43 protein-coding genes and 4 tRNA genes (2 of these 47 cut by a window edge) are annotated in these 57,671 nt (G+C 41.2%); 28 read left to right on the top strand and 19 right to left on the bottom strand.

Features of this window, described 5'->3' with window-relative positions; translation table 11 throughout:
- From menD to NZ848_RS12340, 5 genes are all read right to left on the bottom strand, one after another.
- On the bottom strand, nucleotides 1–661 hold the start of the coding sequence (gene menD / locus NZ848_RS12360; RefSeq protein WP_259015721.1) for a 2-succinyl-5-enolpyruvyl-6-hydroxy-3-cyclohexene-1-carboxylic-acid synthase. The gene continues 1,112 nt to the left of window position 1, outside the view; 661 of the gene's 1,773 nt are visible here — the first part of the coding sequence; its start codon is at nucleotides 659–661; its stop codon lies beyond the left edge, outside the window.
- 14 nt (nucleotides 662–675) lie between these two features.
- Nucleotides 676–1,539, bottom strand: a complete 864-nt coding sequence (locus tag NZ848_RS12355; RefSeq protein ID WP_101725972.1) for a sigma-70 family RNA polymerase sigma factor — start codon at nucleotides 1,537–1,539, stop codon at nucleotides 676–678.
- Nucleotides 1,540–1,753: 214 nt separating this feature from the next.
- Nucleotides 1,754–3,886, bottom strand: coding sequence for a polyribonucleotide nucleotidyltransferase (gene pnp, locus NZ848_RS12350; RefSeq protein ID WP_259015720.1), 2,133 nt, complete (start codon nucleotides 3,884–3,886; stop codon nucleotides 1,754–1,756).
- Nucleotides 3,887–4,071: 185 nt separating this feature from the next.
- Complete coding sequence (gene rpsO, locus NZ848_RS12345; RefSeq protein ID WP_101725970.1) at nucleotides 4,072–4,347, bottom strand: 30S ribosomal protein S15; 276 nt, start codon at nucleotides 4,345–4,347, stop codon at nucleotides 4,072–4,074.
- A 172-nt stretch (nucleotides 4,348–4,519) separates the two neighbouring features.
- Nucleotides 4,520–4,603, bottom strand: a tRNA-Leu gene (locus NZ848_RS12340).
- A gap of 568 nt (nucleotides 4,604–5,171) precedes the next feature.
- Between NZ848_RS12340 and NZ848_RS12335 the strand changes: the two genes are divergently transcribed.
- The 8 genes from NZ848_RS12335 to NZ848_RS12300 all read left to right on the top strand — a co-directional run bounded on the left by NZ848_RS12335 (nucleotide 5,172) and on the right by NZ848_RS12300 (nucleotide 24,840).
- On the top strand, nucleotides 5,172–6,746 hold the full coding sequence (locus NZ848_RS12335; protein WP_259015719.1) for a hypothetical protein: 1,575 nt from the start codon (nucleotides 5,172–5,174) through the stop codon (nucleotides 6,744–6,746).
- 15 nt (nucleotides 6,747–6,761) lie between these two features.
- A complete protein-coding gene (locus NZ848_RS12330; protein ID WP_259015718.1) occupies nucleotides 6,762–11,165 on the top strand; it encodes a DUF6603 domain-containing protein in 4,404 nt (1,467 codons plus the stop codon).
- A 2-nt stretch (nucleotides 11,166–11,167) separates the two neighbouring features.
- Nucleotides 11,168–13,393 (top strand): hypothetical protein, encoded by a 2,226-nt coding sequence (locus NZ848_RS12325; protein ID WP_259015717.1) that lies wholly within the window; start codon nucleotides 11,168–11,170, stop codon nucleotides 13,391–13,393.
- 10 nt (nucleotides 13,394–13,403) lie between these two features.
- The gene (locus NZ848_RS12320) at nucleotides 13,404–17,453 is read left to right on the top strand and encodes a hypothetical protein (RefSeq protein ID WP_259015716.1); all 4,050 of its coding nucleotides are present in this window, start codon (nucleotides 13,404–13,406) and stop codon (nucleotides 17,451–17,453) included.
- A gap of 65 nt (nucleotides 17,454–17,518) precedes the next feature.
- Nucleotides 17,519–20,992, top strand: a complete 3,474-nt coding sequence (locus tag NZ848_RS12315) for a YncE family protein (RefSeq protein ID WP_259015715.1) — start codon at nucleotides 17,519–17,521, stop codon at nucleotides 20,990–20,992.
- 34 nt (nucleotides 20,993–21,026) lie between these two features.
- Nucleotides 21,027–22,085, top strand: coding sequence for a hypothetical protein (locus NZ848_RS12310; protein WP_259015714.1), 1,059 nt, complete (start codon nucleotides 21,027–21,029; stop codon nucleotides 22,083–22,085).
- Nucleotides 22,086–22,259: 174 nt separating this feature from the next.
- Nucleotides 22,260–23,315 carry a hypothetical protein gene (locus NZ848_RS12305; protein ID WP_259015713.1) on the top strand — a complete coding sequence of 352 codons (1,056 nt, stop codon included), beginning with the start codon at nucleotides 22,260–22,262 and terminating at the stop codon, nucleotides 23,313–23,315.
- Nucleotides 23,316–23,541: 226 nt separating this feature from the next.
- Nucleotides 23,542–24,840, top strand: a complete 1,299-nt coding sequence (locus NZ848_RS12300) for a phosphatidylserine decarboxylase (protein ID WP_259015712.1) — start codon at nucleotides 23,542–23,544, stop codon at nucleotides 24,838–24,840.
- Between the two features lie 172 nt (nucleotides 24,841–25,012).
- On the opposite strand, the gene NZ848_RS12295 is transcribed toward NZ848_RS12300, so the two are convergent.
- A complete protein-coding gene (locus tag NZ848_RS12295; RefSeq protein WP_259015711.1) occupies nucleotides 25,013–25,579 on the bottom strand; it encodes a thioredoxin family protein in 567 nt (188 codons plus the stop codon).
- A gap of 143 nt (nucleotides 25,580–25,722) precedes the next feature.
- Here NZ848_RS12295 and NZ848_RS12290 point away from each other — a divergent pair, with 143 nt between their 5' ends.
- The 3 genes from NZ848_RS12290 to NZ848_RS12280 all read left to right on the top strand — a co-directional run bounded on the left by NZ848_RS12290 (nucleotide 25,723) and on the right by NZ848_RS12280 (nucleotide 27,716).
- Entirely contained in the window at nucleotides 25,723–26,094 is a 372-nt protein-coding gene (locus NZ848_RS12290) for a winged helix-turn-helix transcriptional regulator (protein WP_253522335.1), read from the top strand.
- Nucleotides 26,095–26,149: 55 nt separating this feature from the next.
- Nucleotides 26,150–26,689 carry a helix-turn-helix domain-containing protein gene (locus tag NZ848_RS12285; protein ID WP_259015710.1) on the top strand — a complete coding sequence of 180 codons (540 nt, stop codon included), beginning with the start codon at nucleotides 26,150–26,152 and terminating at the stop codon, nucleotides 26,687–26,689.
- A gap of 88 nt (nucleotides 26,690–26,777) precedes the next feature.
- Nucleotides 26,778–27,716 (top strand): hypothetical protein, encoded by a 939-nt coding sequence (locus tag NZ848_RS12280; protein ID WP_259015709.1) that lies wholly within the window; start codon nucleotides 26,778–26,780, stop codon nucleotides 27,714–27,716.
- 44 nt (nucleotides 27,717–27,760) lie between these two features.
- Here the strand turns inward: NZ848_RS12280 and NZ848_RS12275 are convergent, their stop codons facing one another.
- Nucleotides 27,761–28,087, bottom strand: coding sequence for an ArsR/SmtB family transcription factor (locus NZ848_RS12275; protein WP_259015708.1), 327 nt, complete (start codon nucleotides 28,085–28,087; stop codon nucleotides 27,761–27,763).
- Nucleotides 28,088–28,368: 281 nt separating this feature from the next.
- Here NZ848_RS12275 and NZ848_RS12270 point away from each other — a divergent pair, with 281 nt between their 5' ends.
- Nucleotides 28,369–29,343 (top strand): hypothetical protein, encoded by a 975-nt coding sequence (locus NZ848_RS12270; RefSeq protein ID WP_259015707.1) that lies wholly within the window; start codon nucleotides 28,369–28,371, stop codon nucleotides 29,341–29,343.
- Between the two features lie 74 nt (nucleotides 29,344–29,417).
- On the opposite strand, the gene NZ848_RS12265 is transcribed toward NZ848_RS12270, so the two are convergent.
- From NZ848_RS12265 to NZ848_RS12255, 3 genes are all read right to left on the bottom strand, one after another.
- Nucleotides 29,418–29,600, bottom strand: a complete 183-nt coding sequence (locus NZ848_RS12265) for a hypothetical protein (protein WP_259015706.1) — start codon at nucleotides 29,598–29,600, stop codon at nucleotides 29,418–29,420.
- A gap of 68 nt (nucleotides 29,601–29,668) precedes the next feature.
- A tRNA-Lys gene (locus NZ848_RS12260) sits at nucleotides 29,669–29,741 on the bottom strand.
- A gap of 41 nt (nucleotides 29,742–29,782) precedes the next feature.
- Nucleotides 29,783–29,855 (bottom strand) — tRNA-Lys (locus NZ848_RS12255).
- A gap of 249 nt (nucleotides 29,856–30,104) precedes the next feature.
- Here NZ848_RS12255 and NZ848_RS12250 point away from each other — a divergent pair.
- Together NZ848_RS12250 and rlmD are read left to right on the top strand one after the other, a co-directional pair.
- Nucleotides 30,105–30,731, top strand: a complete 627-nt coding sequence (locus NZ848_RS12250; protein ID WP_259015705.1) for an SH3 domain-containing protein — start codon at nucleotides 30,105–30,107, stop codon at nucleotides 30,729–30,731.
- A 179-nt stretch (nucleotides 30,732–30,910) separates the two neighbouring features.
- Nucleotides 30,911–32,320 (top strand): 23S rRNA (uracil(1939)-C(5))-methyltransferase RlmD, encoded by a 1,410-nt coding sequence (gene rlmD / locus NZ848_RS12245; RefSeq protein WP_259015704.1) that lies wholly within the window; start codon nucleotides 30,911–30,913, stop codon nucleotides 32,318–32,320.
- Nucleotides 32,321–32,390: 70 nt separating this feature from the next.
- Here the strand turns inward: rlmD and dnaB are convergent, their stop codons facing one another.
- Nucleotides 32,391–33,998 carry a replicative DNA helicase gene (dnaB, locus tag NZ848_RS12240; RefSeq protein ID WP_101726908.1) on the bottom strand — a complete coding sequence of 536 codons (1,608 nt, stop codon included), beginning with the start codon at nucleotides 33,996–33,998 and terminating at the stop codon, nucleotides 32,391–32,393.
- A gap of 254 nt (nucleotides 33,999–34,252) precedes the next feature.
- Here dnaB and NZ848_RS12235 point away from each other — a divergent pair, with 254 nt between their 5' ends.
- From NZ848_RS12235 to NZ848_RS12225, 3 genes are all read left to right on the top strand, one after another.
- On the top strand, nucleotides 34,253–35,200 hold the full coding sequence (locus NZ848_RS12235) for a PhoH family protein (RefSeq protein ID WP_253522316.1): 948 nt from the start codon (nucleotides 34,253–34,255) through the stop codon (nucleotides 35,198–35,200).
- Nucleotides 35,201–35,255: 55 nt separating this feature from the next.
- Nucleotides 35,256–36,548: a M43 family zinc metalloprotease gene (locus NZ848_RS12230; RefSeq protein ID WP_259015703.1), complete on the top strand. Its 1,293-nt coding sequence runs from the start codon at nucleotides 35,256–35,258 to the stop codon at nucleotides 36,546–36,548.
- A gap of 192 nt (nucleotides 36,549–36,740) precedes the next feature.
- Nucleotides 36,741–37,217 (top strand): deoxycytidylate deaminase, encoded by a 477-nt coding sequence (locus tag NZ848_RS12225; RefSeq protein WP_259015702.1) that lies wholly within the window; start codon nucleotides 36,741–36,743, stop codon nucleotides 37,215–37,217.
- On the opposite strand, the gene NZ848_RS12220 is transcribed toward NZ848_RS12225, so the two are convergent.
- Nucleotides 37,211–37,723, bottom strand: coding sequence for an FKBP-type peptidyl-prolyl cis-trans isomerase (locus NZ848_RS12220; protein ID WP_253522308.1), 513 nt, complete (start codon nucleotides 37,721–37,723; stop codon nucleotides 37,211–37,213). The two genes, NZ848_RS12225 and NZ848_RS12220, sit on opposite strands and share 7 nt — an antisense overlap.
- Before the next feature lie 103 nt (nucleotides 37,724–37,826).
- Here NZ848_RS12220 and NZ848_RS12215 point away from each other — a divergent pair, with 103 nt between their 5' ends.
- From NZ848_RS12215 to NZ848_RS12195, 5 genes are all read left to right on the top strand, one after another.
- A complete protein-coding gene (locus tag NZ848_RS12215) occupies nucleotides 37,827–38,453 on the top strand; it encodes an acyl carrier protein phosphodiesterase (protein ID WP_259015701.1) in 627 nt (208 codons plus the stop codon).
- A 4-nt stretch (nucleotides 38,454–38,457) separates the two neighbouring features.
- Complete coding sequence (gene holA, locus NZ848_RS12210) at nucleotides 38,458–39,465, top strand: DNA polymerase III subunit delta (protein ID WP_259015700.1); 1,008 nt, start codon at nucleotides 38,458–38,460, stop codon at nucleotides 39,463–39,465.
- 557 nt (nucleotides 39,466–40,022) lie between these two features.
- Nucleotides 40,023–40,367 (top strand): hypothetical protein, encoded by a 345-nt coding sequence (locus NZ848_RS12205; protein WP_101726914.1) that lies wholly within the window; start codon nucleotides 40,023–40,025, stop codon nucleotides 40,365–40,367.
- A gap of 89 nt (nucleotides 40,368–40,456) precedes the next feature.
- Nucleotides 40,457–40,843: a VOC family protein gene (locus NZ848_RS12200; RefSeq protein WP_259015699.1), complete on the top strand. Its 387-nt coding sequence runs from the start codon at nucleotides 40,457–40,459 to the stop codon at nucleotides 40,841–40,843.
- Between the two features lie 1,055 nt (nucleotides 40,844–41,898).
- On the top strand, nucleotides 41,899–43,782 hold the full coding sequence (locus NZ848_RS12195) for a sigma 54-interacting transcriptional regulator (protein ID WP_259015698.1): 1,884 nt from the start codon (nucleotides 41,899–41,901) through the stop codon (nucleotides 43,780–43,782).
- On the opposite strand, the gene NZ848_RS12190 is transcribed toward NZ848_RS12195, so the two are convergent.
- Together NZ848_RS12190 and NZ848_RS12185 are read right to left on the bottom strand one after the other, a co-directional pair.
- On the bottom strand, nucleotides 43,774–45,375 hold the full coding sequence (locus NZ848_RS12190; RefSeq protein WP_259015697.1) for an RNA-binding domain-containing protein: 1,602 nt from the start codon (nucleotides 45,373–45,375) through the stop codon (nucleotides 43,774–43,776). The genes NZ848_RS12195 and NZ848_RS12190 overlap by 9 nt on opposite strands.
- 851 nt (nucleotides 45,376–46,226) lie before the next feature.
- Nucleotides 46,227–46,300: transfer RNA gene (locus NZ848_RS12185), tRNA-Met, on the bottom strand.
- A gap of 204 nt (nucleotides 46,301–46,504) precedes the next feature.
- Between NZ848_RS12185 and NZ848_RS12180 the strand changes: the two genes are divergently transcribed.
- Together NZ848_RS12180 and NZ848_RS12175 are read left to right on the top strand one after the other, a co-directional pair.
- Entirely contained in the window at nucleotides 46,505–46,888 is a 384-nt protein-coding gene (locus tag NZ848_RS12180; protein ID WP_101726918.1) for an START-like domain-containing protein, read from the top strand.
- A 79-nt stretch (nucleotides 46,889–46,967) separates the two neighbouring features.
- On the top strand, nucleotides 46,968–48,440 hold the full coding sequence (locus NZ848_RS12175; protein ID WP_259015696.1) for an LptF/LptG family permease: 1,473 nt from the start codon (nucleotides 46,968–46,970) through the stop codon (nucleotides 48,438–48,440).
- A gap of 15 nt (nucleotides 48,441–48,455) precedes the next feature.
- Here the strand turns inward: NZ848_RS12175 and NZ848_RS12170 are convergent, their stop codons facing one another.
- Complete coding sequence (locus tag NZ848_RS12170; protein ID WP_253522291.1) at nucleotides 48,456–49,097, bottom strand: deoxynucleoside kinase; 642 nt, start codon at nucleotides 49,095–49,097, stop codon at nucleotides 48,456–48,458.
- A 134-nt stretch (nucleotides 49,098–49,231) separates the two neighbouring features.
- On the opposite strand from NZ848_RS12170, the gene trhO reads away from it, so the two are divergent.
- Both trhO and NZ848_RS12160 read left to right on the top strand, forming a co-directional pair.
- Nucleotides 49,232–50,266 (top strand): oxygen-dependent tRNA uridine(34) hydroxylase TrhO, encoded by a 1,035-nt coding sequence (gene trhO / locus NZ848_RS12165; RefSeq protein ID WP_259015695.1) that lies wholly within the window; start codon nucleotides 49,232–49,234, stop codon nucleotides 50,264–50,266.
- Nucleotides 50,267–50,380: 114 nt separating this feature from the next.
- Nucleotides 50,381–50,938 carry a YdeI/OmpD-associated family protein gene (locus NZ848_RS12160; RefSeq protein ID WP_259015694.1) on the top strand — a complete coding sequence of 186 codons (558 nt, stop codon included), beginning with the start codon at nucleotides 50,381–50,383 and terminating at the stop codon, nucleotides 50,936–50,938.
- On the opposite strand, the gene NZ848_RS12155 is transcribed toward NZ848_RS12160, so the two are convergent.
- Nucleotides 50,933–51,442, bottom strand: coding sequence for a GNAT family N-acetyltransferase (locus tag NZ848_RS12155; protein ID WP_259015693.1), 510 nt, complete (start codon nucleotides 51,440–51,442; stop codon nucleotides 50,933–50,935). The genes NZ848_RS12160 and NZ848_RS12155 overlap by 6 nt on opposite strands.
- Nucleotides 51,443–51,571: 129 nt before the next feature.
- Here NZ848_RS12155 and surE point away from each other — a divergent pair, with 129 nt between their 5' ends.
- Both surE and NZ848_RS12145 read left to right on the top strand, forming a co-directional pair.
- Nucleotides 51,572–52,339 carry a 5'/3'-nucleotidase SurE gene (gene surE / locus NZ848_RS12150; RefSeq protein WP_253522282.1) on the top strand — a complete coding sequence of 256 codons (768 nt, stop codon included), beginning with the start codon at nucleotides 51,572–51,574 and terminating at the stop codon, nucleotides 52,337–52,339.
- 107 nt (nucleotides 52,340–52,446) lie between these two features.
- Nucleotides 52,447–54,009 carry a GH3 auxin-responsive promoter family protein gene (locus tag NZ848_RS12145; protein WP_259015692.1) on the top strand — a complete coding sequence of 521 codons (1,563 nt, stop codon included), beginning with the start codon at nucleotides 52,447–52,449 and terminating at the stop codon, nucleotides 54,007–54,009.
- Nucleotides 54,010–54,018: 9 nt separating this feature from the next.
- Here NZ848_RS12145 and NZ848_RS12140 read toward each other — a convergent pair whose 3' ends face one another.
- From NZ848_RS12140 to NZ848_RS12130, 3 genes are all read right to left on the bottom strand, one after another.
- Complete coding sequence (locus NZ848_RS12140) at nucleotides 54,019–55,545, bottom strand: c-type cytochrome domain-containing protein (RefSeq protein WP_259015691.1); 1,527 nt, start codon at nucleotides 55,543–55,545, stop codon at nucleotides 54,019–54,021.
- A gap of 130 nt (nucleotides 55,546–55,675) precedes the next feature.
- The gene (locus NZ848_RS12135; RefSeq protein WP_259015690.1) at nucleotides 55,676–57,445 is read right to left on the bottom strand and encodes a RagB/SusD family nutrient uptake outer membrane protein; all 1,770 of its coding nucleotides are present in this window, start codon (nucleotides 57,443–57,445) and stop codon (nucleotides 55,676–55,678) included.
- Nucleotides 57,446–57,473: 28 nt separating this feature from the next.
- Nucleotides 57,474–57,671, bottom strand: the final stretch of a protein-coding gene (locus NZ848_RS12130; protein WP_259015689.1) for a SusC/RagA family TonB-linked outer membrane protein. It continues 3,057 nt past the right edge of the window; only the last 198 of its 3,255 coding nucleotides appear in the window; its start codon lies off the right edge, out of view; its stop codon occupies nucleotides 57,474–57,476.

Raw genomic sequence — 57,671 nt, 5'->3', positions numbered from 1 at the left:
AAAAACTATTGGAAAGCTTTTTTGTGGCAGCAATCTGTTCAATGATCCGGACATGGCGGTTGAATTGCACCACCTCGCCCTCAGCAGGATAAAAGGGCTCTCTGATAGGCACATTGATATGCACAGGGCCTTTGGGCTGAGCCTGAGAAAGGTTAATGGCTTCGTTTACTACTCTTTCTATGTGCCAAACGGCATCAGGGTGGCTGTAGTCTGATGGAAGCTGAAAACTCTTCTTTACGTGTTTACCAAAAATGTTTTCCTGATAGATGGTCTGTCCGTCATACTGATGAATCCACTCTGCCGGGCGGTCTGCCGTTAAAACCAGTAGCGGAATCTCCTGAAAATAGGCTTCGGCCACAGCCGGGGCCAGATTATAAGCTGCCGTGCCAGACGTACAAACCAACGAAACGGTTTCGCCTGTACTTTGGGCAATGCCAAGACCGATAAAGCCGGCCGACCGTTCATCGCTGATGCTATACGTCTTTATGGCAGGGTGCCGCGCCATAGATATTGTTAGCGCTGCACTTCGCGAACCCGGGCAAAGAATAGCCGTTTTTACGTTTTTTCTTGCACAGATTTCGGCAATATTATGGATTGGTTGCAGAATAGCCATCATTTTATACAAAAAAAGGCACGAGAATCGTACCTTTCTGATATTCAAAAAATAGGTAATTTTTAGCCTAAGTAAGCCTTAAGGGCTTTGCTTCTTGAGGTTTGACGTAAACGGCGGATGGCTTTTTCTTTAATCTGACGTACGCGTTCGCGTGTCAGGTTAAATTTCTCGCCAATCTCTTCCAACGTCATGGCCTGCTCACCGTTTAACCCAAAATAATAGGTTATTACCTCGGCTTCACGTTGTGTAAGGGTAGAAAGCGCTCTCATTACCTCGCGGCGCAGCGAGTCGTTAATCAGACCCTGGTCTGGTTTTTCTTCGCTGTCGTTTTCCAGTACGTCTAACAGGCTGTTTTCTTCACCCTGAACAAACGGTGCATCTACCGATACGTGGCGACCTGAAATTTTAAGTGTATCAATAACCTCGGCAGCTGTAATTTCAAGTACCTCGGCCAATTCTTCCGGAGAAGGCTCTCTTTCAAACTTTTGCTCAAGATCTGAGAAAGTTTTAGAGATTTTATTCAATGAACCCACACGGTTGAGTGGCAAACGAACAATACGCGATTGCTCGGCCAATGCCTGCAGGATAGACTGACGAATCCACCATACTGCATAAGAAATGAACTTGAAACCGCGGGTTTCGTCAAATCTTTGTGCAGCTTTTATAAGCCCAAGGTTACCCTCATTGATTAAGTCACCCAACGAAAGCCCCTGATTCTGATATTGCTTGGCAACAGAAACCACGAAACGAAGGTTAGCTTTAGTTAAGCGCTCCAGTGAAAGTTGGTCTCCGTCACGGATTTTTTGAGCAAGTATTACTTCCTCATCAGGAGTCAGCAAATCTACCTTACCAATTTCTTGTAGATATTTATCGAGAGATTGGCTCTCACGATTGGTAATTTGCTTACTAATTTTTAGCTGGCGCATATTAAGTCAGTGAACAGTTTTATGAAGTGTTTTTAAGAGTACTGAATACTAACAGATAATAATCAATGGGTCTCCCAAAACTAATTTCTTTATTAACGTTAATTTTTAATCGTATGCTTATAATAATGAACAATTAATTTGTAGTATCAGTTCGCTTTATTTAAAGCCGCCTGAACGCCATCAATTGTCCATTATTTAAATAATAATCGGCTGATTATTGTTTAGGTGCCGGTTTCGGAAGAAGCACTTTTCTTGAAAGTCTGAATTTACCCGTTTTAGGGTCTACTTCAAGTAATTTTACCTGCAATTCCTCTCCTATTTCTAAAACGCCGTCCATGCTTGGCAGGCGCTCCCACGATATCTCCGAAATGTGCAATAAGCCTTCTTTACCTGGTAAGAACTCAACAAATGCACCAAATGGCTGAATCGACTTCACTTTGGCGTCATATACTGCTCCTACTTCCGGTTGAGCCACAATACCGTTTACACGTCTTTTGGCTTTTTCCATGCTTTCGCCGTTCGAAGAGAAAATAGAAACATAACCTTTTCCGTCTTTTTCTTCAATGGTGATTGTTGCACCCGATTCTCTCTGTATCTCCTGCACAATTTTACCACCTGGCCCAATAACCGCACCGATAAATTCTTTGTCGATAACGATGGTGAAGGCACGTGGTGCATGAGGTTTCAGGTCTGGTCTTGGCGCTTCAATGGCTTCTTTCATTTTACCAAGAATATGAATACGGCCTTGTTTGGCTTGCATCAATGCCTGTTCCAGCACTTCAAAAGACAAACCACCGATTTTGATATCCATCTGGCAGGCAGTGATACCATCTTCAGTACCGGTAACTTTAAAGTCCATATCGCCCAGGTGGTCTTCATCACCCAGAATGTCAGACAATACAGCCCATTTTCCGGTTTCGTTATTGGTAATTAAACCCATGGCAATACCCGATATAGGAGCTTTGATGGGCACACCGGCATCCATCAGCGCCAGACAGCCCGCACAAACAGTAGCCATTGACGACGAACCGTTTGATTCAAGGATATCTGATACTACACGAATGGTATATGGGTTTTCTGATTCAGGGGGAAGGATTTTCTTTAACGAGCGCATGGCCAGATTTCCATGACCGATTTCGCGGCGTCCGGGTCCTCTGTTGGGTTTTACCTCTCCGGTTGAGAAACCCGGGAAGTTGTAGTGCAGGAAGAATTTGCTGTAGCCGGAGGTCATAACCTGGTCTACAATCATTTCATCCAGTTTGGTACCAAGTGTAGCGGTAGTTAAAGATTGGGTTTCGCCACGTGTAAACAAGGCTGCACCATGTGCCGATGGCAGGTAGTCTACTTCACACAATATCGGTCGGATTTCGTCAAGCTGACGGCCATCCAGCCTTTTGCGTTCGTCTAATACCAGATTCCTTGAGGCATAATATTGAATATCGCCGTAATAGGTCTTGGCGAGTGATTTCTTTTCTGCCAGTTCTTCTTCAGATAACGTAGCCAGAAACTCATCCAGAATGGCTCCGAACTTCTCTTTTCTTACGTCTTTCTGGTTGCTGCCCAATTGGCACACGGCATATACTTTATCATATAATTCTTTGTACATGCGGTCTTTCAACTCGGTATCATGTACTTCATGATTATATTCTCTTTTTACTGTTTTGCCTACTTCTGCTTCAAACTCTTTCAAGGCTGTTACCTGCACTTTAATGGCAGCGTGCGCTTCGCGAATGGCTTCAATCATTTCTTCTTCGGTACACTGGTCTGCTTCGCCTTCCACCATAATGATGTTGTCATGTGTACCGGCTACTATTAAATCAACAGAAGCCTTTGCAATTTCGTTAGATGTAGGGTTGATTACGTACTGGCCGTCAACTTTGGCAACGCGTACTTCAGAGATGGGGCCGTTAAACGGTAAATCAGATACGGCAATGGCTGCTGCGGCTGCCAGGGCTGCCAGCGCATCTGGTTGCACCTGAGGGTCGGCAGAAATCAGGATTACATTTACCTGCACTTCGGCGTGGTAGTCTTCAGGGAAGATAGGGCGCAAAGCGCGGTCAATTAAACGGCTGATAAGAATTTCGTTATCAGATAAACGACCTTCTCGGCGTTGGAAACTTCCGGGTATTTTACCGGCTGAACCGAATTTCTCCTGGTAGTCAACAGACAGCGGTAAGAAATCGGTACCTTCTTTGTGTTCTTTGGCACCTACTACTGTGGCCAGCAACATGGCGTTGCCTGATCTTACTACAACTGAACCGTCTGCTTGTCTTGCTAGTTTTCCTGTTTCAAGGCTAATCACTTTGCCATCAGGCATTTCGATGGTCTTTGAGTGAATGTTAAACATTATCTTTTTGATGGTATTAAACCACGTTTCCGCTTTCGACGTGGCAATTTTCTATCCGAATTCCGCGGGGATATTTCAACGACCCTGCCACCTTACGGCAAAGCCCTGAATAGATATGTATGTAATTGAAGTTACTATCTAAAAAGACAATCAGAGAATGACGTATCATTCTCTGATTGAAAAAATTACTTACGGATGCCTAGTTCAGCAATAATTGCTCTGTAACGGGCGATATCTTTCTTATACAAATAATCAAGCAAACGACGACGTTTACCAACCAATTTCAACAAACCGGCTCTGGTAGAGTAGTCATGTTTGTGTGATTTAAGGTGTTCTGTAAGATGAGCGATACGATAAGTAAATAATGCAATCTGAGACTCGGCCGAACCTGTGTCAGTTGCTTTTTTCTGGAAGCCCTTCGCTGAGAAGATTTCTTCCTTTTTCTCCGTAGTTAAATACATCAGATGTTAACTTAGATTTTAATAAAATGAATAAAGTGCAAAGATAATAATTTATTTTCAAAAAAAAGTGAAAATGCCAAAAAATAAGCTAAGCACAAAGTAAAAAAGCCCTTCTCAATCCGGAAAGGCTTTTCAAATAACAAATGTTCAACTTAAACTTAAATCTTGATTGTGACGATGGCGAGATTCGAACTCGCACAGGCTAACGCCCACTACCCCCTCAAAGTAGCGTGTCTACCAATTCCACCACATCGCCTCTTGGGTCTGCAAAGCTAAACAAGGCAGCAGATTAATCCAAAATTATAAGCTGTTTTTTCAGCGTATCACACATTTGGCCCCATAGTTGGTCTTTTGCCTCTCAGAGAGACTTATTCGGCCGTTTTCAATTAATTATACACAAATAAATTTGTTTTACGGAATCAGTTTTCTGAAAAAACTGCTACCGTTTAAAAATAAAACAAAACCGTTAAATAAATGTGTCTTGTATTTTTCATGTAAATTAATTCACTTTGTTAAGAAATCAAAGCCGATTTTATAACTTTTGCTCAGGACATACCATGAAAACAGAAAACTTTCTAACTATAGGCATTGCAGGTATGCTATATATAGTAGCCTGGCAATCAAGCCCGTGCATTAAAAGCTCCCAAAAAACCACAAATTATATTAAGAACAGATTTAAGAGAAAGCGCCTGTAATATCAGGGTGTTTTAGCCTTAAAACTTTGTTAAGTACATGCCTTAAGTTGCTATGGTGAAAACCTGTGCATCTGGTATAATAATTACCCGGATATAGCATAATCAGGGTCTATCAAACTGTTTAATACTATGGCAGATATTAATGAACCAAACGATTTATACAGCGCGCTCTTTGGCAACATCGGCAATCAGGGCGAATCTTTCAACCAACCGCTTTCAGACAGCGGAATGTATTATGCTTTTTTATCAAAAGCAGATTTCGATGAAAGCACGGGTACCTGGTCAATCATGTTTGAGGTTCAACCAGAAAAATATACCTACAATGTGTTGAAGAATGGTAGTGATGTAATTAAATACAGCGCCCCGCCCGTGCCAGCCAGCATATTTAATCCAACATTCGTATATTCAGAACCGTTATTTACGGTTTTAGGTGTAAAAGATGCAGACAATGTTGCTGAAGCATCGTGGTATCTGATAAAACTGGAAAAAAAGGATAGCGGAGCAATTAATGGCTTGTTGTATAATCCGGATATAGATGTAAACCCCGATAATCCGAATATGTCGTATGGAAATTATGAACTGATTTCTGCCGATCTACTGGTAGTGCCTGAGCCACCCATTGATTACATTCCGGATGTTCAACTCAAATTAAAAGCAGTCCCTAAAGTCAAGGCTTCTAAAAAAATACAAAAAGCACTTTGTGAAAGGTACTATGTCTACAAAAAGAAACAAGGAATTAAAAGACCCAGAACCGAATCTGATTCAAAAATACTTGCCTATACGGCTCCGGTTACAAGTATCGGAGCTATGGATATCGGCCAGGGCAATTGTAACCTGCTTTTTGATAGTGCCGTAGAACCTTATGTATATTTCGACCTCGGCTATCCACTCTGGTTTTATCTGGGTAGCCTGCCGGCCAATATGCGTTTTGGTACACCTGCTTATCAGGGACCTATTGTACAGAATACGGCAAATGACCTGTATGTTGTTATATCTCATTGGGATTGGGACCACTGGCGGCTTGGGCGCGTAGCCAATATGCAGGGGCTGGTTTGGATTGCCCCTAATCAGCCAATAGGAGGTTCAACACTCAATTTTGCTAACACTCTTCCCTATTTGATTCTGTACCCCGGGGCGCCATTCATTAATTTACCTGGCTATGCCATTTGCAGATGCACGCCAGCGCCGGGTACCGCTCCGGCTGCATTGTTAAATAATACAGGTATTGCTATGCTGGTAACTATGCAACTACCAACTACAGCTGCCGTACCAACCCAGGTTTTAATGACTGGCGATGCCAATTTTGATAATGTTGACGGAGGACCTTTTCTTAATCTTAGTGGCATTGAGGCAGCCCATCATGGCTCAAATGCACATGGGGCATCGGCCAATCTTCCAGCCCAGATAGGCGCTTATGCCGGAGCAGGCAGGGTGTTTTATTCCTATGGTATGCGCCCTACGGCGGGTGGCCTGGCTTACGTATATGGATTCCCGGTGCCGGCTGCTGTTACAAATTATCAGAATGCAGGATGGGGAAATGTTGGTACAGGTGGAATAGAAATTTCAACCGCTGAAGGTACACATATCAGAGCTTTGCCTGCAACACTTGCCAACCGGGGAAATGTGCGGGTTGGCGACCAGACACCTTTGCCGGTGGCTTACAACAACTCGGCATTTTATAATTTTCCGAATCAGGTCAACTAATTTATACTCAAGGTTATGGCAGATACCATCAAGAACCTCAACGATGTAAAGCTATGGCTGCAGCCAATACAGCCCGAAGATAAAACGCCCGTTTCTTCCAGTATGTTTGATGCTACCCTGGTTAACAAGCTTTTCAGTATGTTACCGGGTACAAGTACAATAGATGTAAAGGTAACTGCAGTAGTGGCCGACGGCGATAGCCCCTCGCTAAGCGGACGGGCTCTACTGTTGGGGCAGCCTGATACCGACCTTGTGTTTACTTTTACCGAGCCGGGGGATAATCTGCTGCTCACACTTAATCTGAATCTGCCGGAAAGTGTAACCTGGCAACTTGTTTCAGGCCTTTCATTCGGTTTTACGCATTTGAAAGGTACCCTGAGCCCGGATGAAGAACTCAGCGTAATTACGTTGGTTTTTGCCTGTGATATTGTGGCTGGGTCGCCTAAACCATTGTATTTCCCGGTGTCTATGACCATTCCTACTTTTGACGGAGACTGGACGCTTTCGGGCAGCTTCGAACAGTTAGGAGACCTTACGCATGATTTCCTGTATGCCATAGGTGGTAACAATGCCATTACTACCATTCTGCCGGCAGAAGTGGCAGCCCAGCTCAATAATTTTTCTCTGAAAGATTTTCAGCTGAGCTTCAACCCATCCAAACAAACGGTGGCGTTTATCAGAATAGAACTCCAGTATGCAGCTAACTGGTCATTCTTTGGCGATTTGTTTGTGGTTGAAAACATCGTTTTCGAATATGAGGTCTTTCATCCGCTTACGTCAGAAAACTATTTTCAGGCCACTTTACTGGCTAATATGACGCTTTTTGAAGGATTCCCCTTTCAGGTGGGCGGCCAGTTCCCCGACAAAGTTGTTTTTGCCCAGCTACAGCCTGACAGACCTGCAGAGCTGACAAAGGTTTTCAACTTTCTGAAAATACCGCTGCCGCAGAATTTCCCGGATGTTGAAATCAGTACGCTTTCACTGGTGTATTATACGGAAGAAGGAGGATATAATTTCAAGCTCGCTATTACAAAGCCTTTACCCATTGCCGGAAAAGTCAGTCTGGATAATGCTTCTTTTGAAATGGGCGCCAATTATGACCCGTTAAAGAAGAAAATGACGGGTTTCGGGAGTCTTTACGCTCATTTTACGGTTGGTTCAGCCACAGTTTTACTATCAGCCGTGTATAAAGAAGGTGAAGGCGTAGACATGACAGGCGAAGTGGATAACCTGCCAATTGGAGAACTGATAGCCGAATTACTTGATACCTTCGGTATAACCTGGTATCCTAAGTTTATATCTGAAATCACACTTAAGAAGTTAAAAGTAACATACAACACCAGCTCTGGAAACTTTACCTTTGATTGTATCGGGCATATCCCAATGGCTGATAATCCGGGTGTTGATATTGAAGTAAGCCTGTCGGCCATTAAATCTGCTACCGCAAATGCTTACAATACAGATGTGGAGGCAAAGGGCGTTGTAACTTACAAAGAACAGGTTTACACGCTGATATTCTCAAAAACGGCTGCTGATACTGCTTTTGCCGCTCAATGGCTCAACAAAGGCACACCGTTGGGTATTAATTCTATTGCAGATATGTTAGGCCTTGGAAGCCTCGTGCCGCCTATTCCGCCTGAACTGGACATTTCTCTTAAAGCGGCTGCCTTTGTTTATGACAGCGCACAGAGCCAGCCTTTATTTGTGCTTGAAGCAGCCTCGGCCGTATATGGTAACTCGGCATTTGCAGCCATAAAAGACAAAACCACCAAAAAGTGGATTTTCTATTACGGCATGGCCACCGATTCGGTTATTGACCTTTCAAACCTGCCTATTATAGATAAAATCACGTTTATAAGCGAAGGTATTTTAGCCGTCGAGGCCATTCATGTCGATATTGCCTCTAATCCTATCAGCAAAGAAAATGCTGCACTCATCAATAAAATTATTAATAAATATGCTCCGGGAGACCTCAAGTTTCCGAACGTGCCAGAGAAAGGAATGATTAATCTGGTAGCGTTTTCTATGGAAATTAACATAGGAGGAACCAAAATACCAATCTCACTAGGCGCCGACAACAGCGAAGAGGTATCGACCATTGAGCAACTGGCGGTGTATCATGATACACTTACAGAGCTTGATGCCAAAGGGCGTTATTCTGTTATGCAAACTGTTAGTTCAGACAACGGCGGCTCTAAAACGTTCTGGTTTAACTTGCAAAAGAATTTTGGCCCGCTGTACTTTGAGAAAATCGGTCTGGCCTACAAAGAACCTGATATTTATGTGTTGGTTAACTGTGCGGCTACAGCCGGTGGCCTGACAATAGCCCTTGATGGCTTTGGTGTAAGCCTGCCCATCAGCAATTTTAATGTTTCTTTCACCATCAGTGGCATAAGCGTAACATTCCAGAGCGGCCCTTTATTAATCAGCGGTGGCCTTATGGGTAGCTTTGAGCCTGTTGATCTGGTTGGCCAGCTATTTATAAAAACAAAAACACTTACCATTGGCGCCATTGGCGGTTATACCGAGGTTGACAATCATCCGTCTTTATTTGTTTATGCGGTGCTTAATTACCCCATTGGCGGGCCACCATATTTGTTTGTTACTGGTTTATCAGCCGGTTTTGGTTTCAACCGAAGCCTGGTGTTGCCGGGTATCAACGGGGTAGCTACTTTCCCGTTTGTACAATGGGCAATGGGTATGAACAACCCACCATCCGCCAACCCCAACGGCAATATTGCCAAGCAGGTAAATGATGTAATGCAGACTCTGATTACCGATGGAATAGTGGCGCCGCTGGCAGGTAATAACTGGCTAACTGCCGGGGTAAGGTTTACAAGTTTCGAAATTCTTGATTCTTATGCGATGCTCAGCATCGCATTCGGAACAAAATTCGAGATTTCGCTACTGGGCTTGTCAAAGCTGATTCTGCCTCCCGGCGCAGGCATTAAAGACTCAAAGCTACCTATCATTGTTTATGCAGAACTGGCACTGGCGGCATCGTTTTCAACTGAAACCGGCCTGATAGCCGTACAGGGGCAATTGACCAACAACTCGTATGTTTTGTCTAAAGACTGCCATTTAACCGGTGGATTTGCTTTTTACCTCTGGACAAGCGGCCCGCATTTTGGCGAATTTGTGGTAACACTTGGGGGCTATAACCCAAACTATGTGGTTCCGGATTATTATCCGGTTGTGCCCCGTTTGGGCATGAACTGGAAAGTAACAAACGAATTGAGTATCAAAGGCGGCGAGTACTTTGCCCTTACTTCAAACGCTGCTATGGCCGGTGGCTATATGGAGGCCGTGTGGCAGAGTGGCGGCATAAAAGCCTGGTTTAGTGTACAGGCCGACTTCCTGATTATGTGGAAGCCTTTCTATTATGACATCAGCGCTGCTGTTAGTATTGGTGCCAGCTTTAAAATTGACCTCTGGTTTACTACCCTGAGCATAACCATTCATGTAGGTGCCAGCCTGCATATCTGGGGGCCGGAGTTTTCGGGTGTTGCAAAAGTCAAAGTGGCCATTATATCGTTCACTATCTCTTTTGGCGCTAAAAATCAGGTCAAACAAAAAACCATTTCGTGGGACTCTTTCGCTAAAGATATGCTTCCGCAAAAAAACAGCGATACTCCCAAAGCCCTTGCTGCTTCCAATGCAGATACGCCGCCAGACCCTGATGTATGCAAAATTGTAATCAGCAACGGCCTCATTTCTCAGTTAAGTGATAAAGAGGGAGAACTGAACTGGATTGTGAATGCAGAAAATTTTGAACTCAGCACTCAGGCGGTTATTCCGTCAAAAGACTGGTCGCTCAGTTCAAATATTACATTAGATACAGATGCGCAAAATGCCAGTGTGGTACAGAACACCAATTTTGGTATCAGGCCTACCGGCACAGCGCAGGCTAACCTGAGCTCAACCCATAAAATAACCATAACTAGCGCAGAAGACAGCACCTTTAAAGCAACCAGAACACTGGGCAAGGTGGCCAAGTCATTGTGGCAACCAGTAGCATTTGATTCGCAAGGCAACCCTATTCTGGGTAACCCCGTGCAGGATACTACCCTTGACGACGTGCTGACGGGTTTCGTAATTGCCCCTTACATTAAACCGCCAGACCATACCCTGCCTATTGAACTCGTTAATTTGCAATACACGCTTGCACCTGAGTTTCAGTATTTTTCGTGGGCAGCCCCTTATGTGCCTACAAATGATGAATTTGAAGGAGACACCGTAGAGAACACCATAATGACACCACGGGCCATTAATAACCGAACGCTGCTGGTACAGGCTATTATAAATAACGGGCTAACGGTAGATGCCAACATAAATGTAAAAGAACTGGCTGACCCTGCTACCAATTATCTGCTGGCTGAACCCGAAATGCGCTTACTTGGAGAAGAAAAACAACTTTAGACATGGCAAAAGCAAATAAACACAGAGAAACAACCCCTGTAGTTGAGGCAAATAAGGCACCGGCTGTGCTGGGGTCTGATACCGGCGACGTCGATAAAAAGGTAATTTTTATACAGTATGATATTCCGCCACTCAAATCGGGTGAGTACACCATTGAGCTTGAGCAGGCCGTGAATCTCAATACTGGCGCTCCGTACCGCACTTCCAGAAAATTTGCTGTTACCGGCGAACGATTTACCCTTAACCCTAACGATATTAATTCGGTTTTTCCGCCTAATCTGGCTAACGGTGAATTTTCAGGTGTGTTTCCGCTGATAATTTTTAACAGGCGTACTTTACCCTGGGAGCGAACCTCTGTAATAACCGAACAAAGCGCACCCTGGCTTGCTTTATTGCTTTTTAACCGCGACCAGGTGCCGGAAATAAAAAAAGGTACGGCAAAAGACCTGGTGCCGCTGGGCACAACCATAACCGTTGAAGGGTCGCCGGGCATTACCGGCACAGGCGCTATGCCTGCGGGAATATTGTCATACCCGGGTATGAGTACCTTAGACTACGGCGAAACCCCCGAAGACCAGATTAATTATATTGATATACCCGCTGATACTTTTAATGCTGTAGCACCGTCTGCGGCCGACCTCCCCTATCTGGCGCATATCCGTGATACCGAAACCATTGATAAAACGGATAACAAATTGTTGGATGAGGCGCTTTATGCCATAGTTGTAGGTAACCGGATTCCGGTTGATGGGCTCACAAGTTACGTTTTTCTGGTTTCGCTTGAGAACATGGGCAGTTTTTTGCCTGATGAAAACGGGAATGGGCATATTCCTGCCGGAAACAAATTCATAAGGCTTCTTACGTATAGTTCGTGGCATTTTACAGCCAATAATAACGACGAAAATTTTGAGCAACTGCTTGAGAACCTGAATAAAAACCCAGCCGGTGAAATTGGGCTTACCACCTTGCAATACCCCTTTGAAGGACCGGTACCCTCTGACACCGAAGTGCAAAGCGCACTGAATCACCAGGCGAATGGAAACATGACTACCAATGATGCCCAGATACTGGTGCATAATGCCTTTAATATGGGTTACACCGCCATGACACAGGTACTCCGGCACCCCGGCAACACGGTTTCATGGTACAGATGCCCGCTTGTACCTTACTATATACCAGAAACCATTCAATTACCCTACACCACATCTGACGCCATTAACAGATATAATCCGGAGACGGGTATGTTTGATGTGTCTTATGGTGGTGCCTGGCAGATTGGCCAACTAATGGCATTGCAGAACAAGGCTTTTTCAACATCGCTTTATAACTGGAAAAAAAGCGAGACAGCTCAACAGGCAATTATAGAAGAGCAACGCATTATTCAGGAAAAATACAATACCATTACTGCTTTTGATGGTATAATGGCCGCAAGAAATACAAGCCTTTTAAAGGCCAATGCAGCTCCCCTGCCCGAAAACGTGGTAATATGGCTTAGCCAGCTGGCCTTGCTTAAAGGCGTGCCATTTAATTATCTCGTTCCTGATGAACGGATGTTGCCTCCTGAGTCGATGCGGTTTTTTTATATGGATAACAACTGGATTGACTGCCTGCTGGATGGAGCATTTAGCATTGGTAGATCGGCAACCGCCGACCATAAAAACGATGTAGCCAGGTTGAAAAAGTTAATGGGGCCTGTAAAACACAGAGCCAGTATGGCCAGACCCCGTAAACAAAAACTATTGTCGTACCGTAACGCAAGTGGTATAATTACGGGTTTCCTGCTTCGGTCAGCGGTGGTGGGTGGCTGGCCGGGACTGGAAATAAACGGTTACAGCGACACAGAAGGCACCAGTGAGGTTCAGAAACTCAGAATGGAGGCACTATCTTCAGATACACTCATCTGCATTTTTGATGGCGTTGTACAGATGGTTGCCATTCATGAACCACCTGAAGCCCTCCATGAAGGCCTGGTGAGACATGACGGCACATGGGCTACTACCTTGAGGGTTGTAAACGGAACCGACCCCGGCAGCCAGATACCAGGCGCTTATTGCCCGGTAACGCTTCGGTCTGACAACCAGACCCTCCAGGTAAAAAAGGCCGCAGATGCAATTCAGCAAATGCTTAACAGCCCGCCTTACAGCCAGAATATAAAGAATTTTACATCGGCCGAGTATGCACTTGAACTGATAAAAGGTGTAGTGAAAGTTGAATTTCTCAAAAAATAATGACGCGGAAATGCAAACAAAAGATACAATTGATTCAGGATTGGTTGTTCCGGTAGATATAGCCGCGCTTTGTGTGGGTATAATTGACCAGAACGATAAATCAGGTACCAGTACATTTGCAGGCGCAACCACAGTTTTTACCAACCAGTCGGGCAATAATAACGCCTATGTTGGCACCAATGTGGTAAGAGCGCTGTCTGCTGCTCCGTGGCAGCAGTTAACAACTGGTATACACCTGCACTGGAACCTGCCCGAAGCGCTTACTCAGGGAGGCAACAGTCAATCGGGCAGCCTTTTGTTCGGAGCGGTGCCAAACAGATGGCTTATCAGCCGTTTACTTATTACCAAAAACGGGCCCGTTCGCAGCTCATGGATAATTCAGAGCGACTCCCTGAGCAATACACTTCCTACCGGGCAGTTGGCAGTAACCCTGCCAGTAAAAAAAATCAACCCTACCGACCTGGACTATAAATATGTAGGGATGTATAAAGTTTTTGACAGCCAGTGGGCAGACCCCGCCAATAATAGTTATTTCAGAGAACTCACCGGGCAGGATTTGTCGGCCGTTTCAAGCGGCGACTCCTCATTTGCAGCTTTTTATCCCAACAGCCGTAGCTTGTTTGGTTTCCAGGACACCCTGTCTGATTTAAAAATAGGCCCTAATGACCCACCCGTTGACCTCATGTATGAAGTAACCGGCTGGTTTAGCAACACTATCAACGACCCGCTGCGTGACGGTAAAACCCGTGAACAAATAAATAATGATTATAACTGGACGTACGATGGCCCTGATGAAACTTCCACTTACTCGTTATATAGTGGCATCATCCAGAGTATATCATATACACCATATCAGAAGTACGTTGTAGACCAGCCCAATCAGAAGCCTGTCGATGCGGTTTTAACAATCGGAAATACGCCGCCTGAGTGTTTTGCTGCTTATTTCAAAGACCTGCTGCACCCCGATACACCATTTTTTGAAACCCTGCTGAATGCTTTCCAGAATGGCTTGCTGAGCGAATTTATGCAATTAAAGACCGACCAGCTTGCCCAGCTGAACGAAGTGCTACACCAGAAAACATTTGCCAGTATCAGCACAGGCACCGTTTATCAGATAACGCGCCCGGCCAAAGATTCACCCGATGAGCCTGATGTAGCATTTCCTTTGCCATTGGCCGAGGCATTAGATACCCTGAATGTTTATCAGCAGCAGGTTGATTTCTATGAGCGTTACACGCTGGGTTTTCAATGGCAGTTATTTGCTGACTGGTACCGTATGGTTAACACCAAAGATGCTAACCTGCAAAATACCCTTTTTCAGCTCATTTATAACAGCATAGGCAATACCTGGCCGTCTATACAGGCAACTAGTAATCAGCTGGCTACTCAATTAAACAAGCAAACGGCCTACGTTAATCAGTTAATATCTACCATTGATAACACCTTGCAGCTGAAGGAAACCTCGCCTGCACGCTACTGGCAGCCTAATGAACCTGTTATGCTTGTTATTCCTACCAATATGACAAACGCCGTGCGGGCTAAGTCAATTGTAGCTAATTATGACGATTCTGGTTATCTGAAATGCCGCACAGTTGCGCAAATCATAAGTGCCATTGTGGTAAACAACATTACAGTTACAGCCGGCCAGTTCTTCAGTGCAGGTTTGCCCTCGCCTAACAACCTGCCGTATCCTGCTGCCACCAATAGTTTATTGCTCGAATCGCTTTTGTTGAATACCAATCTGGTTTCGGGTATTACGGGTGTTCCGGCAAGTAATCTGGAGGCAGCACTCAATATGGCTTTAAATGGGCAGCCTCAGCAGGTTTACACGTTTAGCGGGGTTGTACCTTCTGCCCTTGAAGTGTACTGGTGGCATAGCAACCCGTGGTTTCCTGTTTTTACTGAATGGAGTGTCAAGTTTGCCCCTTTAGAAGTTACCGAACGCAACGGGCAGCTCTACAATTACACAACCGACCTTTTTACTGTCAATTATACCATTGCGCAAAACAATGGCGGCAGTGTGGTGTATAAAGGTGCTGTAAACCCTGCAACTATTGATTTTTCTACTGCTCAGCAATACCGTAGCTCGGCCATTATAAGTACCAGCGCCGCAGAGACTTTTTATGAACAGCTTGAACAATATCTGGAAGTTTACCCTAACCAGACCTTGCAGCAAATTGCCGATGCCTTGCAAACAGGCATCTATGCCTCTAATGCTTTCAGTGGTTTTAATAGCCTGCTGGGCATGATGCAGCAAAGTATGCAGCTCAATATTAATGTAACGCCTCAAAACCCATATTACTCTATTACGCAGGCCGTTGCACAAATAGCAGGCAAAGCCAATGCTGTATCGCCTGTTCCTAATGGCAGTTATAATCCTGTCAGGGCTGGTTTCTTTGAATTCAGCTTCAGCCTGGTAGATGTTTTCGGGCAGAAAAGACCAGTAAACATTACCAGAAGTATTACATCAGAGCAGCTCACAACTATTTATAAGACACAGGTAGTGCCCAATGTAGTGTATATGCCACCGGCTCTGGCGCAACCGTCCAGATTGCTTTTCAGGTGGATGTCGGCTATCGGAAATCAGATTCAGGAAATGAATGCGCATCCGGCCACTACTCCTATTTGCGGTTGGATACTCCCCAACCATCTCAATGGCAGCTTGTTTATTTATGACCAGCAGGGCCGTTCAATGGGTACACTCGGTATGAACGGAAACCAGACGGCCATGGCCTGGCAGTCGGCTCCCGGTAATAATGCCACCATTAACCAGTCAATTGAGCAGGTTTTTGCCTTGCAGAATCCTAATCTTCGCGATTTCGCGGTGGCGCTATATAACAACGGGCCGGAGTTTTTCTCAAATTTCTGGAAGGCCGTTGATAACATGCATAATTTTATAGACCCCAGCAATTATGCACAAAGTGCTGACCTGGCCGTACTGATTGGCAGACCCATTGCACTTGGTGAAGCCATGCTCCGCCTGGAACTAAACAGCAGCCCGGTTCTGAATCAAAGCTGGGCCACCCTTACCAGTGGTGAGTACCGTACCGATAACCAGTTTACGGATGTCAGGTTTCCTGTCATTCTAGGCGACCTGAACCAGTTAAATGACGGATTGATTGGATATTTTCTTGATACGGCAGACTCTTTTAACTTTTCAACTTTTTATACGGAAGGCGCAGCATCTACCGGAACCAGCGGTGTTATAAAGCCGGTTGAAGATACTATTACGCTAAAGGCATCACCAGGGCCAGACTCCCCCGTACCGTATGATGTATCTGCCGATGCCCGTTACGTGCTCATGCTGTTTGACCCCCGCGCAGTGGTACATGCAACTATGGGTATTTTACCAACGAAGGTAATAGATATACCATCAAACCTGTATTCAGATACCCTCAATGTTCTGGAAATGACCTTTTTAACAACTCCGGTTCTTAAGGGCGTTACAGGTTTCAATATGCCGGTACCTGAAGAGGAAAGTTACCAGTGGTCGTGGGTGGAAGAAGCCGTATTTGAAGAAAAACCTGTGTGGGAAGTAACACCCGAAATTAGTTATGTGGGCGGTGAGGCCATTGCAGCGTATACCCCGCAGACCATTAGAGAAGGATGGCTGAAACTTACGCCGGAGTTGCTGCACTTTGAATTACTGAATGACAATGGCCAGCCTTTGGGCATTGCCAATGCCGTTAATACGTTTTACATGTCTGTCAGTAACCGGAAACCCCTCGAAATTATTTTTAAACCTGCGTCTTTACCAAAAAATGTAGCATCTGCCATTTACATACATTTGGGCCAGCTCGTTAGCCAGAAAGATGTTCCGGATATACAGTTTTCAGCTGAGGGCTGGTCATTCCGGCTTCTGAACGACACACGTTACGGAAATTTCTGGGTGGCCAACCCAACAGTAGAGCTGGTTTTAAACCCTAAAGAAGCATTTAAAATAACACTCAGCAATGTTAAAACCACCAATCAGACAGGTCAGGTACAAATGTACTTTGAGTACCTGAACGTTACCGGTGTAAACGATGGCCTGGATGCAGTGCTAATTACACTTAGCTGAGCTTAGCAAAATAAATCTATTATTTATCACTATTCTTTCAATTAACAATTTAAAACAAAACAACTATGCAAGACACTCAGACATTTCCGCAGTTGTCTTTCTCCCTAAGTAATCCGGGGCAGGATAACACCATTTATGTAACTACAGACCCCACAGTAAACAAGTTGGTTTTCAGAGTTAAAACCAATAAAGATAACACCGTTTTCAGTTCGGGTCAGTTAGTACCGCCTACAGACGCTCCAACGGCCACAGGTTCTATACTGTATCTGGACCTGAGCACTTTGCAGATTCCTGAGGCCGATTTTAGCAAAATTGTTTGTTCTTCTACCGATTGGGACTACGCCCTTTATCCGAACAGCATTATTGGTCTGGTACCAACGAAAGATATTACCCTGAATCAGGGTTCAGATACGGTAGAAATCAAAATAGAAAATCTGGTTTTGCCAACACCCCCCTCATCGCCCAACGTTAACTTATCTGTTTCATATTACAGGGTCAGCCCTATTACGATTGGCAATTTGGCGCAGCTTTCTTTCTTTAAAGTGCTTTTGCAGGCCGCCCCTGAAGACAAAAAAGACTTGCACAATGCCATTGATTGCATACTCACTACCCCTCCCATAATAGTCAATACAGTTCGGGATTATCCACAGGTAGATAACAGCATTACATTTGCCTTTAAGCCGGGGTCTAATCCGGTAGTGGTTAAAGCAGGGCCAAAAACTACTTTTACGGTTAGTTTCGTATATGCACCATCGGCACCAGGCTATGGCGCCCTGACAACGCCCCAATCGGCGCGCGATAACATTGTGGTAGCCCAGGGCGAAAATGCCTCAGGCTGGAGCGTAACACCCAATACGGATGCCCAGAACCCATGCTGGATTTTGCAGCCACCAGTAAACGCTGAAATTGTAGGTACAGGAGCCGGAGCCATAGTTTCTTTTTATATAACTGAAATTATGACCAGTTTTCAACCGGGTTCAACGCTCATGTATGTACAATATCAGAATGTACCTGGTTTTAACGATGGCTCTTACTACATGACACTCACCAAAATACCTCATGTGGTCATTAATAATCTGACAATAACACCCAATCCGTCAGTTATCAAAAATGGAGAAGCCAGTGTTACTATTTCGTGGAATGCAAAAGATTACCAGTCTTTAATGCTGATGCCGTTTTATCAGGATGTAACCAATAAAAACAGTTTTAAGGCAACCCTCAAAAAGTCTACCGTCATTACCTTGGTAGCTAATGGTGCGGCCACTACGGCCAATCAGGCAACAAAAACCACCACTGCCGATGTGCTGCCTGTCATTAACTCGTTTAAAGTTACTCCTAAAAATATCTATTACAACAATTACCCGCATGACGCCAAGTTTTTTTGGGACGTAGATACCAATGATTCGGTAATGCTGGTAAATGACGTAACTGGCAGCAAAGAGAGTGTGCCTAAAACCAGTACACAAATCAAAAGTATAACCACGCCGGGTATGTGGTCGTTGATTCCTCAGAATGAAGAAAACCCCTATACTTTGTTAAGAAATGTGCTTATTCAGTCATTCAAAGTAAACCCGCAGTCTGATTCGCTGTCATTCAAATCCAGCTCTGTGGTCGCTTCACCTTCTGCTGAGTTTCTTGCTGCATTAGACATTGACAATAAAAAAGTTCATTTTCTTAATTCTCTCGATTATACTGAGAATGCAACCGCATTAAGCACTGATGGAACCCCCATTGATCAGGTTTTCGCTCACAGTGGTTCTTATCTCTTTGTATTGAATAACAAGGCTGGTGCTGTAAACATTATTAAAATATTGAGAGACCCATCAACCGGAAATTACTCGTTTTCAAAGTTGTCATCTATCAAAATAGCCGGAACCCCGGCACGCATTGCCATATCTGGCGACGACAAATACATCTTTGTAACAACAGATCTTGAAGGTAAAGGCAATTTTATAGTGATTGAAAACAAAGGCGCCGACCAGTTCTCAATAAAACAGACCATTCAAACTTATCAGTCACCGATGGGTATTGCAGTAGACCCTTCAGGCACAAACGTGTATGTGGCTATTAAAGGCGACAACAGTATTTGTGTAATGGCTTATAGCTCGGTAAATGATGCATTTATGTATAGCCGGAGCATTAGCAACCTGCCGCAGAACCCTGTTGATGTGGCAGTGGCCGACGAAAACGGCAAAACTCTGCTTGTTGCCTGCTATGCTACCAATCAGGTAATGGTTGTTGATTATGATGACGACGGCACCTCGCCCAGACAGTCTCTATCTGTAAACACCTCTCCAATACGGATTGTAACTACAACAGACAGAGCCTATGCCTTTGTTATTAATTATTCATCTGGCAATGCCTCGCTTATCAGCTGTAGTAAAGGAACCGGAAGTTGCAGCGTAATTGATGCGTCTATCAAGACAGGTCCTAATCCGCTTGCTATTTCAATGGCTTATGACAACACAGCGGCCTACATTGCCAACTCTGATAAAAGTGTTACTACATTTAATCTGATAAATTATCAATTACGTAGCACTCCGGTAGATATAGGTAAACAACCAACCAATGTAATAGCCACCGCCGATGGCAAAAAACTGGTAGCATGGCATAATGTGCTTTTTATTAGCAACAAACCTGATTTTACAAAGGGCCTGTATATTTATGAAACCGCCTCAGGCGCAATATCCACACGCCTTGAAGACGACTCAATCGTTGATTGTGTGGTTTCTCCGGTTGCTTCAGTTGGCCTGATGTATGTAATTGAGAAGTCAAGTACAGAAATAAAAATCATGGAAACCGGAACCTTCAATGTAACAGGTTCGATATCTATTCCTGCCGGAGAAGGTGATGTAAGCAGATATCCCGTTGAGTTGAGTATGTCTGCCGATGGTAAAAATCTTTATACGGTTGTTAAAGATTCTGCTGGCAATTACAGTTTTATTGCTTTTACCTGTGACGAAAAAAATGCGACATACAATGTAAATACAGATGTATTTGTATTTAAAAATGTATCAACATCAAATAGTGTTCTATTGCAGAACACACCTGATGGCACACACGCTTTTGTTCTCAGTTCTTTAGACAAGAAAATCTGGACATTGATTCAAGATTCAAACCATGTTTATCAATTATCAACTACCCAGATAAGCCTATCTATTCTTACAAAGACAATGGCTGTGTCGCCAGACAACAGTAAGCTATACGTGGTTATGCAGCAGAACATGAAAACCTCTATTGCAAGTGTAAATATTAGCGACCTTACGTCAATAGAAACCCAAATGCCATCTTCTTATGCAATACTAACCAATTTTCAGCAGGCGGTAGTTTCTCCTGATAGTACCCGGTTGTTTGTTACAGATGCTAATACGGCAGGTGTCCGAATTATCAGTACTACCACTTTACGTATTATCCAGACACTTACCTGGCAGCAAAATCTACAGTATCCTACCGGAATAGCCATTTTTCCAAATGGGTCATCTATTTACCTGACAGGATTCAATAGCAATAACCTGGCAGTAATAAATCAAATTAGCTAAAAAAGTTAATCAATCACCTTAAAATTACATAAACATGAGCTACGACGGATTTTTTATCAGAGACTATGTTGGCGAAACAATAGATGGCCCTAAAGGCACAAGCTGGACAAACTCGCCCGATATTATTTGCCCGGGTACCACGCCTCTGCAAGACCCCAGCGTTATTACCAATGCAGATTATTATAACAAAGGGCTGCCACAGCTTAACAATCAGACACCTTTAACCAACAATTGGGTGTATGTAAGGGGTGTTAACCCGCAATCAGTTCCGCAAACCTCAACAGTATTTTTGTATTATGTAGATACAACCATCGTCCTTTGGCCCCAGAACTGGATGTCAACGGGTATCATATACGGAGGCAAACAGCAAAACTGGGTAACACTCAATGCGCCTGCTTCCACCGATAATCAGGGAATACAAGGAACAATTTCTCCCTTTGGCTGGACACCCCCGCGCAATAACACGCATTATTGTCTGGTTGCATGGGCTAATAATGGTGATGACCAACTTACACCCCCAGACCTGGGCAGTATTGGCAGTGTGCCAGATATGGCTAATTTTATACTGACACACCCGAATGTAGGTTGGAAAAATACCACAGAAGTAGATGCAACCGTACCTACTATACAGGGAGTGGCTTCTATCATCGGGCCTTCTTCAGGTGGGCTATTAAGTATTGGTTTACAATGCGATAAACTGCCCAAAGATGGCTACATTGAGTTCTCGGTACCTGGCCCGGATGCTGACAATACAATTATTCTTCCAAAAACACAGATTGTCTCTCCAAACTACGCACCCACATTTCAGGTTACCTATCCGTCTATGCCAGGTGGTTTTGTAACACAAATGAACTGGAAATATTACCAGGGTGCAACGCCTGCCCCGGCAGGGTCTAACGTTATACCTTTTGTGGCCACCTGGGGTTTAACATCCAGCTTTATAGATGAGGTACGCCAAATTGCTCCCCAGCACCTGATAGATGTTCATCATTATGGCTCACCAGTAGAATTTCAAGCCAATGGTCGCAATTCAGAGACAAAAATAAGAACGATCATGGTAATTGGCTCAGTGCCTTTCAAATTGATAAGGTAGGAAAACAAAAATAAATCGGTCTCAGGATTTTTGATTTTCAGAATGAAAGAGACCGGTTTTTAAAGATTGAAAGAGTAAACAGTAGTTTTAAATTTTATTCCATCTCTTTTGATGTGATTTACTCTTTTGCCGTGAATTTATTTTTTAACTGATACTACATAAAACAATTTTATTATGAGTTACGACGGATTTTTTATCAGAGATTACGTAGGCGAAACCATTGACGGCTCTAAAGGCACCAGTTGGACCAATTCGCCTGATATTATTTGTTCAGGTCCTACTCCATTGGCAGACCCCAAAACTATCTTAAATGCAGATAATTACAACAAAGGACTCCCCATTGGCTATAAACAGTCACCTGAGATGAACAATTGGGTGTATGTACGTGGCGTCAATCCCCAAACAGTACCACAAAAAACAACTATTTATATGTATTATGCAGATAGTTCTGTTATGCTGTGGCCTCAGAACTGGAAATACCGTGAATTTATGTATGCCGGAGAATACCAGAACTGGGCATCTTTTGTGGCTCCGGCACGCACGGATAATCTGGGCTTACAGGGTACAATTCCTCCCTTTGGCTGGACACCCCCAACAAAATACAATTATTGTCTGGTTGCCTGGGCAAAAAATGGCCCGCAACAAAACATACCACCCGATTTGCATAGCATAGGAAAGGTATCTGATTTGGGTAAATTTATAATTTCAAACCCTAATATCGGATGGAAAAACACCATTGCCGTAGATGCAACCAAACCCACACTTACAGGCGATGCCCCAATAGATGGCCCACCTGAAGGTGGTATTTTAAACATTGGCCTTCAGTGCGACAAAATACCCAAAGGTGGATTTATTGAATTTTTTGTTCCAGGGCCTGACCAGGACAATACCATCATTTTTCCGAAAACAAAAATTGAGGTCAACAATTACGCACCCACTGTGCAGGTTGCATATCCGGCGGTACCTGGTGGCTTTAAAACACAATTAATCTGGAACTACTATGAAGGTTCAACTCCGGCACCCGACGGAGCCAATATTATTCCATTTGCAGGAACATGGGGTTTAACCTCCGATTTTATTGACATCGTAAGAAAAACAGCGCCACAGTTTCTGGCAGATGTACATCATTATGGCACTCCGGTAGAATTCGCAAGAGATAAAAGTCAGCTCAAAATACCAATCAGAACGATGATGATTGTGGGTTCAATACCTTTCAGATTTACCCGTTAATACATTTTTTTGGGTCTTTATTCTGGTTTTATGTATTTGTGAAAGCAAATACATAAAACTTTAAATGCCTGCTAAAAAAATGTGGTTTCAAACTACCAATTCACTTAGCTAATTTATGATTGTTAAGATTGACAACATTAAAATTTTAACAGGTATCAGAAAGAAAAAAAATTTTACGTCAGGAATTACCAATTTAATTAATTTATAACAAAAACTGTTGACTACAATGGCAATTACAACACAAAACTACTCTCCTGTTGTTACTCTACTTCAAAAGCAACTCAGTGACGACACCGAACTTAAAAAATTGCTGAATAAATCGCTCAATTTGGCAAAGCAATCTGCACAGGCTAGCTTAAATGCGTCTTTATTTAATGCCTTGAACATATTATACAAAAATAATGGCTGGCCAACCAATTCTGATGATTATCTGTCTTACCTAACTTACTTTGAACAGGTGCTTCCAAGCGAATCAATTGAACTACACGGCCCCTGGTCAAATCCTTTAGGTTACAGTCAGCAGATTTTCGACAGACTTTGTCAGTTTTACTGGCTAATTGACCAACCGCTTACTGAATACAACAAGAAGACATTGCAGAGTTACACCAATGACGGTTTTTCTTTTGCAGACTGGCTAGACAAATATGCCAGTGAATGGGGTAGTTTCCTAAACACTTCTGCATCCTTAACTAATGCTACACTGGCTACGTTCTTGGCAGACCCTATGTACAATGCACAAGACTACATTAATGACAAACCTAACTGGGTATCTTTCAATACGTTTTTCTATCGGCAGCTAAACATCAATACCCTGAACGGTTCACCAATGAGGCCGATTGCCAATCCGAATGACAATACCATTGTTACATCACCAGCTGATTGTACCTTCAAGGCTATCTATCAGATTGATGCAAACGGTAATGTGCTGGATACTAATGGTAACCTTACTACTTTCAGATTGAAACAAACCCACACCATAGGCAAAGTAAATGACCTGCTAGGGCCAGATGGTGAACAATATGCCAGTAAGTTTTACGGTGGCACATTTGTACATTACTTCCTGAGCCCCTTTGACTACCACCGTTTCCATACCCCTGTAAGTGGTAAAGTAAAATATATTGAAGCATTATCAGGAAGTGTATTTCTTGATGTACAGATTACCGGCGACCAATTTGATGCACCTGATAGTTCAACAGACGGTTATGAATTTACACAGGCCCGTGGCGTTGTGATTATCGATACCGGCGATGACAGCATCGGCTCTGTAGCCACTATTCCTGTAGGTATGGCACAGGTTTCTTCAGTGCACATGTACAGTAATCTGGCAGGACAAACCGTAAACAAAGGAACAGAGTTCGGGTATTTTGCCTTTGGCGGGTCTGATATTATCATGCTTTTCGAGAAGCCGGTAGATCAGCTGAAATTTGTTGAAACTGTTGCCAATGCGCAAGTACCAGACAGTTACACCAATCCTGCAGGTTTCCACTTCAAGTACGGTGAGCCGTCAGTGATTATTCAATCTTGAATCAGATAAAAAAAATGGCAGACGGGTATAAATCCTGTCTGCCATTTTTTTTTGCACTAGAGTATTATTGAAACTGCCTATAAACCTTGTCTATTGTTATTAGGGATTCTTTGTTTTATACCATTATCATAAGTCTTTAAAGTAGGTCCTTTTATAACATACCGGTTATCCATTAAATAGTTTGCAAAATAACTTCGCTCAATTCTTCCTGTACATCCACTCCCTTATTGGCATTATACCAGGTATGAATCCTGACTGTTAGCTCCTGAAAAGGTAATTTTTCTTCTAATGCCTTTGAGTAAATTACCTGACATTCTTTTGGGCGAGGCCCCCAGGTTGCCAGGTCATTACCGTTTTGGTCTCTGATTACCAGCTTCGGAATTGATTTCGTACCATTGGTTAAATAATTATCTATACTATGCGGAGCAGAATCCCGCAATTCAACGCTAACTGATATCAATGGGTTGGCTTGGGCAGCCATTATTATAAACGGTACATTATGGGCTGCATCGCCACACCAGGGCTCAGTAATCAAAAGCCATTGCTGTGGATTATCAATTTTTTTAATGGTTTCTAAAAATTGGGGCGACAAAGTCTGGGTTTTAAACCATCTCGACATCCGCGCCCAATTCAATTTGGTATATTCGTAATAATCTGGTTTGTTGTAAGGCGCTGCCTGGTCTTGTTCCTCTTTATTAACTATGCTCTCAAAATAAGAACTATATGCTCTGAAATCCATGTTTATAATTTACGTTCGGTTATCAAGGCAAAATTAAGCTTAATACCAGTGTTGATGACTATCATTTCCACCCAGGGAACTAGTTTCCTTTAGGAAAGTGATTAGATTTGCATTTTTAAGAATATATTTTAGTGTTAACAAAAATGAAAAAAAGAGCAACAGTAAATACCTCTCAACTTTGCAGAAAAAGAATTTCTACCATTAAAGACACCATGGAAATATTATCGGGCAAGTGGAAGTTTCATATACTGGGTACCTTAATGGAAAGAGACCACCTGCGGTTTATGGATTTACTGCGCGAGGTAGATGGAATTGGTACCAAAATGCTTGCCAAAGAATTGCAGGATATGGAAATGAACCAACTGGTTTCAAGAACAATACTCGATACCCGGCCTGTTACAGTTCAATATTCACTTACCGAGTTTGGCAAGACCTTAAACCCTATTATAGATGAAATTATCAGATGGGGAAACGAGTATCGCAGCTCTATAGTGGGCAAAGAAAAAGAGGTATAGCTGAAATTCCGCGATTTTATACAATTTCATAAATCTAAACATTTGTACCAACCCAATGGAAAACAGGCTTAGAATGCTAAGGGAGGCTAAAAATTTGACACAAACCGAGCTGGCTGAAAAATCTGGCCTTTCTTTACGGACCATTCAGAGAATTGAGGCTGGTAGTGTCTTGAAAGGTTTTACCCTGAAAACCCTGGCAAATGTACTCGATACAGCCCCTGACAATTTATTGGCTCACAAGCCGGCTACAGACTTAAGCCGCGCAAAATTAATCAACCCGTCGGCCCTATTGGGGCTTATTATACCTTTTGGCAATATTATATTCCCTTTAATTTTAACCCACAAAACTAAAGACTTATATAATAAAGAGCTGGGGGAACACATTGTAAGCCTTCAGATTGTGCTATCGGTTATTCTCTCAATCATGATGATACTCAGCCCATTTATCCAAAAATGGCTGGCCATCAGGTTTCCGCTTTTTTTGATTCCTCTTATTGGTATAATATCCATCAAGCTAATTGTCATTATCAGAAACGGAATGAGCCTGAACCAACGGAACGAATTACAAATCAAGCTCAAAGCCAGCTTCTTATGAGGCTTTTCGCTAAAATGTCGTAAAAGTGTCGTAGCATTTTTTGTCGGAAATTGATTCAAAACCGAAAAATTGCGACAAAAAAACACAAATGAAGACATTTAAGAAGATTACCCTTATTTTAGTAACAATTGTTGCCTTAACATTAATTGGTGGCCACTTTTACTTTGATAGAAAATTCACCCCGCCCGACAACTATCTTTTAGTTCATCATGAGGCAGAAAATGTACCCATTCAATGGAATGTAACCGATAAAAACCCCTATTCTGCCATGTTTTTGCAGGTGCATTTAAAAGGCATAGACCGGCCATTTTTTATGCAGATAGATTTTGGGTCGCCCGTTACCTTGTTTTATGTCAAATCGCTGGCTTCGGTTCAGAAAATGTATCCAAAGCTGGTTATGCCAGATATAAAGCAAAATCAGGTTGCGCTTCAATTCAGCATCGGCAAAATGGAGGTCTCCTCCGGTATATTTCAATTAATCAATTACGGAGAAAAACTGGATTTTTCTAAGCCCGATGCCATTCATGTTATTGGTACTATTGGTACCGACTTACTGGAAAAAAGAATTACCACCCTCGATTTTAAGCACAATAGCTGTTCTTTTACAGAAAACCTGCCAACAACCGGATTTGTAGATTTTGAATTCAAAAAACGCCGCATTATTTTGCCTGCCAGGTTGCAAAACAAAAACCTTCAATTACTTTATGATTCGGGCAGCAGCAATTATGAACTAATAACCAGCCAGGAAGATTGGGAAAACTACCGTACTAAAGGTGGTAGAATTAAAAACGAGAAAGGAAATTCATGGGGAAACCCCCTGAAGGTTATTACTGCCCCAGCCAGCCAAACCATACAATTAGGGCAAACCGATATGGCTTTGTCAGAGGTAACTTATGTTGAAGGTACATCTGCCATGCAAAACTTTTTAATGAGAAGCTCAGGCATGGAAGGCATGATAGGTAATAAACTATTGCTGAACCACAAATTGATTCTGGATTGTAAGAACGAGAAATTCAGAATTGAATAATGCCCGCTTAAGCATTTTTATCTATTAACAAACAGAGAAACAAGCTATGCTTCATTTCTCTGTTTTTTTAATGTGTCCAGCACATCATCTAATTGTTTGAATCTGTTCTCCCATATCTTACGGTATTGCTCCAGCCATTTATCTATTTCTTTCATTTTTTCAATTTCAAGTGAATAGAAAATCTCCCTGCCCTGAAACTCCTGTTTTACAAGCTCGCATTCTGTCAGTATACGCAAATGCTTAGACACCGCCTGCCTTGTAGTATTAAAGTTCTCTGCAATGGCATTGGGTGTCATGGCTTGCAAGGCTATCAGGGCAATAATGGCCCTTCTGGTGGGGTCTGCAATGGCCTGAAAAACATCTCGCCTCATAATTACATATTGTTTAAGAAACTAATTGGTTGCGAATTTAAGTGCAGCGTTTGTGGTTTGCAATGGTTTTTTGATTAAATTTTTGAAAGTTTAAATTATGACCTTGGTGAGACTGTTACAGTGAAAAGTTTGTTGATTATTCTTGAAATTAATATTTTATTTGCACGAACATTTTAGCCGGATAACTTTAGAAAACACACTAATGATATTCGGCTAAATAGTTTTTTTAATTTTTGATAAGTAAACCTCTGACTAACAAAGCAACCATTAAAATTATCATAATGAATTTAAGAACACTTTTTACACTGCTACTTTTATGTACCACATTTTTAAGCTACTCTCAAAAGCAAAGAATTAAATGTACAAATATCTTTATTTCTTACCTTGATGATTCTTGGTCACAAGGACCATTTGTTGGTCTATTGACAGACGATGGGGCTACAATAAATGTTTCTAATGCAGAAAAGGGATCTTATACCTCACTCCAAAAATTTAAAAAGGATTACTCTGATCTTTTCGGGCATATTAGTTCACAACAGGTCTCACTTACAGGTGGTGGTAAAGGCTATTTATTTAAAGGTTTAATGAAAAACAGTGGGATGATTATTATTGAAATGTATGCTGAATTTCCAAATGTGGCATATTCATTCACTTGTAAATACCCAAAAGAAAGTGATAAGGAGTTTTCTACAACAATAATAAAGGCGTTGTCAAGTATCGAGGTTGATGAAAAAATAGAAGTTGATATCACAGAAAACCTTGAGTATTTTGTTGATTGGAAAAAACAAGGCTTTGTTCCTTTATACGTTGGTTATCCGTCTCATCCTTATGAAAAAGCTGCTTCACTTAGTATTTCATATAAGAATAAATCTGGTTTAAAATCGGGAGAACTTGATTTAAGTTGGCCGGAAATAGAAATTAGCATTGAAGAATTGATTCTTATTGATATGGAATCTGAAATGGATAGCTTATCCCAACTGGAAAGCAAAAAAACCTTTGCTGACCAAATGTTTGAAAAGAAAGAAAAAAATGCCGATTGGAAGTATAAGCAAATAAAATCTGATGAAATGAAGTTTACCCAAGGAAAGGCGTACCGTACAATCATAGAAATAAATTCTGATACCAGTAAGGCCTATCAAATTTATCAGTATTTCTGGGTTAATGACAGAATTTTTGAAATGCATGCACAAATCAGAAATTTAGATGCCAATTTAGAAAAGTTTGAAAAAATTGCTTCCTCATTCAGGATTTTATAGTATTCAAATAAAGCCACTTTAAATGCTTTGTGAAGAAATTTGCAAAGCATTTTTTCTGTCCAATAAAAAAATCTTTACTTCTTCCCCCAATTTCGTATCAACACATAAACGGCAAACAAAAAGGTAATCGCATAAACCACAGACAAGGCCGGTTTCTGAAATTGAAGAGTTTTAAAGTCGAACTGTTTATACAAGGCTACCCCTACTATAATGGCCACAATGCTTAAAGTAAAAACCGGTGCTTTTCGTTTTTCCATAGTAATAGATTTTAGGAAAATTATAAAAATCAAAAAGCCTCTCTGGTTGAAAAGAGAGGCTTTTTCTGTGATCCCGCTGGGACTCGAACCCAGGACCCATACATTAAAAGTGTATTGCTCTACCAGCTGAGCTACGGAATCTTAAACTGGTTTATCTACTCGAAAAAAGGTTGTAACGTTTGTGATCCCGCTGGGACTCGAACCCAGGACCCATACATTAAAAGTGTATTGCTCTACCAGCTGAGCTACGGAATCTTATTTTGATTATTCAGAAATCTGAAAAGAAGAAATTGAAAGAAGAACTAAAATTCATTACTTTTGCTTTCTTAATTCATTTCAGGTGTTACCCCTTTTCCTGAATCGCGGTGCAAAATTACATTTTTTGATATTATGATGCAAACATACTTTTTGAATTTTCTGAAAAAACTTTTTATAATATTCATATTTTCTTTACAATTCGTTGATAGTCAAGCTCAAAAAAAGTTATACACAACTGCAGATTCTTTGTTTAAACAGAAAAAATTTGACGAAGCGGCCTCTCTTTATGAAAAAATAATTACCGAAACCCCCAACTTTAATCCGAAGGTTTATCTGAAGCTGGCAAATATTTATGAAAACCGTGGCGACTTCGTTATGGAGCTTTACTACCTTAATCTGTACTCTTTCAGGTATGCCGATGAGCGCGTATTTGAGAAAATTTATACCATCGCCACCGAAAACGGCTACAAGGGGTATGAAAAAAACGACCTCAATTATTTTCTGTATTATTTCAGGCAATATTCCATATACGCATGGGCGGGATTTTTAATTATTGGCATCTATGTATTTGCAGTTTTTCTAATCAAAAGGCTCAATAATCAATATAGCCCTATCCAGCACAAAATATTATTTCTGGTATATCTGGTCTTCTTGTCGGTGCTTATCAATCTTCCTAATAATTACCGCACCGCCATTATAAAAAACGAGCAGGTTTACCTGCGCGACTACCCCTCGGCGGCCTCGCATATAGTAGGCAGCATCAGCGAAGGCCACAGGCTTAATGTAATCAATTCTGAAGACATCTGGTATCAGGTTCTATGGGACGGCAAGTTTTGCTACATCAAACAAAGCGATATTCTCCTGATTCATTAATTCTTAAGTCCGTCGGCTGGTCAAAGCCTTTTATAAAGCTTTTGCATGCCTTTATGGTTTAACCTGTGCCTCGGGCATCAATCTGTTGCATGGGGTTTATACCTCTCTTCAGCTTCAATTTTGATGTTAATTCTAAGTTCGGTAATTTTGCGCAATTATAAACAGAATTGACCCAAGCAATGGCCAGAAACAAAACATTCGTAATTGACAGTATAGAGGTTGAAAATTTTGCAGCAGAGGGTAAATGTTTTGCAAGGCACAACGGACAAGTAATTTTTATTGAAGGCAGTAACGTATCGCCTGGCGATAAAGTGAAACTTTGGGTGAATAACCGCAAAAAAAACTATGCTGAGGCCAACGTCTTAGAAATACTGGAGGCCTCTCCGCTGCGCATTGCTCCTTTCTGCCAGCATTTCGGGGTTTGTGGGGGTTGCAAATGGCAACACGTGCCTTATGAAAAACAATTAGAACTAAAAAGCCAGCAGGTGCAAGACCAACTGAGCCGCATTGGTAGGCTTGAGCTCCCCGTTATAAACGATATTCTTGGTTCGGCCAATACTACTTTTTATAGAAACAAGCTGGAGTTTACTTTCTCTAACAGCCGTTGGTTTACCAGAGAAGAAGCCAGCCTTGGAGAAGATACCGACAAAAACGCACTGGGTTTTCATGTGCCCAAGCGTTTCGAAAAAGTACTGCCCATTGAAAAATGCTATCTGCAAAAAGACCCTTCTAATCAGATAAGACTAGCCCTGCGCGACCTGGCCAATGAGCAGGGATATACCTATTATGACCACATTGCGCACGAGGGTTTCTTACGTAATATCATGATTAGAACCACCTCTATCGGCCATCTGATGGTGATGATTCAATTTGCACAAAACAATGAATCTGATATTGAGCTGGTACTGGGTCACCTCAAAGAAAAGTTTCCTGAAATCACGTCTTTGAATTACGTTTTGAATCAAAAGCGAAACGATACCTTCCATGACCTTGAAGTGCATACTTTTGCAGGCAAGCCATATATAGAAGAAAAAATGGAGGATCTGATTTTCAGAATCGGTGCCAAATCTTTCTATCAGACCAACTCTGAGCAAGCGTATGAGCTTTACAAACTTACCCGCGAATACGCAGGCCTGACAGGCAACGAACTGGTATATGACCTTTATACCGGTACCGGCACCATTGCCAATTTTGTAGCTAAACAAGCCCGCAGGGTAATAGGTATTGAATACGTAGAAGCCGCTGTTGAAGATGCAAAAATTAATTCTGAGGTAAATAACATACATAATACCGAGTTTTTTGCCGGTGATATGCGCAAATTTCTGACCCGTGAATTTATTGAACTGAAAGGTAAACCGGATGTAATTATTACTGACCCACCACGCGCCGGAATGGACGAGCCGGTTACCCGCACAATTCTGGATGTAGCCCCGCAAAGAATAGTTTATGTAAGTTGCAACCCTGCCACACAAGCCCGTGATTTGGCTATTTTGAGCGAAAAATATCGTATTCTAAAGGTTCAGCCGGTTGATATGTTCCCGCATACACACCATGTTGAAAACATAGCTTTGCTTGAACTAAAGCAGTAAAAACAAAAAATGGCAGATAGAGAGGTTAATCCTTATCTGCCATTATATCATCAGGCTCCGGGTTTAATTATCAGAACGGAAATTCTTCCTCGTCAGGGTTACGCGGCTTATTTGCTTTGCTTCCAAACGTAACAGGCGCCCCGCCTGCGTTTCCGCCTCCTTGTTCAAAGCTATCCAGTGCATTAGTAGTCGGGAACGATTTCGGGCCATTAAAATCAGTAAAGCTGTCGTGCACAGGTGTGTAGAAGCCGTCCAAATCGGCAAATTTGGTATATTTACCAATAAACCTCAGCCTTACGGTATCAACGGTACCACTACGGTTTTTGGCTATGATTACTTCACCCACACCGGCTGTGGGGTTCCCGTTTTCATCCTGAGTTATTTTATAGTATTCCGGTCTGTATAAAAACATAACCATATCGGCATCCTGCTCAATAGACCCCGACTCACGCAAGTCAGACAACTGCGGGCGTTTGTCTCCACCTCTGGTCTCCACGGCACGGCTCAACTGCGAAAGCGCAATTACAGGCACATCAATTTCTTTGGCCAGGTTTTTCAACGAGCGCGATATGGTTGCAATCTCCTGCTCACGGTTACCGCTTTTCTGCCCTCCGGTATCTCCGGTCATCAACTGCAGATAATCAATAATAATCATCCCGATGTTGAACTGGGCTTTCAAGCGGCGGCATTTGGCCCTTAATTCAAGCACCGACAAGGCCGGGGTATCGTCAATATAAATAGGCGCTTTAGACAACCGGTCAATCCTGTGGTGCAATTGCTGCCATTCGTGGCTTTCAAGGGTTCCTTTTCTTAGCTTTTCGCTGTCAATTTCTGCTTCTGCAGAAATCATACGCAACATTAGCTGGGTTGATGACATCTCTAATGAGAAAATGGCCACCGGAACATTCCATTCAACGGCCGCGTTTCTCATCGCCGACACCACAAAGGCGGTTTTACCCATGGCAGGTCTGGCGGCTATAATAATCAGCTCGGTTTTCTGCCAGCCACTGGTTATGCGGTCAAGCTCAGTAAAACCACTGGCAACACCCGTAAGGCCGTCTTTATTATTTTTCTTTTTTTCAAGTTCGTCAATCGTAGCCCGCATAATAGAGCTGGCATCGGCATAGCTCTTTCTGATGTTCCGCTCCGAAATCTCAAAGAAAGTCTGCTCTGTTCTGTCAAGCAGATTAAATACGTCGGTAGTGTCTTCAAAGGCATCGCGCAAAATATCCCCGGCAACACGTATCATATCGCGTTTAATTGCCGATTGAGAGATAATACGAGCATGCCATTCAATATTAGCAGCCGAGTTTACCTTGCTTGTAAGGCGGGCCAGATACTGCGCACCACCTACAAACTCCAATTCGCCCAGACTACGCAGCTGAGAAGTAACCGTTAATAAATCAATTGGTTCAGACTTACCGAATAGTATCAGAATGGCATTGTAAATACGCTGATGAGATTCTTTATAGAAACTACCGGGTTGAAGAATATCCACAACCGTAGTCAGTGCATCTTTTTCAATCATTAAGGCACCCAATACCGCTTCCTCCAGCTCTATTGCCTGAGGTGGAAGTTTGCCAGACTCAGGACGAAGCACCTCGTACGTTGGGTTCTTGCCTATACCTCTTTGTCCCTGATTTCTGCCCGTTGTAGTATTTGGATTCATATATTCCATAATGTTAATACAATGTTAAGAAAAAATACACTTCATAAAAAACAGGCGCCTTTGGCCTGATATTATATAAACAATTGATAATCAATATTTAACTCATAAACGTGAATTTTTTTGTGGAAAAAACTTAAGATATTGTGAATAATTTTTGATTTTTGACAAATCATTTCAAAGCAGTAAGAAAAACTAATTTTGTTTTCCTGCGTTTTATAGACAGAAACGGTAATTGAACTTAAAAAAACAAACACAAAAGTATTTTGACAGAAAAAGTATTCACATTAGACGAGGTTTCCCTGATAGATTTTCTCGGAGTAGAAAATAGTAATATCAAAATGGTAGCGGCTGCTTTCCCTGAAAGCAAGATAATTTCAAGAGGGAATCAGATTCTGGTAAAAGGGAACGACAAAGAAATCAACAAAATTTCAGATATACTTGAGTCGCTGCTTGAGCATTATCATAAATACGGAAGAATAAGCAACGACCAGGTAAAAAATTATATTCAGCAAGACATAGAGTCGGCCAATCATGAAGCTACTGACGATGACGTTATCGTTTACGGAACAAGAGGTATAGTAGTACGTGCCAAAACTGCCAATCAGAAAAAAATGATTGAGGCCGCCAATAAATATGATATAGTTTTTGCCACAGGCCCTGCCGGTACGGGTAAAACATATACCGCCGTAGCTTTGGCTGTAAAAGCATTAAAAGATAAACAGGTAAAGAAGATTATCATTACCCGTCCTGCCGTTGAAGCCGGAGAAAACCTGGGCTTTTTGCCAGGTGATTTAAAGGAAAAAATTGACCCTTATCTAAGGCCGATTTATGATGCGCTAGACGATATGATTCAGGCGGAAAAACTGAAATTTTATATCGAAAACCGCACCATAGAGATTGCACCCCTGGCCTATATGCGCGGGCGTACACTGAACAATGCCTTTATTTTGTTAGATGAAGCGCAGAACACCACACCCATGCAGATAAAGATGTTTCTGACACGGATGGGGCCACTTTCTAAAACCATTATTACCGGCGACAGAACACAGGTAGATTTACCGAAAAATCAGCGGTCGGGTCTGGTTGATGCCTTAGAAATTTTGAAGAATATAACCGGTATAGGATTTGTTGAACTGGATGGCAGAGACGTGGTAAGACACCGACTGGTTAAAGACATATTAAATGCTTATGAAAAAGCCGAGAGTAAATAATAATAACCGGCGGGTTCTGTTGCAACCATAGGCTACTTTCTCTCGTCATAAAAGCATGAAAAAAACTTTATACTTTACGCCACTATTTATGCTGCTTACATGGCAAACATGGGCACAAAGAACGTTAATTTGTGCCCATGCTGCTATTGATTCTATCCGCTCCGTTAACAATGCAGGCCGGGCCATCAAAAAACTCAGGTTTGAACAGGCATTAGCCAACGTAATTAGCGCCGAAAACCAAAAAAGTCGTATAGGTATAGCCAATGAAGACGTTATCCGTATTCCGGTGGTGGTGCATATCGTCCATAATCAGGCAGATGGCTCAATCCGTAATAATAATATTCCCGATGAGCAGATATTCTCACAGATAAAAGTACTTAATGAAGATTACCGGCGCAAACAAGGCACATTGGGTTTTAATACCAATCCGGTAGGTGCCGATATAAAAATTGAATTTTTTCTGGCTTCAAAAGACCCGAACGGTAATCCAACGTCGGGTATTACCCGTCATTATACAAATACTACAAGTTTTAGCCTGATAAGCGATGTTGACCGCACGCGCCTTTCAAACCTAGGGTATTGGGATAGCAACAAGTACCTGAATATCTGGGTAACTACCTTCCGCAGCCCATATATAGGTTATGCCGAGTTTCCTTATGCCGAAACCGTAGACGGACTAAGCGAACAAGCCAGCGAAAACATTGACGGTGTCTTTATTGATTACCGGGTGTTCGGGAAAAAATCAGGTACTAATACATCAGGCCTTTACAGCATGGGCAGAACCACCACTCATGAAATCGGCCACTGGCTGGGGCTAATTCATACCTGGGGTGATGAATATTGCGGCACAGATTACGTAGCTGATACACCCCCAACTTCTGAATCAAATAATTCAGCCTTTTGTACCGATAAATTCTCTAATTGCAGTGGAACGCTTACCAGAAACATGATTGAGAATTATATGGACTACACCCCGGACTCTTGCATGAATATTTTTACTGTAGGGCAAAAAGACAGAATGCGCGCGGTACTAGACCTGAGCCAGAGACGTAAAAGGGTTGTTAACTACGCCAGATTTGAGCTGCCTCCGTCAACCACTCTTGCCGTTAACCTGGTACCTAACCCAACCACCAAAGAGAATATTCAGGTGCAGGTATTACTGCCAGACTTTCAGGATTTCACCATTTCATTGATAGACATAAAAGGCAGAAGCCTTTACACCGCCACATTTAAAGATTACCCAAGCACAGTGATTAGTATCAATGCGACAGACCTGGTGCCGGGTAGTTATTTTATGCGGGTAATTTCTAAAGAGCAGCAAGCCACCAGGCGGCTGGTTATATTATAGCGCATAAAATTTAATATTAGTTTATAAAACGAACGTTGAGCAACCTTTTCTTTTGCTCAACGTTTTATTTTTTTAGCATCTGTTGTTTTTTATTTTTTTAATCAGCGCCGCCCGGCATTTTTATTAGCAGGTTTTCATTAGTTTTGCGGTTCTATGTAACCGTAGAAACCTAAGCATACGCATAAACCCACAATGGAGATAGTAAAAAAAGAAAAACCCGATTTTGATGATATTTTTATGAACCTGGCTAAAAGCCTTGCCTTGCGTTCGCATTGTGTAAAGGCTCAGGTCGGGGCGGTATTAGCCAAAGACACCCGTATCATTTCTATTGGGTATAATGGCCCGCCGTCTGGCACGCATAATTGTGATGAGGAGTATCCGGAAACGGGCTGCCCGCGCGATTCTAAAGGAAGTTGTTCTTTGGCCTTGCACGCCGAGCAAAACGCCATTCTCTACGCTTCAAAAAACGGAGCTAATCTGGAAGGCAGCACGCTCTACGTAACGTTGTCGCCATGTATAGCGTGCGCCAGGGTTATTTTCAGTATGAAAATAAAACGTGTAATTTTTCTGGAATCTTATGCTCAATACAAAGGGATTCCGTCTGACGAAGGCGTTGATTTTCTACGTAAGTTCGGAATTGATGTAGAGCAGTATGGGGGTAATCAGTGATGTACTCCCCCATCGCCATGCACGTGTCCGTGTGCAATCTCATCCGGATTGGCATTTCTTACGCCCAGCACCTTGCCTTTAAAATGCAATGTTTCACCAGCCAGCGGATGGTTGAAGTCAAGCATCACAATCTCAGGTTGTACTTCCACTACTCTACCGTTCATGCGGTGGCCTTCTTCGTTCGAAAACGGAATATAATTGCCTATTTCAAGCATTCCCTCCGGTACTTCTCCGTTATCAATCTTGAAATTCTCAATCGGAAAATCAATTAATGCTTCGGTGTCTACTTCGCCATACCCATCTTCGGGGCTGATGGAAAAATCAAAGGTATCACCTGCACCAAGCCCAATCAGATTTTTTTCAAATGCCTCTGGTAAGCCACTCAGGCCATGTATAAACACAATAGGATCGTTCTCATCCGACACCTCGATAATTTCCCTCTCGTCATTCTCGCCCACATAGAGCTCGTAGATGGCAGTGACAACTTTTTGGGCTTCAACTTTCATATTTTTTGATTTAATGTATTACAATTCAATTTTAAAAATGAGGTATTTTATTACCCCGTAATTTCATAACTTTGCCACAAACGTACAAATTCTACCCTTATAAATGAATTTTTTAGCGCATTTATTTCTATCCGGCGACAACCAGGAAATACTCGTTGGCAATATGCTGGAAGACTACGTAGTTGGTAGAATTGAGCATCCGAGAAACAGCCATTTTTCAGAAAACATCAAAAAAGGCATTTTATTGCATCGCCTCATTGATTCATTTACAGATACCCATCTGCTGATTAGCGCCTCAAAGTCTGTGCTTTATGATAAATACCATAAGTATGCTTCGGTGGTAATTGATATTTTTTTCGACCATTTTCTGGCACGCCATTGGGAGCTGTATTCTTCTGAGCCATTTGATGGATTCAGAAAAAGAGTGCATCAGGCATTTATAGACCACTGGCACCTGTTGCCGGATAAAATGAGGCCGGTTATTGAATCGATGATTAAGCACGACTGGCTGAAAAACTATGCCGAGTTCTGGGGCATTGAACGCGCCCTTACGGGTGTAGCCAAAAGAGCAGTTTTTGAGTCGAATATGGAGCAGGCAGTAAACGACCTGCAGGCACATTATGCTTTTTTTGATGAAAACTTCAAAATCTTTTTCCCGCAGCTGGTGCGGCAGTGTACAGGCTTTTTGCAGGAAAACCATTTTTCACATAACAGTATCGTAATAAAATAAGATTATGTCAGAAATACTGAAATCAATAAAAAAAGACGCTATTAAAGCCCTGTATTTTTTACACGGCGAAGAGCCTTTTCATATTGAGCAAATAGTAGAGAAAATTCAGAAGCTGGCCATTCCGGAACACGAGAAGGGCTTTAATGAATTTGTGCTTTTTGGTAAAGACCTGAACGTGGGTGCCCTGCTGAATTATGCGAGGCGTTTCCCGATGATGGCCGAGCGGCAATTAATAATAGTGAAAGACGCACAGCAGATTCAGGGAATTGACCAGAAAGAAAATCAGAAGCTAATAGAAGAATATGCACTGCTACCCTTGGGTACAACAATATTGGTGTTGGCTTTTGGTAATGCGCAAGACGAACGCAAAGCCTGGGTAAAAGCATTTGGCAAAAGTGGCGTGCTGTTTAACTCAAAGAAATTATATGACAACCAGTTGCCCGATTTTGTGGCAGATTATTGCCATGGCAAGGGCGTTAAAATAAGCCCGAAAGCCATTCAGTTACTTGTTGAACACATAGGCAATGATTTAAAACGACTGACCAGCGAAATTGAGAAAGTAATATTGAATATAAAAGCCGGTGATGGCATTGACGCAGACCTGATTCAAAAGTATGTAGGTATCAGTAAAGAATACAATGTTTTTGAGCTTCAGAAAGCGCTTATTCAGCGAGACATAGTAAAGGCTAACCAGATAATTATTTACTTCGGCAATAACCCTAAAGATAACCCCATACAACCTATCATCATTATCCTTTATAATTTTTTCAGCAAGGTTTTATTAGTGCATGCTTCCGGCGAAAAGTCTGATAGCGGCATTGCAGCCTTATTAAAGGTAAACAGCTTCTTTGCCAAAGATTATATCAATGCTGCAAGAAACTATTCGTTTACCAAATTGAGGTCTGTAATTCACTCGTTGAAAATAGCTGATTTGAAGTCAAAAGGTGTGGAAACCGGTGAAGAAACTGAGGGAGATATTCTTAAAAGACTGGTTTTTGAAATTCTTCATTAGTATTAAAAGTATTTCGCTTTTTAATTAAATATAGTAAGTAAATGGTAGTGTTAAGGGTTTTGAATCTGATTTACAGCAGCAACTAAACTGGCCAATTTGCTGCTAAGGTTTTGGTAAAATGCGCTGAATCTTATAAAAGCCATTCCGGTTCTTTTTGCTTCAATAATCACCAGCAACTACCAATTTTTTTTGCTCTTAGCGCAGCTTTCAAAAGGCTTTTGGTTTTAAAAAATTGCCTGTTTTTTCACATCGGCCATCAACTGCCTGATTTTTAAAGTACGATTCTTCTCTCCTGTTTTATGGCATTTTAGCCATTATAAACAAACTACTATTTTAGTGATTGTTAAGCAGCATTCCGGTTTTTAGCGGTTGGTACAATTATAAATATCCGTAAATTGAATAGGTGGTTTATGGCACGGCTTCTATGCTCGGATACTATGAATTGAGTTACTTCATTTTTTTATTTGGTCTTTCCTGACCCATAGTCGGGATTTTATATTTAAATTCGTATCCTCTAAATGGCTCTGCACTTAGCAGAGAAAAAATCTAAATAATTAGTGGAACAGAAGAAAAGAAAACTGACCTTCTCCAATAACCCGGTGCATATTGAATCGCTGCCTAATTATAGCTGGATAGAGAGAGATACTTTATTATTGCACATTGCGTTTCAGATATTTATGGATGCCCTGGAGAAAGACAAAGTGCTGGAGGTAATAGACTGGGATAGCAGCGATGAATATAAAAAGGTAAAAAAGTATATTGTTGAGCTGCGCGATTGGTGGATGATTAGAAAAGACAAAGACCGCCTTAAAGAAATAGATTACTCAGACGAATCACAATATGAGGAAGACAGTACTTATCTGCACATGCTGATGCTGATAAGAAAGTACCTGGTAGTTTAGGCTTTTGGAGTGTTTGAAGGATTGTCTGAGGTATTTGCTGGTATTGTTAGTATTTTATAAATATCTACTTATTGCAAAACTGAAAAAGAATGGAAAAACTCAGTAAATTAACCAATGCGCTCAACTGGTTCGAAATTCCTGTGACTGATTTCGACCGGGCCAAAAAATTTTATGAAGCCATTTTTGACCTTACATTGACATCCCTTGACATGCCGGGCTTCCAGATGGCCATGTTTCCTTCAGAACCACCTTATGTTGGCGGTGCGCTTGTAAAAGGCCAAAGCCATGAACCCGGCACCACCGGAATAGTGGTGTACCTGAATGCTAATCCTGACCTGCAATTGGTCGTCGACAGAATTGTGCCTGCAGGCGGGCAGGTTACTATGCCCAAAACCCTCATTGACGAACAAACCGGTTTTATGGCCTTCTTTATTGACTCTGAGGGTAATTCGTTAGGCCTTCATTCAAACAAATAAACTTCTCTTAAAAAAAAGCGTGGCCGTATTCGTAAAAGAACACTGCCACGCTTTTTATTTTTCATTTCGGCCTCTATTTATTATTAATTGTTTTATTATGTCAATGCTCTTGTTTGTAGTGTATTTATAGTGTCAATCAGTTTTTACGCTATAAATAACTGCATTTTTAGATGGTTCAAGGCACCTGCTCCTCTTTTAGAAACTATATTTCTTGCTTAGAAATCTCCAATGGTTTGTATTTATATTCAGCCTTTCAATCTGGCCATCAATGCCCATGCTACTTCTTTTCCTAATGAGCCTTTATAATTGCTCTTAAAACAGCCCATTGGTAAGTAATTCATATCTAATGCGTTGCAAGCCTTTGCAACTCTTTCAGCTTTGGCAGATTCATATATCATTTCAGTACCAGACAAAAGCTAAATATGGGAAATAATTGCCTGAAACGTATTAAAGTATTATTTGAAGGGAATAATTGTCAACGATACGTCAATCCGTATCCAAAATAATAAGTTGGTCATTTATTTTTTGGGTTTTTATGGCAATGCTATTTTAAGCGGGTTTAGGCTTTATCCATTGGCCATTTATGCTGGTTTGAATGAGAAAATAAAGTACCATCCATCAGGTCTTTAATAATACCCGTTTTATGTTATGCCCATATAAAAACATTGAAAACAAAATATTAAATTAATTAAGGCATATAATAGACCTATTATTACCCGAACCAATTTTAAGCCATTGCTCAAACTATTGATTATCAGACCTCTTTAGTATTTATCTTGAAGTTGTTTTTTGTGCCATCAGGCTTTAATTTCTTGTTTTTTCTACTCTTTTCTTGTGTTTTTATTGTGTCAATGCCTAATTGGCATTATAAAAATTTGCTATCTGCTGCTGTTTTCTCTACATTTACATAAGTGATAGACATGAAAAACGAATCAGACGCCAGGCCTTACTTGTGTAGAGGTATTTTTTTACTTCATCAATGCCATCGTAAAAATTTCATTTTCAATCACTTGCAGTAAGTTTATTTGCAAATCCTATTTCGTGCTTATCCTCTAATGCAATTATTATTAACAGGTAAATTCTTCCATGAACGAACAGACTTCGTAACGTGGTTAAGAAAAAATCACTCAACCCATGTTGAGCTGGATCATGCTGTTATCTTCGATTTGTTAGATAACCCGAAGTATTCATTTGATGCCATCATCATAGACGAGCATTTCTTCTCTTCTACCAAGCAGAGTATTGAATTTGCCTGGGGGCTGCACCGTAACTTCCCTGAGGTGCCTACGATTATGATTATCTCTCCCAGAGACAGCTATGAAGATATTTTCGAGATTTATCGTAAGGGTGGTTTGTTTGATGTCATTGAACGTTACCAGATTGATTCAAAAAGTCAGTTTACGGCTTTTAAGGCAATTTTATTTAGGGTTGAACAGTCATTGAAAAGAAACAATCTGATCAAACGAAAGCTGGAAGACCAAATCAATTTACTGAACGAGGAAGTACAAAAGGCAAAGTCGGAAGTTTCAAGAGAGGCAGAAAGTAAAAAATTAGAGTCTGGCAGCTTTTTGTTTAAGTACCTTAAATCAGAAAGAGAGATATTTTTACAAGAGCGTGAGATTTTCCGTTCTATGTTTTTTAAAGATATAGATATACATGATGAAGACATTCTGAAACGCATACCATTCTTCGAAAAATCGTTTCTTGGCAACAGCAAGAAAACAAAGACATTTTTTGAAGAAACCAGCCAGGCAATTGCTGCCGGTAGCAATATGCTTATTTATGGTAAATCTGGTGCCGAAATAAAAGATCTGGTTACGTTTATATATTTGTTTAAGAATCTGCCTTATGAAGTACCTCTTATTGAGCTTGATTGCGCCTTAATCAGCAACGAAGATTTCGAAGCTGAGGCGTTCGGACATTTTAAGCGGATAATGAATAACCGATATGTAACCAACCAGGGTAAAGAAAAACTAGGCAAGCTGGAACAGGCCAATCAGGGCTTTTTGTTTATTAACAATATAGACCAGCTAAGTATCAGTAATCAGGAGGCCCTTTTTGCTGCACTTAAAAATGGTTACATAACACCGGTTGGCGGTTCTCTAAAAGAACACAGAGTAGATATTGACTTTACACTTATTGCCGGAGCAGCCAGAAATTTACACACCATGATCAACAAAGGTGAGTTTAAGTGGCATCTGCTTAATTATCTTTTGCAAGGCAGTGTAGTTAAAATTCCGATGTTCCATGAGCGCGAGCAAGACTTTAAGTATATTTTCCATTACTTATTGGTAAATGCCGGAGCCGAATTTATTGTAGATGAAACGGCCATTGAATTTTTGTCGAAACAAAACTGGCCGGACGGCATAGTGTCAGTCGAACATTTTGTGAATGTTTATCTGATGAATCTGGCCAAACCGGAGTTCTCGGTCATTCGCGGCTTTGAAATGGAAAAAATATTCGGCACCTACAAAAAAGGTTTTGAAGTTAAACAAGATACCCCTCAGTTGGCGCTGTATCGTTTGCATTTGAATACAAAAACCATTAGTACTGTCAGCAAAAACCTTGATTTTCTTGAAAAAACCGCCGAAGAATTCTTTACTGATTTTGAGGTAATAAAAGTAGTAGAACTTGACAAGATGGCGCATCGTGAGTTTCATGATTCGATAGCCGAGAAGAAGTCTACCAGAGGCAGAAAACGGCAAAACGAATGTATGACAGTGAGCCGCTATAAAGACACCAAAAACGGTAAGGTAAATCAGCAAAGGCTGGCTGCCAGATATTTATTGAATCTGCACCCTGAGAAGTGGCCGCTCCTGAGAAAAGTAACCTTTTTTAACGAAATACTGAGCGAAAATACCGAATTATTTGAAAGCAATGTGCCTGAAAACGGTGCAGAGGTGTCGGCAGTTCAGAAATCAAACGGGAGTTTATTTTGAATTAAACCGGTTTTGAGCTAAATAATCGGCAATGTTATTCCCTCGGTCAGTTAATAAATAATAGCCGTTTTTTAAGGCGCCTTTAAATTCAATAAGCCTGAGTTCGCGAAGAATCTTGACTTCTCTGGCTATTGTTTCTCTCGATACCCCCAGTTGTTTTGTTAAAACCTGCGTGTTGGTATGCTTCGTTTGCGACAAAAGCTGTATAATATCATACAATCTTTCCTTTTTTGTATCGCTCAAGTCATCAAATATCTGAAGAGGCCCGGTTCCAGACGGGCTTTCTTTTTGTTTTTCTGTGTGGGTATTAACTGGCTGACCGGCGCTAACTGGTTGATTATCAGCTCTTTTAAGAGCCTTCTCTCCTATTTTGTTATCTTTTTCTTCTTGCTTTTCTGCTTCTGGTGCAGCTTTTTTGGTTAAAGGCGGTATAGATGCCAGAAAAGTAGGACCATCATGAAACTGCGCAGTTTCTGATGAGAACTGACTAACAAAAGAAGCAATTTTTTTAAGTCCAAACCCTAACTCTTCTGCCAGGCCCAGTTCACGCAAAAAACGGCCAATGATAGGGTTTTTAGGCATCGGCTGGTAATCGTTGGGGTCTATGTCGGTATTACGGTTCATGCGGTTGCTGTTGGCCGTAAAAGTGCTGTCTGTATGGGTAATGGCAAATTTGGCAGGCAGCCCCGAGCTGTAGTCCTGATGTGTCAGAAAATTGATAAATATCTCCCGGTACATGAGGTCTCTGATACCCACCCGCGTGGCATTATTCATTACAAAGAAGTCTGGCAGATGCTTTCGCACAAAATCCATTAACTGGTAATAAGTGTCTATCAGGTTAGTGGTAAAGGTTTCGCGGTCATAATAGCCTTCAAAACCATCTTTTTCTCTGATGGCATCAATCCTGAAACTCGGAAAAATCCCCCTTATTACCTCATCTTTACCCAGAAGCAGTACTGCAGCCACTGTAAAACCGCTTTCTCTGGTTTCCAGGTCCATTCTCCACAAGCCCGAACTCTTCGTAACCTGCTCAAAATCCATATTCAGCCACGGGTGCGAAGGCCTGGTTTGTGCCAGAAAATTCATAGCCTTTTTGTAGACATCCATATTAAAATGGCTGGTATCTACATATTTAATAATTTTATTGTCGGGGTAATAAAACCTTTTTCTTTCCTGAATCCGAATCTGGTCTGATAAACTATCAATTTGAATATTTTTAGGCCCGCGGCGTTCATAAACCCACGTGCCATCTAATGTATGCACCGAATAGCTGTTGGGTATTTTTATATACAATAGCTTTTCGTTATCATAGCTGATAGGTTTTATTACCAGTCTGGGTTTTGGGTGTATCTTGTCAGCATCATTTATGCCGTCAAGCATACTTTTTTCCAGTATTTTAATTTCATTATCAGTAAGCCCTATCACACCTTTATCAAAAGAATAGGCCATCAGCACTTCTCCACCGCTGGTGTTCAAAAAAGCGCACAACGTATAAAAAAAAGCGTCTGATAACTTCCTGTCTGTATTAATTAATTGGGTTTGCTCATCGTTTCCTCTTTCTATCAGATAATGAATATAGTCTCTGGAGAACATTAGTATTAAGATTTATATCGATATTAGGTTTCAGGATTCAATCATTTTGCTTGTATTCAGGTGAATATCAGCTTTTTATGTGCTAAATAAGCACTTAAACAGGTTAGTTTTAGTTTTCATTGGGCTGGCATTATATAAAAGGCAATTATTTAAAATACCTGGCTTTTGTCAAAAAAATCAACAATCATCTACATTTTAAAAATGTTGATTCTAAAAGCTGGTGTTACGCCCAATTGTATATCGGGTAAAAAAATACGCAAAATATTTGTTACCTGTGCTAATAAATTAAATATTTGGCTTTTGAACTACGCTTTATATTTTATATTTAATTAAAATGCGTTATTTTAATTAAGCATTTAAAGGTTCAAAAAACCATTCATATAAGGTGGCTGGAATGATGTTTCACTTACTTTGTAAATAAAATGGAGTACATTCAGAATACAAAATCTAAAAAATTACCACATTTAAATGCGTAAGGATGAGATCAGGCATTCTAAAAACGGGCGGAAAACATCCTGATTTTAAAAAGGGAATTTATTCAGATATCAAGAAAACAGTTTATCACCTATTTCTTACGTATATTCACCTGAAACATTTATTTATTTAAATATTGAAACTTAATTAACTGATAATCAGTATTCTAATTAGCAGGCTGAAAAATTCATTACTTTTGCATAAAATTTAACCAGGCCATGTCTTGCATTGTAACTCAATGAGTCAATATTTACGGCAGTTTCAATTTTTTATCCTAAAAAAATAACAATTGAAGCCCAACCAGACACTGTTGTAATATATAGCAAAAAAAAGAGGCATTACAAGGTTTAACCTGAAATGCCTCAATTGCAAACTAGTAGCGGGGAGCAGGATCGAACTGCCGACCTTAGGGTTATGAATCCTACGCTCTAACCATCTGAGCTACCCCGCCAAATAATAATTATTAAAAAAAAATGCTCTTGCGAGCCCCTGTTTTAATATTATGTTGCAATATTAGGGAAAGTTTTCATACATTGCAAAAAATAAAATTCACCAACCTTAATTTTAAGGAAAAATTATACAAATTCTTTAAATAATGATTCATTCACGCTGGGTTTCTATATAGCCTGGGTGATTAACCAACAAACTACTTGATATGGGAAAATTTAAGTTTACACGGGAGTATGAATTTAAGGCTTCGCCTAAAGTCTTGTATCAATACATCAGCACGCCTTCAGGTTTGCAACAGTGGTTCGCTTCTAAAGTAAAGTACGTGAACGATGGCAACTTTGATTTTGTGTGGGATAACGAAAGCCATCCGGCCAGGCTTAGTTCGCAAAGAATGAATAAAGCCACCAAATTTGATTTTCTGAATGAAGAACAGCGCGGTAATTTCGTGGAGTTTAAATTAGAGCAAAGCGAACTAACCAATGCCACTTTCTTTAAGGTTATTGACTGCTCAGACAACACCGACGAAGAAGAGCTAAGCGATTTGTGGGATGGCATGATTGATAAACTGAGAGAGATAGTAGGCGGATAATTTTGTTAAATATGCTTAAACAGCTTGTGCAAACAAAATTCAATGACGAATTTTGCGCAGGCAATTGTTTATTTCTTTAATGAAGAAAATAGATTCTTTAGTAATAAAGTCTTTTATCGGACCATTTATATTAACTACCTGCGTGGTAGTTTTTATTTTTTTAATGCGTTTCCTGATGCTTTACTTCAACGATTTTGTTGGTAAAGACCTGGGCTATGACGTTTTCCTGAAACTTTTTGTTTATTTCTCTCTCATAACGGTTCCTATATCATTACCCTTGGCAACATTGCTTGCCTCTTTAATGTGTTTTGGTAATCTGGGCGAGCATTCTGAGCTTACAGCTATTAAGGCATCGGGTATTCCTATCTGGCGGGTGCTTTTTCCAACGCTTGTATTTGCCTTTGGTGTGAGCATATTTTCGTTCTGGTTCAATAATACGGTGGCTCCGTGGGCCAATCTGAAGGGCTATAGTTTATTGTATGACGTTAAAACCACCAAAGTAACCCTAAATATAAAAGAAGGTATTTTTTATGGCGAGCTGCCTGGTTATAAAATAAAAGTACAGGAGAAGTTTCCGGATGGCAAAACCCTGAAGGGCATAACCATCTATAACCATACCAGCAACGAGGGCAACATTAATGTTACCATTGCAGATTCTGGCAAAATGTACACCATACTCAATAACAATTATCTGGTTTTTGAGCTATTTAATGGTACCAATTACATGGACTACAAGAATGCCCAGAGTGGTAGCAATAACGAAACGCAGTTTGTAAAAAACTCATTCAAGAAAAACCGGCTGGTTTTTCCGCTGGAGTCTTTTGGTATGAAAAGAACAGACGAATCTCAGTTCAAATACCATGAGTTCATGAAAGATGTGAAGGGCCTTGCACAACAGGTAGATTCAATTCATAAAGAAATAGAAACCACCAACAGGGTTCAACTGGCTACGATGGACCAATACTACAACCATCATCTAAAACGTATTTATAAAGACACCACGCATAAAAAGGTAATACTGGCCGGTAAATGGATTGATGAAAGAATGAAACCCCAGAATGACTCAACCAAGGTGCTTGAAGTGTTTGAGTCGGCTTTTAACCAGGCCAAAAGCGTACAGGACCACTACAAAACCAATCTGGATATCTGGAAAAGTAAAACTAAAGACGCCAATAAGGCCGATGTTGAGCGTTGGCACAAGTTTACAATGGCATTTGCCTGCTTTGTAATGTTCCTGATTGGCTCGTCGCTTGGCTCAATTATCAAGAAAGGTGGCTTCGGAATGCCGGTGCTGATATCCATCACTTTCTTTATATTAATGTATGTATTGATGCAGCTCGGAGACAAATATGCAAAAGAAAGCATTGTTTACGTAATTATCGGGGTCTGGATGCCCGACTTAATATTACTTCTCTTTGGTATCTACTTTTTATACAAGGCCACCAACGATGCCCGTTTGTTTGACAGCGACATCTACGATATTTACATTGATAAAGCGAAAACCTATTTCAAAGCCAGATTCAGACGGAAGGCATCCATCCCTTCTGCCTGATTCAGGCTTTTTTTATCATAAAGGTTTGATTTCCAGCTGAGTACCTAGATTAATGTTTTTATCTATCTGGTCTATTATGCCCATAAAATCGCTCTCGTTTTCGGCAAAATCAAGGTTATTGACATCTATTATCAATAGCTTTCCGTGAGTGTACAGGTTTACAAAATCTTCATAGAGTTTGTTAAGGCTTATCAGGTATGCCGGGTCTATGTTTCTTTCAAAATCACGGTTGCGTTTCAAAATCTGCCTTTGTAGTTTTGGCAAATCGGCACGTAAATAAATCATCAGGTCCGGGTGAGAAATCGCCTGAGTAATAGTATTAAATAAACCAGTGTATGTTTGATAATCCGTTTCGTTAAACTTGCCGGATTCGTATAAATTGCGAGCAAAAATATAGGCATCTTCATAAATTGACCTGTCTTGCACTATGGTTTTATCTTCGGTTAGCTTCTTGATTTTCAATACCTGCTCAAACCGGCTGTTCAGAAAATATATCTGCAAATGAAACGACCACTTCTCCATATCTTCATAAAAAGGCGGCAGGTATGGGTTGCCCTCAACAGCTTCAAATAAAACATCCCAACCGTAGTGTTCGGCCAGCTTAGTGGCCAGCGTTGTTTTTCCTGCCCCGATATTCCCGGTAATCGCAATATGCATTTATATAATAATTAAAATTCAGATAATTTTTCAAAATAAACGCTAAAATGACTAAAATCATAGAACATCAAAAATAACTTTTGTAATTTTGCAGCATTCAAATCAAGTCTACGCCTTGAAATATTGAATTACTTATGAACACAAAAGAATTAAACGATCAAACTATTCCGGCGAATCATACGCCAAAGGGTAAATATTCAGTTTTACTCTATTATATATACGCTCCCATTGAAAACGTGGTTGAGTATCGTGATATACACCACCAGTTCTGTATCGAAAACAATATTCTGGGTAGAATTGTGATTGCCCCGGAAGGATTAAACGGAACGGTTTCAGGCCTGGTTGAAGATTGTGAAAAATACATGAGCTGGGTAAAGGCAGACCCAAGATTTGCAAAGGTTGATTTTAAGGTAGAAAACCACGAAACACATGCCTTTACTAAGTTATATGTAAGAATAAAAAAAGAAATTGTACATTCTGAACTTCCGGTTAACCCATTAGAGCAAACAGGTAAACACCTTGAACCCGATGAGTTTAAGGAAATTATCAAGAATGACCCAGACGTGGTGCTGGTAGATATGCGCTCAAACTACGAACATTCTGTGGGTAAATTTAAAGGTGCAATAACCTTTGATATGGAGAACCTGCGTGAATTACCCGACCACGTGCATGAAATTGAACACCTCAAAAATAAAAAGGTGATAACCTACTGCACAGGAGGCATTAAATGCGAAAAGGCCAGTGCTTATCTGTTATCTCAGGGTTTTACTGATGTGTATCAGCTGCATGGCGGCATTATCAAATATGGGCTGGAAGAAGGTGGAGAAGATTTTGATGGCAAATGTTATGTATTTGATAACCGCCTTACTACTGATGTCAATAAGGTGAATCCGGTTGTGATATCCAAATGTCATATTTGTGGCACCGAGTGCGACCGCATGGTTAACTGTGCTAACCCCGATTGCAACGAACACGTGGCAATTTGCGAAAAATGTGGCTGGGAAATGGAAGGCGCCTGCTCAGTAGCCTGCAAGGAGAATCCAAGAAAACGCATCTATAATGGTACCGGCTATTATGCCAAAACAGTTGAGGGCTATAAACCCGAAATAGCACTCAGAACCCGGAAAAACACCAAAAATTTACATATTGTAGAAGAACTGGGCTTGTAAGCCTTATTAAATATCTGCAGCCCCGAAAAAACTAAAGAATTTTTCATTAAATTCTGTCTGGTTTCGGGGCTGTTTTTTTATATTTAGTACTTACTTAGCATTAGCATTACAATTATGGAAATTAAGTTTTTTGCCCATGAGCTAGATTTCAGGGAATGGCTGGAAGAGAACCACGAGAAAGAAAGCGAACTGATAGTTGGCTTTTATAAAGTTGATTCAGGCAAGCCAAGCCTTACGTGGTCTGAATCTGTGGATCAGGCGCTTTGTTTTGGCTGGATTGATGGTGTGCGCCGTTCGGTAAACCATGAAAGCTATTGCATCAGATTCACGCCTCGTAAGCCGGGTAGTAACTGGAGTACAGTGAATATAAATAAAATGGAGGAGATGATTCCGAAAGGCCTGGTGAAATCGGCCGGCCTAAAGGCCTACCATAAAAGAAAAGAACACAAGTCTAATGTCTACACCTACGAACAAGCCGAAGAGACTTTTTTTACTGCCGAAATGGAGATAATCTTTCAACAAAATCCACCAGCCTGGGCGTTTTTTCAGAACCAACCACCCTATTACAAAAAGCTAATGACACGTTGGGTGGTAAGCGCCAAGCAAAAAGTAACGCAAAGCTCCAGACTTGAGAAATTAATAAACGCCTGCGCAAAAAATGAACGATTATAGCTTTTTGCGCATTATATAATCGTTCATAAAATAATCGCCAATAGGAATATCCTCTTCTGCAATAATTTCAAAGCCCATTTTCTCATAAAAGAATCTGGCTTTGTTGAAACGGTTTACATTCAAATCGAGCCAAACCCCTCCTAATCCTTTTACCTCATTCTCAACTTGTGCCAGCAGTTTTTTGCCAAGGCCGCCTCCCTGGTAATCAGGGTTCAGATATATTTTGTTTAGCTTATAAATCTTTAAAGAAATATCTTTTACAGAATAAGAAGCAAAGGCAACGGGTATTTGCTGCCCGGTATCATCAGCCAAAAACTGCAAAACAAAAACCTGGCCATCGTTTAGTTGTTCTTCAAGACCTTCAATGCTGTAAATTAAATCAAACATGTATTGGGGTTGCTCCTTGCCCAAAATAGGCACATAAGTTTCAAACCAGGTTTTTTCAGCAATTTCACGAATCAGGGCAACATCTTCAGTATTGGCAAATCGGTAGGTCAGGTTCATACTTTGTATAATTTTCTTTGCAAATATAAACTCTGCTTACATAACATTTTGTTAATTTGCATAAAAATTGCATTCTACTAAAGGCGCCTTTATTTTGGGTACCCGTGAGCGTGATATTAACAAGACTATATGAAACCACTTATTTTAGTAACCAATGATGATGGTATAACATCAAAAGGGATTTCTGTTTTAATTGATATAGTAAAGAAAATCGGCGATGTGTTTGTGGTAGCGCCAGACAGCCCCAACTCAGGAATGGGCCATGCAATAACAGTTGATAGTACTATACATATAAAAAAATCAAAGATTTTTGAAGGAGTTGAAGCCTACGAGTGTTCTGGCACTCCGGCCGATTGCGTTAAACTGGCCAAGCATCATTTTCTGAAAGGAAAAAAAATAGACCTGGTTGTGAGCGGCATTAATCATGGCATGAACGCCTCCGTTTCTGTGCTTTATTCCGGTACCATGTCAGCTGCCGTGGAAGCCTCAATCGAGGGTATTCCGGCCATTGGCTTTTCTTTAAATGATTTCCGCTATGATGCAGATTTTAGCCACACGAAACGTTTATTGAAAAAAATTGTTGAAAAATCTTTAAAAAATGGCGTTCCTCCACATACGGCGCTCAATGTAAATTTTCCGGTAAAATCTGATGAGCCTATCAAGGGCATTAAAATTTGCAGACAAACCAACGGCTACTGGCGCGAAGAATTTGATGCCCGCACCGATTTATATGGCAGACCATACTTCTGGATGGGTGGCGATTTTGTGAATAGAGAACCAGACAGCCAGGATACGGATATATGGGCTATGGAGAATAATTATGCAGCCATTGTGCCGGTACAATATGACCGTACAGCGTACCCGGAAATCAAAACTTTGAAAAAGTGGAAGCTTTAGATTAAATGATTGGGTGATTTAGGGTTTGTTAACCTGTTTTGAAAAGATTCTTTCTGAAATAGATAATAATTGCCTCTGTTTACACTTCAACTACTAACTTTATTATTATGGCAGTCTTAGGAAGTTTATTAAAAGGAAGTATAAAGTTTACAAGTACAATACAAAAAATAAGAAAGGTAAAACCTCAGAAATGGCAAAAAAAGGCTTTTACAAAGTTAGTTGCCAAAGCCAGATATACTCAGTTCGGCGAGAAATACAATTTTGAAGAGATTCTGAGTACAGCTATTTTTGAAAAAGGTAATGAGTTTTATGCCAAGTTTCAGGAATCTGTTCCTATATACGACTACAATAAAATTTATGCCGAATGGTGGCACAAAGCCCGTAACGGCGAAAAAAATGTGTGCTGGCCGGGAAGAGTAAAATATTTTGCTTTAAGTTCGGGTACTTCTGACGCCGCCTCTAAGGCCATACCCGTAACTAAAGAAATGATAAAGGCTATTCAGCGCACAAGTATCAACCAGATTATTGCGTTGGGCCATTACAATGAGCTTCCTTCAAACATTTACGAAAAAGGTTACCTGATGCTGGGTGGCAGCACGGCTCTTAATGAAGTAGATTCTCATTATGAAGGCGACCTGAGTGGAATAACCACTGGTACGCTCCCATTCTGGTTTCAGAATTTCTATAAGCCGGGTCAGAAAATTGCCGCCGAAAAAAACTGGGCCAACAAACTGGAAGAAATTACCGAAAATGCCCAGTATTGGGATATTGGCTTTTTGGCCGGGGTGCCTGCCTGGCATACGATATTGCTCGAAAAAATAATCAAGCGTTACAATCTTAAAAATATTCATGAGCTTTGGCCCAACCTTACCGCTTTTGCCTGGGGTGGTGTTTCTCTTGAACCCTACAAACAAGGTCTTGAAAAATTATTTGGTAAACCAGTAATTTATATAGAAACCTACATGGCCTCTGAAGGTTTTCTGGCTTACCAGGACAGACCCGACGGCCACCTGCGCCTTGTTTTGAATCAGGGTATATTTTTTGAGTTTATTCCGTTTAACGAAAATAATTTTGATGAAGACGGCAACGTGGTTGATAAACCCGAAACGCTAATGGTGCATCAGGTACAGGAAGATGTTGATTATGCCCTTCTGATTTCAACCTGCGCCGGTGCCTGGCGATATCTTATTGGCGACACCGTTAAGTTTACCAACAAAGCCAGAGCCGAGATAAAAATTACCGGCCGAACCAAGCATTTTCTTAGTCTGTGTGGTGAGCACCTTTCTGTAGATAACATGAACAACGCCATAGAGTTGGTGTCAAAAGAAATGGACATTGATGTGCGTGAGTTTACAGTAATTGGTATGAAGCACCCACCTTTGTTTGCCCATCAATGGTACGTTGCAACTGACAGCAAAGTTGATGAAAATTTACTTTGCGAACTGATAGATAAAAAACTGTGTGAGCTGAACGACGACTATGCCGTTGAACGTGGCCATGCATTAAAGAATGTATTTTTACGTGTATTGCCAACCAGTGCATTTTATGAATGGATGAAGCAAAAAGGAAAAGAAGGTGGGCAGCACAAATTTCCAAGAGTATTGAAAGGCAAGCAGTTAGAAGATTGGGAAGAGTTTGTGAACAAGAATTATCCGAAGGTTGGAGTTTAACTCCAACCTTTATTTTTTCTTATATAAATCGTCACTTACTTCATTTGGTTTTGCTTTCAAAAAATCAGCAATTTGCGCTTCTGTCATACCCAACTCAATTTGCAGTTTTGGCAGGCTTTTTCTGAGTTCTTCAGCACCTTTTGGGGTAACATCTGTTTTCCAAAGGTATAGCTTCTTCAGATTTATAAGGGTTTTAAGATTTTTTAGTCCCGAATCGCTTATTTTGTTGCCCGTGAGATTTAAATATTCCAGACCTACCAAGGGGTTGAGCTGATACAGCCCATTGTCAGTCACTTTGGTATTTTCAAGATGCAGTCGTGTAAGTTTAGTCAGCTTGGCAACTTCGGCAAGGGCTTTATCTGTTATCTGGGTGTTACTCAGTTTTAGCCAGAGGGTCTGGTCTTTTGCTTTTGTAATCACAGAAACTTCATTATCAGTCAGTTTTGGTTTGTTGATAAAACTAATCTCTATGTAATTGTTATTCTGGGCAAAAGGCAGAATCAAAGCTCCGGTCTTTTTTATTGCTTGTGCAGAACCCTCATCTAATTTATCAACGCTTTCATTAAGAAGTTTTTCTTCTATCTCAAATTTATCCTGAGGCACTTTATCTACCGATGAAGCAGTACCCGCGCCAGAGCCTAATTTAGCCAGAATAGGTTTTATGGTTTCGGGGGTTTGCACTTCCCGTACCTTCTTCTCAAAAGTGGCTCCCTGTTCTATCCACCATTTTAGTAGCGCCAGCTCATCTTCAGTAATCTGCGTTTTGCCTTTGGGAGGCATGTGGTCATCATCCGTCTCCGGCAAGATTATTCTCTTTATAAACTCACTCTTTTCTGTATTACCTGCCACAAAAATATTACCGTGCTTTCCTCCTTTTTTAAGCAGCTCAATTTCATCCATTCTCAAGTCTCCTTTCATTTTATTGGCATTATGGCAAGACTCACACTTTTGCTTAAAAATAGGTTTGATGATATCCTGATACACCAGTGCCTCCTGAATGTTTTTGATTTTTGGTTTCTTCTCATCATTTTCTTGCACAGGTTCTTTTTTGTCTGGCATACCCAACCAGCCTCTCACGGGTTGTGGTGTGTTTTCAGTCAGATACGTTTCACCATGTGTCAGATTACCGCCATGATGCCCGGCAGCAATCATAAGCAATAATGATAATACCAAAGCCGGAAGATACAAAACACTGCTAAGGCCCACCCTTTCATTTACCCATCTGTTTTTTCCCAGCCAGGCCAGCCAGCAAAATACAGCCAGCCATATTCCCTGCATTTTATGTTCTTCAAGCATATCTGCTTCATAGCCTCCTTCCAGAGAAAGAAAGTATCCGGCCACACAAGCCATAGTTGCCCCTATGGCCGACAGCAACAGAATGCTTTGCATTACTTCTGCGCTTATACTTAACCGGCCGGTAATCTTAAGTAACTCAAAGACACCCGCAATAAGCAGAAAGCCAATAGGCAAATGTACAAGTAATGGATGAAACCGGCCAAAAAAAGCAGCCCAATCAGAAACGGTAAGGAGTGCCATTAATTAATAATGATAAGGTTGAAACAACTGCTTGTGGTAACAGTATATCCCAAAGTTAATAAATTATACCAATAAAAAATAGCCAAAGCACGCGGCTTTGGCTATTTTAAAAAATCTATATTTCAGGAGATTAATATCCCGGATTCTGAACTAATACAGGTTTTCCGTCTTTCTGGCTGTTCAGGATTTCATCCTGTGGCAGCGGGAAGTAGTTATTTTTAGGAGCAGTAAATACTTTACCTGCCATATAACCACGTTTGGTGAAAGTTCTTCCTGATGGCTCTTTACCTGGAAGCGCTTCTTCCTGTGCATATTTGTTCAACACTTTATCTGCAATTCCCCAACGAACAAGGTCGAAGAAACGGTGGCCTTCCATTGCAAACTCAAGACGGGTTTCCATACGAACTGCATTTCTTGCAAAGTCTGCACCTTTGCTGGCAAATGTACCGGCAGCATAAGGCTCAACTTTGTAATTTACGGTTGCATCTTGTACTGAACCATTTTTAGCACGGTTACGAATTTGATTAACATAACCTTCAGCAGCACCAAGGTTGCCAAGTTCAACTTCGCATTCAGCAAGCCACAAAATTACCGAAGACAATTTAACAACTCTGAAGTTATTGTTAACTGCACGTTTGTTGGTCGAGTGCGTTGAGCTGTTTTCATCAGCAAGGTAATACATCCATTTTTTACCAATGAACGGCCCCGCATAAGTCTGGTCACGTACCCAGGTAGAACCAGGCATCGGGCCCCAGTCAAGGAAGTTAACACCTCTGCGGCCAACTGTCCAGTCAAGTCTTGGGTCAACCGGAATCGATTTATCAAGCGTGAAAGCAGTACTTGCACTGATTCCCTGGTCGTTTGGTAGGTCAACCTGGTTGTAAGTATCCTGCGTACCATCAGCAGAGTTGCCAATTAATGGCAAGCCATTCGCGTCAGTTTTAAATGCATTTACCAGGTTATGTGACGGCTGATAAAATCCGCAGCAACCTCTACCCGGTGCGGTTGAAGAGTATGGCCAGTTCAGGTTGTCACCCACGTTACCGTTATCACCGTTAGTACCATCATTTACAGAGAACTGAACCTCAAAGATTGATTCAGCATTATTATTATAAATGTTTCTGTAATTATCATGATAGTTAGTCATTAATTTTTTACCAGAGTTTTTCAGGATATCCTCCAACAATGCTTTAGCAGGCGCCCATTTTTTCTGAAACAAATATGCTTTGGCCAACATTGCTTTTGCAGCCCATTGGCTTGCTCTACCTTTTTGAGATTGAACAGTAGGAAGGTTTTGAGCAGCAAAAGCGAAGTCAGCTTCAATTTTTGGCCAGATATCTTCCGTATTAGGTATTTTTGTTGAGTTCGGATCCGCAGCATTGTAGATTTTCTCATCAATGTACGGAACGTTATTCCACATTTTTTTACATTCAAAATGGTAGAAACCTCTCAGGAAACGAGCCTCTGCCACCACCTGAGTTTTTTCAGCGTCAGTCATATCCCTGATATCCGGGCTGGCAACTACCTGAATTACATCATTTGCTCTGGCAACACCATCATACATACCCCACCATTTTCCAAGAAAATAAGTGTTATCTGCCAACCAGTTGTATTGCTCAATAAACGATTGCTCAGGTTGGTCACCGGCATCAGTACCTTTTACGGCATCATCAGAAGCTACCCCACCATACACGTAGTTTGATACAGTTGATGTACGTCCGGTATTACCAGAACCTACACCGTCAAGCAAAGAATAAACCCCAATTAAAAGAGCGTTTACTCCATTTTTGGTCTTCAACTGACTTTGAGAAGCACGTCCTTGCGGCTTCAGGTCGAAGAACGAGTCAGAACAAGCAAAGTTTGTTACGACTAATAATGCTATAATTAATGTTTTTTTCATTCTTTTTTGTCAATGTAATTTATGATAATTAGAATCCTAAACGAAGACCAACCAGGTATGATTTTGCAACAGGGTAAGCACCTTCGTCAATACCCATGTGGATATCCTGGTTGTCATTACCAGATCTTCTTAGGTTAATATCTGGGTCAAGACCAGTATACTTGGTAATTGTAAAGAGGTTTTGTCCTTGTACATAAACCTGAGCACTGCCTAAACCAGCTTTTTT

Origin of the sequence: Emticicia fluvialis, assembly GCF_024793945.1 — a bacterium.
In the GTDB taxonomy this organism is placed as follows: domain Bacteria; phylum Bacteroidota; class Bacteroidia; order Cytophagales; family Spirosomataceae; genus Emticicia; species Emticicia fluvialis.
The sequence above is the reverse complement of the archived record's forward strand: the minus strand, read 5'-3'. Positions and strand labels throughout refer to the sequence as shown.

What these genes read in the sequence shown, in the direction of transcription:
- NZ848_RS12355 (WP_101725972.1), bottom strand. Translation starts at nt 1,539, where the DNA reads ATGCGCCAGCTAAAAATTAGTAAGCAAATTACCAATCGTGAGAGCCAA.
- pnp (WP_259015720.1), bottom strand. Translation starts at nt 3,886, where the DNA reads ATGTTTAACATTCACTCAAAGACCATCGAAATGCCTGATGGCAAAGTG.
- rpsO (WP_101725970.1), bottom strand. Translation starts at nt 4,347, where the DNA reads ATGTATTTAACTACGGAGAAAAAGGAAGAAATCTTCTCAGCGAAGGGC.
- NZ848_RS12335 (WP_259015719.1), top strand. Translation starts at nt 5,172, where the DNA reads ATGGCAGATATTAATGAACCAAACGATTTATACAGCGCGCTCTTTGGC.
- NZ848_RS12330 (WP_259015718.1), top strand. Translation starts at nt 6,762, where the DNA reads ATGGCAGATACCATCAAGAACCTCAACGATGTAAAGCTATGGCTGCAG.
- NZ848_RS12325 (WP_259015717.1), top strand. Translation starts at nt 11,168, where the DNA reads ATGGCAAAAGCAAATAAACACAGAGAAACAACCCCTGTAGTTGAGGCA.
- NZ848_RS12320 (WP_259015716.1), top strand. Translation starts at nt 13,404, where the DNA reads ATGCAAACAAAAGATACAATTGATTCAGGATTGGTTGTTCCGGTAGAT.
- NZ848_RS12315 (WP_259015715.1), top strand. Translation starts at nt 17,519, where the DNA reads ATGCAAGACACTCAGACATTTCCGCAGTTGTCTTTCTCCCTAAGTAAT.
- NZ848_RS12310 (WP_259015714.1), top strand. Translation starts at nt 21,027, where the DNA reads ATGAGCTACGACGGATTTTTTATCAGAGACTATGTTGGCGAAACAATA.
- NZ848_RS12305 (WP_259015713.1), top strand. Translation starts at nt 22,260, where the DNA reads ATGAGTTACGACGGATTTTTTATCAGAGATTACGTAGGCGAAACCATT.
- NZ848_RS12300 (WP_259015712.1), top strand. Translation starts at nt 23,542, where the DNA reads ATGGCAATTACAACACAAAACTACTCTCCTGTTGTTACTCTACTTCAA.
- NZ848_RS12295 (WP_259015711.1), bottom strand. Translation starts at nt 25,579, where the DNA reads ATGGATTTCAGAGCATATAGTTCTTATTTTGAGAGCATAGTTAATAAA.
- NZ848_RS12290 (WP_253522335.1), top strand. Translation starts at nt 25,723, where the DNA reads ATGAAAAAAAGAGCAACAGTAAATACCTCTCAACTTTGCAGAAAAAGA.
- NZ848_RS12285 (WP_259015710.1), top strand. Translation starts at nt 26,150, where the DNA reads ATGGAAAACAGGCTTAGAATGCTAAGGGAGGCTAAAAATTTGACACAA.
- NZ848_RS12280 (WP_259015709.1), top strand. Translation starts at nt 26,778, where the DNA reads ATGAAGACATTTAAGAAGATTACCCTTATTTTAGTAACAATTGTTGCC.
- NZ848_RS12275 (WP_259015708.1), bottom strand. Translation starts at nt 28,087, where the DNA reads ATGAGGCGAGATGTTTTTCAGGCCATTGCAGACCCCACCAGAAGGGCC.
- NZ848_RS12270 (WP_259015707.1), top strand. Translation starts at nt 28,369, where the DNA reads ATGAATTTAAGAACACTTTTTACACTGCTACTTTTATGTACCACATTT.
- NZ848_RS12265 (WP_259015706.1), bottom strand. Translation starts at nt 29,600, where the DNA reads ATGGAAAAACGAAAAGCACCGGTTTTTACTTTAAGCATTGTGGCCATT.
- rlmD (WP_259015704.1), top strand. Translation starts at nt 30,911, where the DNA reads ATGGCCAGAAACAAAACATTCGTAATTGACAGTATAGAGGTTGAAAAT.
- dnaB (WP_101726908.1), bottom strand. Translation starts at nt 33,998, where the DNA reads ATGGAATATATGAATCCAAATACTACAACGGGCAGAAATCAGGGACAA.
- NZ848_RS12230 (WP_259015703.1), top strand. Translation starts at nt 35,256, where the DNA reads ATGAAAAAAACTTTATACTTTACGCCACTATTTATGCTGCTTACATGG.
- NZ848_RS12225 (WP_259015702.1), top strand. Translation starts at nt 36,741, where the DNA reads ATGGAGATAGTAAAAAAAGAAAAACCCGATTTTGATGATATTTTTATG.
- NZ848_RS12220 (WP_253522308.1), bottom strand. Translation starts at nt 37,723, where the DNA reads ATGAAAGTTGAAGCCCAAAAAGTTGTCACTGCCATCTACGAGCTCTAT.
- NZ848_RS12215 (WP_259015701.1), top strand. Translation starts at nt 37,827, where the DNA reads ATGAATTTTTTAGCGCATTTATTTCTATCCGGCGACAACCAGGAAATA.
- holA (WP_259015700.1), top strand. Translation starts at nt 38,458, where the DNA reads ATGTCAGAAATACTGAAATCAATAAAAAAAGACGCTATTAAAGCCCTG.
- NZ848_RS12200 (WP_259015699.1), top strand. Translation starts at nt 40,457, where the DNA reads ATGGAAAAACTCAGTAAATTAACCAATGCGCTCAACTGGTTCGAAATT.
- NZ848_RS12195 (WP_259015698.1), top strand. Translation starts at nt 41,899, where the DNA reads ATGCAATTATTATTAACAGGTAAATTCTTCCATGAACGAACAGACTTC.
- NZ848_RS12190 (WP_259015697.1), bottom strand. Translation starts at nt 45,375, where the DNA reads ATGTTCTCCAGAGACTATATTCATTATCTGATAGAAAGAGGAAACGAT.
- NZ848_RS12180 (WP_101726918.1), top strand. Translation starts at nt 46,505, where the DNA reads ATGGGAAAATTTAAGTTTACACGGGAGTATGAATTTAAGGCTTCGCCT.
- NZ848_RS12175 (WP_259015696.1), top strand. Translation starts at nt 46,968, where the DNA reads ATGAAGAAAATAGATTCTTTAGTAATAAAGTCTTTTATCGGACCATTT.
- NZ848_RS12170 (WP_253522291.1), bottom strand. Translation starts at nt 49,097, where the DNA reads ATGCATATTGCGATTACCGGGAATATCGGGGCAGGAAAAACAACGCTG.
- trhO (WP_259015695.1), top strand. Translation starts at nt 49,232, where the DNA reads ATGAACACAAAAGAATTAAACGATCAAACTATTCCGGCGAATCATACG.
- NZ848_RS12160 (WP_259015694.1), top strand. Translation starts at nt 50,381, where the DNA reads ATGGAAATTAAGTTTTTTGCCCATGAGCTAGATTTCAGGGAATGGCTG.
- NZ848_RS12155 (WP_259015693.1), bottom strand. Translation starts at nt 51,442, where the DNA reads ATGAACCTGACCTACCGATTTGCCAATACTGAAGATGTTGCCCTGATT.
- surE (WP_253522282.1), top strand. Translation starts at nt 51,572, where the DNA reads ATGAAACCACTTATTTTAGTAACCAATGATGATGGTATAACATCAAAA.
- NZ848_RS12145 (WP_259015692.1), top strand. Translation starts at nt 52,447, where the DNA reads ATGGCAGTCTTAGGAAGTTTATTAAAAGGAAGTATAAAGTTTACAAGT.
- NZ848_RS12140 (WP_259015691.1), bottom strand. Translation starts at nt 55,545, where the DNA reads ATGGCACTCCTTACCGTTTCTGATTGGGCTGCTTTTTTTGGCCGGTTT.
- NZ848_RS12135 (WP_259015690.1), bottom strand. Translation starts at nt 57,445, where the DNA reads ATGAAAAAAACATTAATTATAGCATTATTAGTCGTAACAAACTTTGCT.